This window comes from Thalassolituus sp. (assembly GCF_984348125.1).
On sequence record NZ_CFHJLR010000002.1, the window covers coordinates 115,344 to 173,014 of the forward strand.

The window sequence follows — 57,671 nt, forward strand, 5'->3', positions numbered from 1 at the left end:
TGGTGAATTAGTCCGCCTGTTCAGCGACATGGAAATCCCGGTGCGCACTATCAAGGTAGTGTTCCCCCAGAATCGCTATCTGGCGAACAAAAGCCGCGCTTTCCTGGACTTCCTCACGGCCTACTTTAACAACGGGTAATACTATTCAGTGACGGGAGTGACGTCAGGAGCACAGCGCTCATAAAATACCGGGGGAACCCGGCTGATGCGACGCTCATCAAAGTCAAAGAAAACGATACCCGTCTTTGCCTTGGCCACGACTTTGTTCTGACTCTCATTGACGACAAGGTAAACGAAATCACAGCCGTATTTGTTGAAATCAGTGATCCCGACCTTGAAAGTCAGGCGATCCGCCACAAATGATTCAGAAACGAAGCTCACAACGATGTCAGTCACCATCAGGCCAACACCGCCGATATTGAACTCACTGAAATCGTAGTTATGCAGATACCGCAGGCGCGCTTCGTGGAGCAGCGATATCATTCGGTCATTTCCCAGGTGATTACCGTAATTGATGTCCGATACCCGAACCGTAAGGTGTGTAGAAAAGGTAAAAACGTCGGGCAATTCAAGATTAACGCGTGCCACTGATGGCTCCTGTTGTCTTATATGAGTTACAAATTCGGCGTGAACCCGACGCTTCTTCACAAAACAACGGGGATTTACGTTGGTATCAGGCTCTCTGTTAGGGTCTACTATTAAGTATTAACGCATGTCCGGGCCTGACTGGACGAACGGCGCACATGGTAGCGGCGCTGACTCATAAAGACAATCGCAGGAAACAAAGGATCAGGTAAAGCTATGATGCATACCGGCAAACGCCTTCTTCTCTCAGCCATCGCTGTCGTACTCACCCTCGCGGGCATCAGTGCGAATGCGACGATTCCTGAGATAAAACCCGGCACCCCGTTTACTCCACTGGAGCCAACGCGGGAAGAAGCGATCACAACACAGCAGATCATGAGCAACCTGCTGCGCGGGCATTACGAGCGTAAGCGCCTGAATAACGATCTTTCGTCGGAAGTCCTGAACACCCTGCTGGATGACCTCGATGGCACCCACAGCTATTTCCTGGCGTCTGATATCGAAGAGTTTGAGCAATTCCGTAATCACCTGGATGAAGCTCTCAGCCGTGGAGATATGAAGCCTGCGTTCTACATCTACAATCGCTTCCAGCAACGCGTCAGTGAGCGCCTGTCCTTCATGCTAAATGAGCTGGAGAAGAAAGCGAAAGATTATGATTTTAACGGTAAAGAAGTTCTGGAGTTGGATCGTGAAGAGACTCCGTGGGCATCTACCAAAGCAGAACTCAACCAGCTCTGGCGTAAGCGCCTGAAGAACTCAATGCTGAACCTGCGCCTGGCAGGCAAAGAGGATGAAGATATCCTCGAGCTGCTCACCAAGCGCTATCAGAATCAGCTCAACCGAGTGCATCAAAGCCGTCCGGTTGACGCGTATCAGACCTTCATGAACGCGGTTACCCGTACCTTTGATCCACACACCCAGTATTTCTCGCCACGTAACTCTGAGAACTTCAACATCAATATGAGTCTGTCGCTGCAGGGCATAGGCGCAGTTCTGCAGACAGAAGACGAGCACACCAAAGTGGTTCGCCTGGTACCGGGTGGCCCAGCCTCCAAAGCAGGCAACCTTGAACCGGAAGACAAGATCATCGGCGTTGCTCAGGGCGATGAGGACATGGTCGATGTGATCGGCTGGCGCCTTGATGAAGTCGTGGACCTGATCCGCGGGCCAAAAAGCTCGACAGTCCGCCTTGAGATCCTCAGCGGTGCCGTCGCCACTGCAGAGCCGAAAACGATTTCGATCGTCCGTGACGAGGTAAAACTGGAAGAACAGTCTGCGCAGAAAGAAGTGATCGAGATCCAGGACGGAAAAGAAACCCGCCGCATCGGTGTTATCGATATTCCGACCTTCTACATCGACTTCGAAGGCCGGATGAATAACCTGCCTGATTACCGCAGCACGACCCGCGACGTACGCCGTCTGGTCAATGAGCTTCTGGACGAAAAAATCGATGGTCTGATCATCGACCTTCGCAGTAATGGTGGTGGTTCACTGGAAGAAGCAATTAACCTGACAGGTCTGTTTATTCCGACCGGCCCAGTGGTTCAGGTACGCGGAGCACGCGGTGATGTCGATGTTCTGCGTGACCGCGACCCCGAAGTTCTTTATGCCGGCCCAATGACGGTACTGGTCAATCGTTTAAGCGCATCTGCCTCTGAGATTTTTGCCGGTGCTATTCAGGATTACGGCAGAGGCCTGGTCATCGGTGGGCAGACCTTTGGTAAGGGGACGGTTCAATCACTGCGCCCACTCACCGAGGGCCAGCTGAAGATCACCCAGGCGAAATTTTACCGTGTGTCAGGCGACAGCACCCAGAACCAGGGCGTGATACCGGACATTATGTTCCCTTCGCTCTTTGATAAAGACAAAATCGGTGAGAGTGCGCTTGAGAAGGCACTCCCTTGGGATACCATCAAGCCCGCACGCGAGACCAAGAGCAACCCAGTGCGCAGCAAACTCTCACGCCTGAAAGAACTGCATGAGGAACGTATTAGCGACAACCCGGACTTTATCTTCGTCCGCGAGCAAAAAGCCTTAGTCTCTGAAATGCGGGATAAAACCCAGGTTTCTCTTAACGAAGAAGAACGCAAAGCAGAGCGGGAAGAGAACGACCGCCGACGCCTGGCACTTGAGAACAAACGCCGCAAAGCGAAGGGCATGCCCGAGCTGGCTTCACTCGATGATCCAGAAGAAGACGAAAAGTCTGAAGAAGGTGAAGAAAAAGCTAAGTCGGACGACAAGGACGATGAAGAGCCTGACGCTATGCTGATTGAGACTGGCAATATCCTGCTCGATTACATGCGCATGTCATCCCCTGGGATGACTGCTCTGCGTTAAGTCACTCAGGCAATCAATAAAAACGGCGACCTCAGGTCGCCGTTTTTGTATCTCTCGTAATAACCTCAACCTGCTATCAGCAATTACCAGCCGAGCTCAGACTTCACAAAAGGAATCGTCAGTTTTCGCTTCTCTTTCAACGATGCCTGATCCAGTTGATCAAGTATCTGACACAGCCCTGCCATATCTCGCGGACCGCGGTTCATAATAAACACTGCAACATCATCAAGAAGATCAAAACCACGCTGACGAGCCCGTAGAATCAGAGCCTGTACCTTCTCTTCGTCCGATAGGGTCTCAACCTGATAGGTGATCCCCCAGCTAAGTCGGGAAACGAGATCCGGTAGTTTACCGCCTGCTTGCGACGGTGGAGCACTCGCGCCAATCAGCAAGTGGCTCTGTCGGTCGCGTATACGGTTGTAGAGGTGAAAAAGCGCTTCTTCCCACTCTGCATCCCCCATGACTTCCTGCAGGTCGTCAATGGCGACCAGAGGCAGCTGGTCGACGCCTTCGAGCATTCCCGGACCTATGTCTTTAAGCTCTGCAAGAGGAAGGTACATGCTTTGATGTCCGATCCCTTCTGCGTAATGGCACGCTGCCTGTAGAAGGTGACTGACTCCGGAGCCGGTAACGCCCCACAGATAAATAAACGGCTCACCGGCGGTCGTCCACTGCCCCTGCAGTGCATCCCGGACCTGTTGGTTCACTCCGGGGTAAAAATTCGCGAACCGGGCGTCATCTCTGAGTGCGACCTGTAGAGTCAGCTGAGATGGCTCGTTATTACGGACTTCAGCGCTGCCAGACATAGGCGACGCCCTCCTCGTTTGCCGTAATCTTCTTATCGAGTGCCATGCTATCAAGCACCTGCGACCAGCTAGAGGTCAGATCAAGCGCAAGAGTGACCTCATCCCGGTCCGACGCCACGACTACAACATCCCTGACGGCGACATTGGCGCTCAGGTACTCGAGCAACTCCCGGTAATCAGCAAAGGTCGTCACACCAGTGACGCGTATCAATTCACTGTTATCTATTCCAGTGAGAGGAATGACCGCGTAGCGCTCTGACAGCTTTTCAGCGATCTCACCTGCAACGCCTGATGCCAGCAATTCAGGAGTGTCGGCCTGTACTGACAGGGAATGACGAATATCTGCATGATTGATATAGCCAGTAAAACTGAACGAACTTCCGAGGGCCATGATACGCCCTGCTACATAGCCATCACTGGAGTAACGCGCGGCTGCGGAATTGATGTCTTCTTCAAAGAGTCCCCAGAGACTGGCAACAGGCAGAGCCATCTGATCTTCGAGATCCCAGGCTGGGAACATCCAGGGCAAGCCGCGGCTACGCATGGCATCATCGAATGCTGACTTCCATTGACTTTCTTCTGGCCCAACGACGGTACGCCCATCATCTGAGTTCACCGCCAGCCATATCTGGGTGCGTGGGCGTGAGCTACCCCAGACAGGCGCTGCCGCCCGCTCGAGTAACTTCTGCATCGGCCCGGCCATGAATGTGACGCTGAGCAACAGCTGCTCTTCACTGCCACGCTCATAACGCAGGCTGCTCATGTAACTCTGTGCATTGCCTTGTTCGCCCATTAAAACCGGGTTCTCGAGCACCTGTTCAGTCCCCGAAAGGCGCACTAACATGCGCTGAAAAGCACCGCCGATCGCATCACTGCGGCTTTCTTCTGTCTGATCTGCAACAGGAACCGCAACATCATAGAGGTTATTAACTGTCGCGGCGGAAGCTGAAACGCTTATGCAAAATATTGTTAGGAATGTCAGAAGACGCACTACTATTCCTCAGTCTTTCGTGTCCGCGGCTATTGTGCCACGAAGCCCGCCGATAAACAGTCTGCAGTTTGTTTTTATTTGCGGGATGCAGGATGGCAGACAAATCGTTAGAATACGCGCCTTTCATAAGCCACTACCTGTGACAGACGGCATGAGTGATCAAAAATCCCTGAGCTACAAAGACGCAGGCGTCGATATCGACGCTGGTAACGCACTGGTTGACCGCATCAAAGGCGTCGCCAAACGCACTCGCAGACCGGAGGTCATGGCTGGCCTTGGCGGCTTCGGTGCCCTCTTCGAGCTACCACAGGGCTATCGTCAGCCTGTGCTGGTCTCCGGAACCGATGGCGTGGGCACGAAACTGCGCCTTGCCATGGACCTTAACAAGCATGACACCATCGGTATCGATCTGGTTGCCATGTGTGTTAACGACCTCGTTGTCGCAGGTGCAGAGCCTCTGTTCTTCCTCGACTACTATGCAACCGGCAAACTGAACGTCGACGTCGCCGCTGCTGTGGTCGAAGGCATTGGTGAGGGCTGCGCCCAGGCTGGAGCGTCTCTGGTAGGCGGCGAGACTGCTGAGATGCCAGGCATGTATGAAGGCGAAGACTACGATCTTGCTGGCTTCTGCGTCGGTATCGCCGAAAAAGACGATCTGATTGACGGCACCAAGGTGCAGGCAGGCGATAAGCTGATCGCCCTTGCATCCAGTGGCCCTCACTCAAACGGTTATTCTCTGATCCGTAAGATCATTGAAGTATCAGGTGCCGATCTGGCAGCTGACCTCGACGGCCAGCCTGTTGCTGATGCTCTGATGGCGCCAACAAAGATTTACGTTAAATCTCTTCTCAAGCTGATCAATGCTTCAGACGTCCACGCTCTGTCCCATATCACCGGCGGTGGTTTCCAGGAAAACATTCCGCGCGTTCTGCCAGAAGGTACCAAGGCTGTCATTGATACCAATAGCTGGCAATGGCCTGAAGTTTTCACCTGGTTGCAGAGTAACGGCAACGTGGAAACCCGCGAGATGTTCCGAACCTTTAACTGTGGTGTCGGCATGATCATCGCGCTGCCAGAAGAGAAAGCAGACGCAGCCATCGCTCTTCTCAACGCTGAAGGTGAACAGTCGTGGATCATCGGTGAAATCCAGGAACTCAATGGCGATGAAGACGCTGTTCAGTTCACAGGAAACCGTGCATGAACGACGTAACGTCACGCTATCCTACTGGAGAAGTAGAAAAGCCACGCATCGTTATTCTGATTTCAGGCAGTGGCAGCAATATGCTGACCATTGCCGATCAGGTGTTGAGTGGCGCAATCGATGCAGAAATCGCTGGCGTGATTTGTAACGAACCTGAGGCCGCGGGTGTGCAGAAAGCCCGCGACCGCGACCTGGACGTGAGTGTCATCGATCACCGTGGCTTCACCTCCAGAGAAGAGTTTGACGTCGCTCTGATGCGCACCATCGACGACTACCAACCTGACCTGGTCGTTCTCGCGGGCTTTATGAGAATCCTCACTCCCGATCTTGTGCGCCGCTATGAGGGCCGAATGCTCAATATTCACCCTTCTCTGCTGCCTAAATATCAGGGATTGCACACCCACCGCCGGGCACTCGAAGCTGGCGATGACCTGCATGGCGTAACGGTGCACTTTGTGACTGAAGTACTGGATGACGGCCCCAACGTTATTCAGGCGGTCGTGCCGGTAATGGACGGCGATACCGAAGAAACTCTGCGGAAACGCGTCCAGCTGCAAGAGCATATTATTTATCCCATCGCTGTAAAATGGTTTGTCGAAGGCCGACTGGAGATGGTGTCAGGCCTCGCTACCTTCGATGGAAAACCAATGCCAGACACTGGTGTGAAACTGGAAGGATAATCCGAGGTCTCATAAGAGACCTTTCAACGACAGGACGGCACCATGATTCAAGGCCTACTCCGCAAGCAGCTGACCAGCATTCTGGTCGCCGTATGTGCCACCATCACACCTATTTCTGCAATATCAGATGAAACCGACGCTCATACTCCCCAAACACTAACGCCCTATTCTGTTGAGTACACAAGTGAGTACCGTATTGGGTGGTTCAGCTTCGATATCGACGCAACACGTACACTGGAACAACGCTCAGATAACCTTTGGCGGGTAGACTTTGATGCAGAGGCAAGCATTGCATCACTGCGGGAAACCAGTGATTTCATCTATAAAAACAACCAAATTGTACCCGTCAACTACAGCTATCGTGCCTCAGGGATGATCGACGAACCCGACCGCACCCTACACTTTGTTGCTGATGCCGAAAGCATTGAAGACCTGGAGAAAGACCGGAAGCGCGATGACCACTGGCAGGAAGGCATTCAGGACAACCTGACTTACATGCTGCAAGCGAGCATAGAGGTAGCGAAAGGTAATACAGAGTTCACCTTACCCGTTTTTGAAAAATCAAAAACGAAACCCTTCCGCTTCCGCGTAGTTGGAAAAGAAGAAATTAAAATCAAAGCGGGAACATTTGACGCGATCAAGATTGAGCAGGTACGCAACAGTAAGAAACGTGAAGTGTATGCCTGGTTGGCCGATGCCCCTGGCTACCCACTGATCCGCTTGCGTGATAAAAAAGACGGTAAGCTCCGCTACCAGATTCAAGCGACTAAAGTACATTACCCGCAGCACCAGGCTGAACTTTCAGACAACGGTGCGCAATAACGAGGCCAAACAATGAGACTCAGCGATGTAGACATCGAACAGAAAATTGCCTCTGGCGATATCATCATCGACCCACCACCCGGGCATGATGCAATTGCTGGAATCAGTGTCGACCTGCGCCTGGATCACCGTTTTCGAGTTTTTAATAACAACTCGGTTACCCACCTGGACCTGTCGGGAGACCGCGATCAGCTCAATCGCGATATAGATCGTATCATGAGCAAAGAGATCGAAATTCCGAAGGATGAAGCTCTCTATATCCACCCTGGCGAGCTGATTCTGGGCGCCACTATGGAGTCGGTCAGTATTCCGGACAACCTCGTTGGCTGGCTCGATGGCCGCTCTTCACTCGCACGCCTCGGCCTGATGGTCCACGTTACCGCTGGCCGGATTGATCCAGGCTGGGAGGGACAGATCGTTCTCGAATTTTATAACAACGGCAAGCTCCCACTCGCGCTCAGACCAGAAATGGTTATCTGTGCTATGTCCTTCGAGACCTTGAGCAGCCCGGCTGAACGTCCTTATAACAAACGAGAGAATGCAAAATATCGCGGCCAGAAAGGTGCGGTGTTTTCACGAATAGCGAAGGATTGATATGAGTAAAACAATTCTGGTCACCGGTGGCGCTGGCTATATTGGAAGTCACACCTGCGTTGAACTGATCGAAGCCGGCTACAATGTGGTCGTTATCGACAACCTGAGCAACAGCTCACCTGAAGCCCTCAATCGTGTAGAAAAAATCACAGGAACAGCGCCTGTTTTCATTGAAGGTGATGTTCGTGATCCGGTTTTGTTAGCAAGTATCTTCAGCCAACACAGCATCGCGGCAGTCATTCACTTCGCTGGCCTGAAGGCCGTTGGGGAAAGCTGCCAGATGCCATTGGCATACTATGACAACAATCTTGGTAGCACTATCACTCTATGCCAGGAAATGGAGAAAGCCGGTGTAAAAAACCTGGTCTTCAGCTCCTCTGCAACCGTATATGGCGATCCAGAAAAGCTTCCGTTAACGGAAGACATGCCCTTGTCGGCGACCAACCCATATGGACGCTCAAAGCTCATCATCGAAGAGATGCTCCGCGACCTGCCTGAAGCAGACCGCCTCACGGAAGCTGAACTGCCATGGGCCGTTATCCTGCTCAGGTACTTCAACCCTGTCGGAGCACATAAATCGGGATTAATTGGCGAAGATCCGAAAGATATTCCCAATAATCTGATGCCTTACATTTCACAGGTAGCAGTCGGCAGAAGAGAAAAACTCTCGGTTTTTGGCGACGACTACGACACCATCGACGGAACAGGAGTACGTGATTACATTCACGTCGTGGACCTTGCAAAAGGTCACGTGAAAGCCGTTGATAACTTACTCAGCAGTGAAGCTGTAACTGGCGTAGAAGCGATTAACCTGGGCACAGGCAACGGCACCAGCGTGCTGCAACTTGTGAACACATTCTCTGAAGTCAACGAGACGCCCGTACCGTACGAAATAGCCCCGCGTCGCCCAGGAGACGTCGCAGCATGCTATGCAAACGCGACCAAGGCGAAGCAGATACTTCAATGGGAAACTGAACTCGACATCGCCGCTATGGTTAAAGACACCTGGCACTGGCAGAGCTCTAACCCTAACGGATACTCTGAGTCGTAAAAACTCTATAAAAATCATAATTTTGCGCATTATTGTATTGACAGAAAAAAAGATCCTGACATAATGCGCACCACTTGCTTGATGTTCCCCGATAGCTCAGTCGGTAGAGCAGTAGACTGTTAATCTATTGGTCGCTGGTTCAAGTCCAGCTCGGGGAGCCACTTCTTTTTCCAAGGTCGGCGGCATGGTACAAGGACACGCGATTGACAGCTCCCTGCAGCCAGCGTCACTCTCTCGAAAATCTTTCCTGATACACAGCACCACCGTCCTTCTCGGGCTATTTATTTGTGCTTCGCTTATCACATCGGGCTCAGTCCTCTTTACCGGATTAAATCTAAAAGCACCTCAGTTTCTGAACGTGCTGTGCGGATCACTGATCGGCTATCTTATTTCGAGCGTTACTCTCCATAACCTGGGCAGATTCCCCGGGAATAGACCACTGTCTTACATGATCCCGGTGCTTACGGTTTCTCTGCTATCTATTACTGCAGTTATCATATTCACGCGTATCGATTATTCGCGCTCGGTTTTACTTCTATCCTTGTGTGTAGTTCCAATCGTCACATACTCCGAATTCAAGCTCAGACAGCACTTGCAAACTGGACGCTACGCAGTTATTCCATTTGGTTTCTACCAGGAATTAATCAGGCTGAACCCATCCAAGTTCTATGCACTTGAAAAGCCATCGTTTACCGCCCCTGACACGATCGGCATCATAGTGGATAGCAATGAGCAGCTCCCTGCAGAATGGCAGCAATTCATTGCAGAAGAGCTCTCAAAAGACACTCCCGTAATGGATTCAGTAGCTGCCTATGAATCAATTTCAGGAAAAAGCCCTCTCGACCACTACGGCGAGCTTGCAGGACATGAGCTCCTACCCTCGCAAGCTTACCTGACTGCGAAGCGTTTGCTTGAGTCGTCTCTCATACTAGCCACTTCACCTGTTACCGTGCCTTTCATCATCATAGTAGCCATAGCGGTAAAGTTAGAATCAAAGGGACCAGCCTTCTTTGTACAGCGTCGAGTAGGCAAGGGTGGTCGTGAGTTCAGCATGTACAAAATCCGTAGTATGCGTACTGACTCTGAAGCGAACGGTGCTCAATTCGCGGGCGAAGATGACCCACGAATTACACGTATAGGTAAATTTATACGGAAAATGCGGATTGATGAGCTTCCGCAGTTTTTGAATATCCTGAAGGGTGATATGGCTCTTATAGGCCCACGCCCCGAGCAAGCAGCTTTCGTTCAAGAGTTTGAAAAAGTCATTCCCTTGTATAGCTTCCGGCACATCGTGAGGCCAGGCATTACTGGCTGGGCACAAGTAACTCACGGCTACGCTGCTGATGAAGATGAGACGCGAGAAAAACTTGCTCACGATTTTTACTATGTAAAAAATCTGAGCATTTGGCTGGACCTAGACATCGTCTTTAAGACGATAAAGACGATGTTGACAGGGTTCGGGGCTAGATAAATGAGCAGTGATCTATGTTCTGAACTAGTATCTATTATCATGCCGACCTACAACTCGGAGCGTACTGTCAAAGAGTCGATACAATCGGTATTGGAACAGACCTACCCTAATTGGGAACTATTAATTACAGATGATCACTCAAGTGATGGAACCATCGAAGCAGTGGCATCATTTAATGACTCACGTATTAAACTATTCAGGCTAAACGAGAATAGTGGAGCTGGGGTCGCGAGAAACAACTCTATTCGAAATGCTGCCGGTCGCTATATAGCTTTTCTTGATTCAGATGACCTTTGGGACCCGAACAAGTTAAGTGATCAGATACTATTCATGCAACGAAATAACTACTATTTCACCTACACATACTACCAAAAGTTGACGAGTGGAGTACCTGGATCAATTGTCAAAGCTCCAGCGCATATCACCTACAATAAGCTATTATATTCAAACTGTATTGGCTGTTTAACTGTAGTGTACGACCAACTAAAGCTGGGCAAGAGGTACATGCCTAAGATCCGAAAACGCCAAGATATGGCACTCTGGCTTGAACTACTCAAAACTACGGAGAAAGCATTCTGCCTTCCCAAAAACTTAGCAAAGTACCGAACAGATACTGGAATGACACGCCGAAAAGTATCTGTTGTGAAAGCACAGTGGCATTTTTATCGGAATGTAGTAGGACTTTCGTTCCTTGAATCAGTTACTAAAATGATTATTTACTCAATAAAAGGATTACAAAAGAAACTTCTATAACCTCCTCTCTATCAAAATCTTAATAAGTGAAAGCAATGCTTTAAACCCAATTTTATTAATATTCTTCAGGCAGAATAATATAAATAGTGGAATATAAAAAAATCTACCAAATATATATTTAAAAGCAATCAGTCGAGACATAATTCCGACACCGGAATTTAATGACATTCCGCTGCTAATCGCTGGATGCGCGCATATTGTAATCGGCACATAAGTGACACTAGCACCTTTATCAATAATTCTAGAAAGAAATACCGGCTCATCACAACAAGGATAGCGAGCACCGGCTCCAAGATCTTCAGGAAATTTAATAGAATGCTCGATCAAAAACTCTCTTTGGCACGCTATTTCTATCGTACCTACAGATAAAATAGAAAGACGTGTGTGCCTCTTTGAGAATTCTGAGAATTCTTTCGTAAAGCCACCTTCCGTAGAAGCAACTCGAAAAGTACATGCCACTGAATTCTGCAATGCACCGACCACTATATCATACAGGTTATCGGTATAGACAACGTCATCATCGCAAAATAAAATATAATCAGAAGTTGCTAGAGTTATAGCTAAATTACGACTCTTCGTAACCCCATATGAAAATTGTTTAACATAAGTGACGTCACTCCTCTGCTGGAAAAACTTATTAACTCTATCGAATCCTTCAGATCTCATAGTTTGATGAACTATTATAATCTTCTGGCCCTCTTTATATTTAGGTAGAGTAGATATCAAGTCATATATCCGATCCTCATACGTTGAAAAGAGCAGATCTAAACAAGCCATAATTTTTCCCAATTTCACCTTAGAAGATATACAAATACAAATAGGGCTCTGAATAAGCCACAGTGCCTAAACGCCAGAAACGACAAACGTAGATTTTTATATAAAGCCCACCTTGTACTACTGCCTGACTTCCTACCAAACAACATGTAGTGACAATCGTCAATACTAGTTAGAAACTTCGAATATTTACTTAAGACAGTAGCGCTACCAGAAGATTGCAGATCAGCCATCGTACGAGAAACACTAGAATCAAGTATACGGTACTTGAACAAGATCTCTGGTGTATTCGCCATTCGAATACCAGCTGATCTTAGACGAAGCCATAATTCGTAGTCTTCATAGGAGCGACATTCGATGGCATACCTCAGGTTTGGGCCTAAAATATCACGATCAAATATTACCGATGGATGACAGAAAGAAGATCCAAACTCCAACAGCCATGAATTTAGGAAAGGTACACTTGACAGCTTTCTCACCCCAACAGGTTGATCAGCTTTGTCTATATATTCATAGCTACAGCCCACTACCCCCAGCCGATACCTATCCATTAATTGAAGTTGCTTCTCGAACCGTTCTGGTAATGAAATATCGTCGGCATCCATTCTGGCGATATATCTGTACCTGGCATGCGAAAGTCCTTCATTTAACGTCGCTATAAGGCCCCTATTTTCACGAGTGTAAAGCCTTATTCTGGGATCATCAAATTGTTTGAGAATATCAAGTGACGAATCAGACGAGCCATCATCAATACAAATCAGTTCAAAATCACGGAAAGTCTGCGATAAAATACTCTGAACTGCGCGTTCAATATAACTTTCAGCATTATATACTGGAAGGATAACTGATATGTATCTATTAGACATTTACTATATTACTCCTTAACCCAATCATAAGGCCTAATGTCCTCTATAGTTTTGCCGAAAAATATAGAGTATGGAATAGATGGACTTCGCGTACCAACTTTCGAATGCAATACCAAGCTAATTAAGAACAATATAGAAATCAATAAGAAAAATATCGCAAGAAATTGCCGCGGCCTTACACTAATAAATAGTTTCGGTACCAATAATACCAAGGAAAAAAGATAGTAATAACTGACCCTAGTCCCAGCAAAACCTATCGGTTGAAATGTATTATACAAAACGACCCCCAAAATAAAGACATCAAAATAGAACCGACGATATACATCTCCTCGATACTGTCCCAATGCTAAAAATAACGATGACAAAATAAAAATAAAGAATTGAAATACCGCTCCCCCCTTATTAGGACTGTCAAGATAGTGAGAGTAACCAGGAACTAAAACAGAAACCATATATTTAGCCAGAGGAAATGCAAAAAAAGAAGATATCAAGACCAGTACGTACACCATCCAGTGGAATCGTCGGGAATATAGGTAGTATAAAGGAAGCGCTATTATAGACGTATAATGAATCGAGCTTGCGAGGAGCACAATCAGAAAATAGCTAACCACTCTCCTTTCGAAGATATATCGAAACCCATAGTAAACTAATATTAGGGCTGAAAACTGTCTTATAAAATTAAAAGACATTAAGAAGAAAAAAGGAATTGCGATAAACACCATCAAAGAAACAACCGGGAAGTCGCTAAAATCCCTAATGACAAGATAGAAAAAATAATAAAAGAAAAATGATGTTAGTATAAAATATAGCTGAAAAAACTCTAGGTAGCTTGACAGCTTAATGAGGATACCGTGAAAAAAACCGAAACGTCTGAAAGTCTCAGTGTCGCCACCGTAATCTGCTATCGCTGTGTAATAAGACAAAAAGTCATAACCAACATCAAAGCGAATAGCAGAAAAAACGAAAAGGAACAAGAACGACAGCTCTAGTCTATATTTAAACTTTGTGAGAAGTAACCATGCAATTAAAACTTGAAATAGAATATAAACTAACAAAGTTCACCTCACATCTTATTCTGATCTATGCAATAAATAAAATAAAGTAAGGGCAACCCACACAAACCAACGAGAGCTATACTAAATAACAACGATGTTGACGAAAATAAGAATGATATTGCAAAATAGAACGTTGCGACTACTAGCAAGCTAGCTACATAGCGCTTAGAGATTGACATCCCTACTGGCAGTAACTTTCGCATAGAGATAAACATCAGACTAAAGGTAACTGCCCCACCCACACCTATAGTGAGCGGAATACCCCACTCATAGCCGGTGAAATCGACGCTGTAAAGAATAATCAGCCATAAAGATAACCCTCCTGCATATGGCCAAGCAGTGCCCCCTGTCCTTAATTCAGATTGAGATATCCAATAAAGTACATTTGTTGCTGCTCTTGAAAACTCTATAATCACCGCAATCGATAAGAGAAGCCAAACACCGTGAAACTTGGGGTCGACAAGAATCACTAATATGCTCTTCGAAAAGACAAATATAAACATCAGGATACATAAATATATCTTAATTATTCTCGAGAAATAGTCTTCAAATATAGCTACCCTTTCTTCTTTATTAGCATGAGTTATATCTTTATAGAAAAGCGGGAGATAATATTGGTTCACAAGGCTTTCAATCGCTCCGAAGATTGCAGCAGCAACAGCAATAGCTACAGAAACCTTCGCTAAAACCTCGACACTGTATATATCATTAATCACAAATCTATAACCGCTATTATTAGCCCACTGCAGTAATAGAGTAACCACCAAAGGCGCGCAGAATAGAACTATACGCTTAAATTCATCTCCATTGTATATCTGAAGACCTACTCTTGATTTATCCAAAGAAAAAACTATATATAGAGATGGGATAAGAAGAAGTAGTTGTCCAATAGCAAGTCCTGCGTACCATGCTAAAGCGCTTTTCTGATAGAAAGATATCAACACCACAGAAAACAGTAAACCAAGTGAAAGATACGCTGTATTTATAATAACAAATGCTAAACGATGACCTAGTATATTAATAGAGTTCGATATAACTAATGTTGTACCGCCGAGTAAAGCTAAGGCTATAACAAGATAAAATGGTTCAATTTCAAAATTTTGGCTAAGGCTAAGAGCGTAGTACGCGACGCCAGTTACAGCCAGGCCAAGTAAAATTAACAACAACCTATAAAACAGTAATATTAGAGAAGCGGATACTAGAACTCCGTTTAAACTATAATCTATAACTTTCCTGTTAAAATATTGTCCTGGTGCATTCAATAGACCAAAATTTAGTAAGGTCATCACAGCAAGAACCAGATAGTACTTACCTACCTCAACTTCAGACAAATAACTGGTCATCAACCTGACGGATATGAGTGCAATCGATACCTGTAAAATTTTTCCAACTACGAGTGCTAATACTCCTGTTTTGATACCACCTAACTTGATCATTAAAGCCTGGCCCAATTACCAGGAACTAGATCCTCAGAGCTTAGCGTTTTGCTCTGAAACCACTTATCTGGCGCAACAACAACCTTTTCTTCGTTTCTATTTAACCACGCTGCCCACCAACTAAACGTACTATTAGAAATAATATTGTGTTTACATAGACTCATCAAATGCATATCCAACTCAGGAGCATTCTCTTGACCACTTATATATATGCATTCGTAATCCAGTTTTAAGTTACTCTTGCACCATTCGATATCATCCGAAAAAACATATATCTTTGCACTTTTCTCTTTCGATGACTTCAATACGAACTCAACTGCACTTGAAAAATAATTTAACTTACAAAGACCATGAACATCATTAGCAGAAGCATTTGTCACATAATCGCCTCTTCTGACGTGCACAGAAATACTATTATTACAGCTCTTTATGTCGTGAATCTGCTGCCTTATGGGTAGTAAGCTAGCGTCTTTAACTGAAATTTCTTCTAGTAACCTCTCTCTAATACTAGAGAAGTATTTTTCGGACTGGAAATACCCATAAATTGTCGCTCCCGGCCCTAAGCTAAGTACTGCGGGATCAAATTCTATCGAATCCTCTATATATAAATCGCTCCTCAGCCCAAACATCGACAATAAACGTTGGAACTTAACGCTGTTAATCGCTTTATATACTCTCCCAGCGTGAGAATAAATTTCACAGTTATGATTCATATTCTGAATACGCAGGGGGTGAACATTATAATAGAGATAATTTGAAGTATCCAGACGTAAGGGAACGCCCCACTTGAGTGAAAGAGCCCTACCTGTCGCGTACTGAAATAATTGGTTTCCTAAGCCCCCGTTTAGTTTTACCGTAATCATAAACTATCCTCCAAACACTGAAGTATCAAATCAGGAAAACGATTAGCTTCGAACTGATTAGATTCTTTTGAGTTCAAGAACCTTTCAATCTCACGCTGGCGACTATTGAATTCATCTTCTGAAACTCCAACAAGGTAATTATGTAACTCATCATATGAACTGAATACTCCAAAATCTATGTAGCACCCTGAGGGGATGTAATCTGATATATTTGGGGCTCCAAGATAGACAGGAATACAGCCTGCCATTAGTGAGTCAAATATTTTTTCTGATATATAGCCAGGAAATCCTGAAGCGTTTTCAAAGCAAATACTATATCTATAGTTTCTAAGGGTATCATTTTTAGATGTTACCCTTCCACTATACGATGGATACGTTTTCTTAGCGAAGTTCGAAAATGGAGTAAGTTTATTCAACAATCTATTTTTGAAACTACCATCATTAGTAAACTCATCCCAGCCTATTCCATACAAATCAAAATCCTCAGGGGCATTATTTTCAAACCATGATATTGCTCGCTGCCTTTCGGAGTATAGCTCCAGAGGATGGTTAACCATTTTATTTGCTGAAATTAAAGCACACAGTTTTCTTTCCCCGAATGAAGGGGCATTTATGAAGTCATATGGGCGATTAAGTTTATGAGTATAGTTAAACTTTCTAAAATTAGGGATAGATAGATAATTGTCATTCCATGAGAGTATATAATCAAAAGCATCAAATTCCGATGACGGTGCATTCTCTGGTTTTATAATTTCGTTTTCAAAGAGACATAGAATTTTTATGGCAGAGGTGTTTTCAATGCCGTTAACAGGGTAGTCAAAATATATAACAAGTTCAGAATCTGAAGGCCGATTAATATCACAAGTTGAAAGCTCATATCCTTTCGCTTTTAATCTCTCTTTTAAGAGCCATATGGAATAGCCATAGTTATCCCTATTGACCGCACAGTCATCAATGTCAAATATTTTATTATTCAGATGGTAATCAACTACCAAACTAGCCTTTTTATACATTTTCAGTAATTCTTTTAAATATTAATCTAGCGTCCGTTGGGCTATAGGTCCACCATTCAGATTTTTCAATACTAGCGATACGATCATTTGAGAACCGGTATTTAATTACCCTAGCAGGAGCCCCTACAACGACGGCATAACGAGGAACACTTTTAGTAACAACACTATTAGCACCGATTACAGCTCCTCGCCCAATAACAACACCTCTCAATACAATAGAATCAGCCCCAATCCATACATCCTCCTCGATGATGAGGTCTTCCTTTGTCAGCTCATCATAAGCACTCTCATAGAATAACGAATTTGTGCTTATTCTTGTAATATCATGCTCACCCTGACCAATTGATACACCATTAGCAATTGAGACATAGGAACCGATGTTAGCTCTGGTCACGTTACAATATTTCCCGATGTATACGTATGAACCTATAGTACTCGCCGGGTCAATTGCGGTACCAACCTTAACTTGTGATCCCTTACCAATAACAACGCTACGATGTACTTCAGAGGATTCTACTAGCACGTCCTTACGAAATATATTTACAACACTGTTCACAGTATTCGCAACTATCTTTCGTAAGCCTAAAAATATCCTGTCTACAGTATCCATATCTTAGCCTTGTGCAATCATTGATAAAAGGTACGCTGAGCTATGGTTATGCCACCCTTCATCAGACTTTAGCAGTCGAAACTAGCGTTTGGTTAAAGCCACGCAATACATCGAAGAATTCCAAGCTGCTCCGATGCCCGCAACCCGACAAAAATTGTTCAAAATAGAATATTCAAAAACATGACAGGGCTTGCGTTGAACTATTCGCGAAAATCGTCCTGGTGTTCTAAAAACCACGCATACGTACTGGCCAGACCTTCTTTCAGCTCGATGTTGTACGTCCAACCTAGTTTCTTAAGCGTATCCACATTCATGAGCTTGCGCGGTGCACCATCTGGCTTGGTCGTATCAAAGGTAATTTTGCCTTTATACCCGACCACTTCGGCCATGGTGTGTGCCATCTCTGAGATAGTGCAGTCCACACCCGTACCCACATTAATATGCGACAGCATAGGCTCAGTGCATGACTGATAGATTTCATCACTCACATTCGCCACAAAAATACTGGCCGCGGCCATATCGTCCACGTGCAAAAACTCTCGCATTGGTTTGCCCGTGCCCCATACCACCACTTCTGGCACATCATTGAGCTTGGCTTCATGAAAGCGACGCATTAACGCAGGAATAACGTGGGAGTTATCAGGATGGAAGTTATCGTTTTCGCCGTACAGGTTCGTTGGCATCACGCTACGGTAGTTACGACCATACTGACGGTTGTAACTTTCGCAGAGTTTAATACCAGCAATCTTAGCGATTGCGTACGGTTCGTTGGTCGGTTCAAGAGTCCCAGTAAGCAAAGCGCTCTCGGACATTGGCTGCTCGGCCAGCTTAGGATAGATACAGGATGAACCCAGGAACAACAGATCATTCACTCCCGCCAGGTGCGCGGAGTGAATTATATTGCATTCGATCATGAGGTTCTCGTAGATGAACTCCGCTGGATAGGTATTGTTGGCAATAATGCCACCTACCTTAGCCGCAGCCAGATACACCTGGTCAATATTCTCTTCTTCAAAGAATGCCTGGACCTCTGCCTGATTCAGAAGGTTGAGCTGAGTGCGGTCTCGCACAATCAGCTCAACGTCTGTTTGCTCTGACAGCTGACGAACGATGGCTGATCCCACCATTCCCTTGTGTCCAGCAACGAATATGCGCTTCATAGCTCTACCTCTCTCCTTGCCTGAGGCTTAGCTTTCAATCGCAACAGCGACATCAAAACCATGCTCTTTCAGGAGTGCATGCTGCTTCGCTTTCTGCAGATCCGACTGAACCATCTCGGCGCACATTTCTTCAACGGTGATTTCAGGCGTCCATCCCAGCTTATTCTTGGCGTTCGCCGGATCACCCAGCAGGGTTTCTACTTCTGCAGGGCGGAAGTATTTAGGATCAACGCGCACGATGGTGTCACCAACGTTAAGAGCTTTGGCATTGTCGCCTTCAATCGCTTCAACGATGGCAACTTCCTCAACACCTTCACCTTCGAAGCGCAGTGTAATACCTAGCTCTTTAGCGGACAGGCGAACAAATTCACGAACCGAGATCTGCTTACCCGTAGCGATTACAAAATCTTCTGCGGTGTCCTGCTGCAACATCATCCATTGCATACGTACGTAGTCTTTAGCATGGCCCCAGTCACGGAGTGCATCCATGTTGCCAAGATACAGACACTTCTCGAGACCTTGAGAGATGTTAGCCAGAGCGCGGGTAATCTTACGGGTAACGAAGGTTTCGCCACGACGTGGAGATTCGTGGTTAAACAGAATGCCATTACAGGCGTACATACCGTATGACTCACGATAATTTACCGTAATCCAGTACGCGTACATTTTTGCAACGGCGTATGGAGAGCGGGGATAGAAAGGTGTGGTCTCCTTCTGAGGGATTTCCTGCACCAGACCATACAGCTCAGAGGTAGAAGCCTGATAGAAGCGCGTTTTCTTCTCAAGCCCTAAGAAACGAATCGCCTCAAGCAGACGCAACGTTCCCATTGCATCGACATCAGCCGTGTATTCCGGTGACTCGAAGGAAACAGCAACGTGAGACTGTGCGCCCAGGTTGTATACTTCGTCCGGCTGTACTTCTTTGAGGATACGCGTCAGGTTAGAAGAGTCTGTCAGATCACCGTAATGCAGGTGAAAATTCACGTTTTCTTCGTGCGGATCCTGATAGATGTGATCCACACGCTCAGTATTAAACAGTGAGGCACGACGCTTGATACCGTGGACTTCGTAGCCTTTTTCAAGCAGGAACTCTGCTAGGTAAGAACCATCCTGACCGGTAACGCCGGTGATGAGTGCAACTTTTTTATCCGTCATTTTTCTTTCCACAACTAAATTCTTTTAGGCCACTTCGCCTGCTATCGTTTCAAGTGCACACCCACTATGTGCAGCTTCAGTAATGGGCCTGCCAATCACCATATAATCCACGCCAGCGTCAACCGCCTGCTTCGGCGTCATAACGCGTTTCTGATCGCCTACATCAGAACCTTCTGGTCGTATTCCCGGCGTAACAGTAAGGAATTCTGGACCGCATACATCCCGGATGAGAGCAACCTCACGAGCCGAACAGACCACACCATCCAGCCCAGATGATTGAGTAAGCTTCGCTAATCGCTCAACTTGCTTCATCGGTTCAACATCCAAACCTATTCCTGCAAGATCACTTTGTTCCATTGAGGTAAGGACGGTCACACCGATCAGTAGTGGCTTGTGCGATTTCTTTTCTAGTTCGTTGCGGGCGGCTTCCATCATTCGTTGGCCACCAGAGGCATGAACATTGACCATCCAGACACCCAGGTCGGCAGCAACCCCAACGGCTTTGGCGCAAGTATTCGGGATGTCGTGAAACTTAAGGTCGAGAAATACTTCGTAATTTCGCTTATGAAGCTCTTCCAGGATGGCAGGACCGGTGGCGGTATAAAGCTCCTTACCTACTTTGACGCGGCACAGAGACGGATCGAGCTGATCTGCCATCGACAATGCCTGTTTCATATCGGGGAAGTCGAGCGCGACAACAATAGGTGAGGTTGTAGTCATATATCTGGCTTTTTCTGAGCAGGCGACGGTACGAATGGCTTAATGCTTGCCCAGTCCTTACAACTTGGGCAGCGCCAATGCGGCTCCTTCGCCTTAAATCCGCAATTAGAACAGACGAATTTTGGTTCGACTGCAACGATACCGCGGAGAATATCATAGAGCTGTAACAACTGCGACTTGTCGAGCTGCTGACGTTGCGTAACAACGAGCTCTGCAAGTGCCAGAAACCCTTGGTTTGAGGGGCGCAACCTAAGCTCATCAAGAATTTTACTTACCGCTTCTTCCGGGGTTCCCTGTGTAACAACAACCCCCATGGACGCCATGAGGGCGGGCACGTACCCGGTCCTGGCCCACTGATCATGAAGATGCGTTTTCAGACCTTCTTTATCACCACTGATACTGAAAGCTTCTGTCATTCTCTCAACAACACTGACAACGCTGCTTTCGTCGATTTCTGCCGCCTTCAGATAGCAGCGCACAGCCTCCCGATACTCGTTCTGGCCAAACGCAAGATCACCCTGAACGACGTAAGCACGAGCACAGGCAGAGTCGATTTTAAGTGCTTGCTTACAGAGCTGCTGAACTTCAAGGAAATCGGACTTTTTGAGTGCTCTCTCTGCCAGCTCACAAACAGCGTGAGACACTCGACGATTCAGACGAGCAGTAGCAGGGAGTTTTTTATCCTTGTAGAGTTCGAGAATATTGCTCCACTCGCCCTCTTCTTCAAGGAGTTCTATCAACAGAGTCGCAGCTCGATCTGAATTGCGCCCTTTTGCAGCAAGTAGCTCACGCAATATGCGCTCTGCACGATCAAGCAACCCTGCTGCCGAGTAATCACAGGCCAATTCAAACTGAATCGCATAGAGGGCGCTGCGCTCCAGATCCGCGCGGGCAAAAAGTTTCTGGTGGAGGTGCATGGCCCGGTCGAGCTCGCCTTTATCACGAAGGCTCTTACCAAGCTTCAGAAGCAAATCAATAGACTCGTCGTCCATCTGGTCTATTTTTATAAGCTTTTCGAGAGCGGCATCGTTGCTTTCGGCAAGTAAGTAATCGACGGAAGGAATCCAATCCGGATAATTTACTTTCTTACCTTGTTGCGCATAGCGATAACCAAGCGTCCAACCCAGCGCCACTGCTGCGAGTAGAAGAATATAAAGGAGTGCCGTGTCGAACAGTTCAGCAGACAGCATGATTGGTGTGTACTTCGTATAGATTCAGAGTTTGGACCAGCGATAGCTGGTTAAGTCCAGCAGGCGGAGAAGTCACACAGCCATACTATCATTCACCTGATCCCTAAGCTCCTTTCCAGGTTTGAAATGCGGAACAAACTTCCCTTGCAGCTCGACAGTCTCACCAGTCTTAGGATTGCGACCAACCCGTGGTGCTCGATAGTGAAGCGAGAAACTGCCAAAGCCCCGTATTTCAATACGGTCTCCGGAAGACAAGGTCTGGGACATATGATCCAACAACGTCTTGACCGCCAGCTCAACATCTTTCGCCGACAACTGCGGCTGACGACTAACGATTCTCTCTATTAACTCGGATTTCGTCACTGCATTCCCTCCTTGAGAACGAAGCTTTTAGATAATTCCAGTTAAATCATGCAGTTAGCTTATGAAATTTGCAAGTCGCAAGCTCAAGAAACGGTCAATTGTGAGCAATCCAAGGTATTCAGGCACAAAAAAACCCGCCGGAGCGGGTTTCTTTAGCACGGGCTGAAGGATTACTCCTTACCGCGAAGCTGCTCTTTCAGCAGGTCACCAATGGTGGTAGGACCAGTCATTTCAGCTTCTGCTTTAGCACGCTGCTCTTTCAGAGCTTCTTTATCAGCTACTGAATCTTTCGCTTTAACAGACAGGCTGATAGTGCGGTTCTTGCGATCAACGGAGGTGATTGCAGCTTCAACGCTGTCGCCTTCGTTCAGTGCATTACGCGCGTCTTCAACTTTGTCCTGGCTGATTTCTGAAGCACGCAGAGTTGCTTCGACACCTTCAGCAATTTCAACAGTTGCAGCTTTAGCGTCAACCGCGATCACTTTACCAGTAACGATGGTGCCCTTGTCGTTTTCAGCTACGAACTCAGAGAATGGATCGCTTTCAAGCTGCTTCACACCCAGAGAGATACGCTCACGCTCTGGATCGATAGACAGGATAACGGTTTCCAGCTCATCGCCTTTCTTGTAGTTACGAACTGCATCTTCGCCAGTATCGTTCCAAGAGATATCAGACAGGTGAACCAGACCATCAATACCACCGTCCAGGCCAATGAAGATACCGAAGTCAGTGATTGATTTGATCTTGCCAGAAATCTTATCGCCTTTGTTGAACTTAGTACCAAACTCTTCCCATGGGTTCATGGTGCACTGCTTGATACCCAGAGAAATACGACGACGCTCTTCATCGATGTCCAGAATCATCACTTCAACTTCGTCGCCAACCTGAACGACTTTGCTTGGGTGAATATTCTTGTTAGTCCAGTCCATTTCAGAAACGTGAACCAGACCTTCAACACCTTCTTCCAGCTCAGCGAAGCAGCCGTAGTCAGTCAGGTTAGTAACGCGTGCTTTAACACGGGCGTTTTCTGGGTAACGGTCGTTGATGTTAACCCATGGATCATCACCCAGCTGCTTCAGACCCAGAGATACGCGGTTACGCTCACGGTCGAATTTCAGTACTTTAACGTCGATCTCGTCACCAACAGCAACGATTTCGCTTGGGTGCTTGATGCGCTTCCACGCCATATCAGTGATGTGCAGCAGGCCATCAACACCGCCCAGATCTACGAACGCGCCGTAGTCGGTCAGATTCTTAACGATACCTTTAACAGACTGACCTTCCTGCAGGTTAGCCAGCAGCTCTTCACGTTCCTGGCTGTTAGCAGCTTCCAGAACGGCGCGACGTGAAACAACAACGTTGTTACGCTTGGCGTCGAGCTTGATCACTTTGAATTCGAGTTCTTTGCCTTCCAGGTGCGCAGTATCGCGTACTGGACGAACGTCAACCAGAGAACCTGGCAGGAACGCACGAATGTTCTTCAGTTCAACAGTGAAGCCACCTTTGACCTTACCGTTGATAACACCAGTAACCATTTCATCAGCTTCGAAGGCTTTTTCCAGCTCTTTCCAGCTCTCAGCGCGCTTAGCTTTTTCACGAGACAGTTTGGTTTCACCGAAGCCATCTTCTACAGCTTCCAGTGAGACGAAGGTTTCGTCGCCAACAGCAACTTCCAGTTCGCCTTTTTCGTTCAGGAACTGGCTGCGCGGAATAACAGCTTCCGACTTCAGGCCTGAGTTAACCGTTACCCAGTCGCTGTCGATATCAACAACGGTACCAGCAACGATTGAACCTGGCTGCATGTCCAGTTCTTTAAGGGATTCTTCAAATAGATCAGCAAAGCTTTCGCTCATGTATATACACCTGTCTCATAAAACGCGCTGCTATCCGCCATCGGATAAACAGTAAGCGCTGACCAGACTGCCAGCATCTGGGGTTAGTTAATAATAAAACGCTCCGTACCGACTTCCTTCGGGAAGCTGGCAGATACAGAGGTTTTAATCTCAGATCAGTCCTGCCTTGCGGACCAACGACAGGATTTCTTCACGTACTTCTTCAATAGAAAGAGAGGTACTGTCGATCACTGTCGCGTCACTCGCTGGGCGTAACGGGGCGACGGCTCTGTTGCTGTCGCGCTCATCACGGACCCGGATGTCTTCGATAAGGGCGGGCAAACTAGCATCAATGCCCTTCTCAGTCAACTGTTTGTAGCGACGCTGACCACGTTCTTCGGCAGACGCCGTAAGGAAGACTTTAATCTGGGCATCAGTAAAGACGACAGTACCCATGTCACGACCGTCCGCGATCAGCCCCGGCGCCTGGCGAAAGTCACGCTGACGCTGCAGGAGTGCTTCACGGACTTTTGGCAACGCAGCAACTTGCGAAGCAAGACTACCCACCTCCTCAGTCCGGATCGTCGTGGTGACATCATCTCCTTCGAGAATGACCTGCACACCGGACCCAGTTGGGATGAATCGCACATCAAGATTGGCGGCTACATCAGCAACCAGCTCTTCGCTATCCAGAGCGATGCCTCTGCGATCTGAAGCCAGCCCGGTAATACGGTACAGAGCACCACTATCAAGGAGGTGCCAACCCAGGGCTTCAGCAAGAATGGCACAGACCGTGCCTTTCCCAGCGCCTGATGGACCGTCAACCGTGATCACGATTGGTTGTACTTCGTTACTCACCATCACCACCTTCAACAACTAATTCAAGACCAGCGCTGGCAGATAATTCGACAAAACCCGGGAATGACGTAGCAACATTAGCACAGTCGCGAATAACAATAGGTGCCGATCCGCGTAGGGACGCCATGGCGAAGCTCATAGCAATTCGATGGTCATGCTGACTATCAATCTCGCCACCACCGAAACTACCTTCAGGGCCAAAGCCCTGAATCACAGCCCCATCCTCTGTACCGACTGCATTTACGCCCAGTGTTACCAGACCATCAACCATCGCCTGGATACGATCGCTCTCTTTAACGCGTAATTCCTCAGCTCCTGTCAGAACCGTCTCGCCCTCAGCACACGCTGCGGCAATAAAGATCGCTGGGAATTCATCAATCGCCAGAGGGACCTGATCTTCAGGGATATGAATGCCTTTCAGTTGAGCTGAACGGATACGGATATCAGCAACGGGCTCGCCGCCGACTTCACGTTCATTCAGAACATCAATATTACCGCCCATGGCGCGCAGGATATTGATCACACCGACGCGCGTTGGATTAATACCCACGTGCTCCAGCGTAATATCAGAACCCGGCATGATACTGGCACCTACCATAAAGAAGGCCGCCGAGGAGATATCAGAAGGCACGTCAATTTCGGTTGCCGTGAGCTCGCCGCCTGAACGCAGCGTCACTTTGTTACCTTCAGTAATAACGTCATAACCAAAGCCACGCAACATACGCTCGGTATGGTCACGAGTCGGTGCAGGCTCAGTAACTGAGGTTTCACCCTCGGCGTACAGTCCCGCAAGCAATACACAACTTTTTACCTGAGCACTGGCCATCGGCAAATCATAGTGAATGCCCTTCAGGTCGCTGCCACCTTTAACTTTCAAGGGCGGTCGACCACCTTCAGCAGTATCAACAATAGCCCCCATCAGGGCCAAAGGATCAGCAACCCGCCCCATAGGGCGTTTAGAAAGAGACTCATCACCGCTCATCTCAACATCGAAAGATTGCCCGGCCATGAGACCTGCGAGCAGGCGCATTGACGTCCCTGAGTTGCCCAGATAGAGCGCGTTAGGCGGAGATTGGAGACCGTGTAGCCCGACACCGTGAATTGTCACTCGACCGCGATGTGGTCCTTCGATCACTACGCCCATATCGCGGAACGCCTGCAGCGTTGCCAGGCTGTCTTCACCTTCAAGGAAGCCCGTCACTTCAGTCGTACCATTCGCCAGTGAACCCAGCATGATTGAACGGTGTGAAATGGACTTGTCTCCCGGCACCCGGAAGCTACCCGACAGAGCTTTGCCTGGGTTAGCGATGTAAGAAATAGAAGCTGTTTTCATAGGTTCAACATAGGCCCGACGGGCAAGTATTTTAGAAAAATGGTCTCGAGCTGCTTTCGCCCGGGTCAGCACAGCCATCAAGGTGGTGGCATCGCCCTGCTCAACCGCAGCTCGTAAAGAAGAAAGGTCGTGACTGAAGAGGTCCAGCGTCTTCAGCAAGTGGTCTTTGTTGGCAGCAAAAATATCGCGCCACATGACCGGGCTACTGGCAGCAATTCGGGTAAAATCGCGAAAGCCGCCCGCAGCGTAATTAAAAATCTCTTTATTCTCGTGGCTGTTCGCCAGAGTATCAACCAGTGAATAAGCCAGAAGATGCGGCAGATGACTAGTCGCAGCCAGTACTTCATCGTGATGATCTACCGACATATGCTCAAGGTCGGCACCGACGGCCTGCCAGGCGCTGCGAACCAACGCCAGTGCGTCTTTATCTGTATGATCCTGCGGGGTAATAATGACCTTATGATGAACATAAAGATGCTCATTTGCAGCCATTACACCGCTCTTCTCTGAGCCTGCGATCGGATGTCCTAATACAAAGCGGGAGAAATTCGCGCCAAGTATCGCTGCAACATCTGAAGCAACGGCCCCCTTTACAGAGCCAACGTCCGTTAATACTGCAGTCTCGGAAATATGATCCCGCACCGCTTCAAGCACACTCTTAACTGCCATGATAGGCACAGAGATGATGATAAGGTCAGCATCTCTGACAACATCAGCGATATTTTCACTGTAAGCGTCAATCAGGCCCTCGGACAATGCCAGCTGCATAGAATCGAGATTGCGGTCATACCCACGAACCTCTTCCAGGCAACCACGAACCCGAAGCCCCTTAATCCAGGAGCAGCCAATCAGCCCTAATCCAATGACGGCAACACGAGAAATCAGAAGTTTGCCGCTCAAGCCAGCACCTTCTGTAACGCACGTATGAATGTCTCATTTTCCGATTCGGTACCGATTGATACCCGGAGGTACTCTGGCATCTCGTAGTTCGCAACAGGACGAACGATAACTCCCTGCTTGAGTAAGCCGGAATATACTTCCATCGCATCCACACCATCCGGCACGCGAAAACTAATAAAGTTACCGACAGATGGAATATAAGAAAGGCCCAGGTCATCAAAAGAGGATATCAGATAACTCATGCCGCGATCGTTAAGCGCAATACTTTCCCGCACGTATTCCTCATCCAGCATCGCCGCGTTGGCTGCAGCGAGAGCAAAAGAATCAACGTTGAACGGAGGGCGCACCCTATTCATTAAGTCTGCCAGTTCAGGGCTGGAAACCCCATAACCTACTCGAAGGGACGCCAGACCGTATGCTTTTGAGAAAGTGCGGGTTACCACAAGATTCGGATACTGATCCAGAAGCTCAATACCATTAGGGTAATCGGCTTCATGGACGTACTCAAAATACGCCTCGTCCAGCAAAACGATGACGTTCTCTGGCACCTTATTCAGAAACCCAATCAACTCGTCGCGATGATTCCAGGTGCCTGTCGGGTTATTAGGGTTCGTCACAAACACAATACGGGTGCGCTCATTAATTGCATCCAGCATTGCTTCAAGATCATGACCAAAGTCTTTTGCAGGTACGGCGATACAATCGGCACCTACCGTCCGCGCAACCAGGCCGTATATAGCGAACGCATGCTGCGATACGACAACGTTGTCACCGTCATTCACAAACACCCGGACAATAAAATCGAGAATATCACTTGAGCCATTACCCAGAGTAATTTGCTCGGAGCGAACATTCAGTTTGTCGCTCAGGGTTTTCTTCAGGACAAAACCTGCGCCATCAGGGTAACGATGCAATTCAGCTGTTTCGCGACGAATTGCTTCCAGAGCCGCAGGGCTCGGGCCCATCGGATTTTCATTACTCGCGAGTTTAACAATATCTGACTCGTTCAGACCGAGTTCCCGGGCAAGCTCATCAATAGGCTTACCTGGCTGGTAGGGCTTAAGGGAGCGAACCCCTTCAACTGCGAGTTCAGAGAAATTAATTGCCATTATTCACCTCAAAGCACGGCCTTAGGGTATGAGCCGAGCCATTTATAATCTGTCGCTACATCACGCAGCCGTTGCAACAAGGGGGATATCACCTCGTCGTCGCAATGGCCTTCAAAATCAATAAAGAAGAGATAATTCCAGGTACCTGAAGGGTCTGGACGAGTTTCTATGCGCGTTAAGCTAACGTCAGCCTCGTGAAACGGAGCAAGCACCTGATATAAAGCGCCCGGCTGATTTCTGCTGGAAACCATGATCGATGTTTTATCATCGCCACTAGGGCCCGTTTCCTGTCGACCGATAATAAGAAAACGGGTCGTATTATCCGGACGGTCTTCGATATTCGCATGGAGCGTTACGAGCTCATACAACTCCGCCGCCGCTTCACCTGCAATCGCGGCTGCGCCTTCTTCTGCAGCCGCACGTCTCGCCGCTTCAGCATTCGAATTCACCGCGATGCGCTCTACGCTTGCAGGAAAATTCTGATCAAGCCAACGCCGGCACTGACCCAGAGACTGAGCATGAGAATAAACGCGTGTGATCTGCTGATCTTCGCTCTTCACCAATAAATGGTGATGAATACGTAAAGTAACTTCTCCGCAAATATGGAGATTGGAATCGTAGAAGCTGTCGAGCGTGTGGGTGACGACACCTTCAGTGGAATTCTCTACTGGAACGACACCATAATTAGCGGCACCACTGGCCACTTCACGAAAGACATCTGCAATAGACACTTGCCCTTCACAGTTCACTGCATGCCCAAAGTGTTTTACCGCCGCCTGTTGCGTGAAGGTTCCTTCAGGGCCAAGGTAGGCTACCTGCAGCGGTTCTTCTAAGGCCAGACACTGAGACATGATCTCACGGAAAAGCCGGGCCATTGACTCATCCCCGAGAGGACCTCGGTTACGGTCCATTACTTTTCGCAGAACCTGAGCTTCTCTCTCTGGGCGGTAAAATACAACCTTCTCCCCCGGAGATGCGTATTTTTGCTTAACTTCAGCGACATCCTGGGCACATTGTGCGCGCTGGTTAATCAGTTCCTGAATCTGCTTATCCAGCGAATCTATCTGCTGACGCAGCTTATCCAGTTCCTGTGCTTCACTCATGATTCAACCTGTTACCCGTGACGTTTAGCGAAGTCAGCCATAAACGCGATCAATGCATCTACGCCTTCTTCTGGCACTGCGTTGTATATGCTGGCACGCATTCCGCCAACACTGCGATGTCCAGCCAGATTCATAAGACCTGCCTGTTCGCTCTCTTCAAGAAACACCTTATCTAACGCATCATCAGCAAGGGTAAATGGAACGTTCATACGGGAGCGATTGTTCAACGCCACCGGGTTGGCGTAAAAATCATTGGTATCGATAAAGCGGTACAGTTTCTCGGCTTTACGACGGTTTATCTCCGCCATGGCCTCAACACCACCCTGTTCCTTCAGCCAGGCGAATACAAGACCGGCCAGGTACCAACTGTAGGTTGGAGGAGTGTTGTACATAGATGCGTTATCAGCAGCCACCTTATAGTCGAACATCGTTGGCGTGCCAGCAATAACATCACCCAATAAGTCTTCACGAACAATTACGACGCACAAACCAGCAGGGCCAATGTTTTTCTGAGCTCCGGCGTAAATTAATCCGAACTTCGACACATCGATTTTTTCAGAAAGAATGGACGAGGAATAATCCGCCACCAAAGGCACATCGCCAGTGTCAGGAATGTAGTCAAACTCGACGCCACCAATGGTTTCGTTCGGAGTGTAATGAACATAAGCCGCATCAGGGTTGAGTTTCAGCTCCGCCTGAGAAGGCGCAGAAGTAAAATTATTTCCTTCCGTCGAGGCCACTATATTTACCGTACAGAAGTTTTTCGCTTCTTTGATCGCCTTAGTCGACCACTGCCCGGTATTAATGTAGTCAGCGGTGCTCTTAGCGCGCAACAGGTTCATAGGCACCATGGCGAACTGGCTGCTAGCACCACCCTGCATAAAAAGAACTTTGTAGTTATCCGGAATAAACATTAAATCCCGGAGATCCTGCTCAGCCTTCTCGGCCACACCAACAAACTCTTTGCTGCGGTGGCTCATTTCCATGATGGACATGCCTTTGCCGTGCCAGTCCACCAGCTCAGCACCAGCACGCTCCAGCACTGCTGTAGGCAGCGCAGCCGGTCCTGCACAGAAATTAAAAATACGATTCATAATTTTTCTACACGCTTAAAAATGCAAAGGGTTACGTTCATTACGTCTCAAATGGCGAGCTGAGGCCGCAGCAATCAAAGCCGCCAGCAAACCGAACATTGCGCCACCCACGGCGCCCAATGCTACGACAAGAAGTTTTTTGGGCTTAGCTGGCTTCAGAGGCAAGAGTGCAGGCTGATCCACATCGACCAACTCGACTTCGTTCCAATCAACGACGATACCTTCAAGAGTCGCTATCGAATTCTTAACAACAGAAAGGCCGGATACAAAAATATCTTCAGATGGAGAGTCTGAACGTTTGCGCAGTAATTCAGCTTCCTGACGAAGCGCTTGCTCTCCCATCATATAAAGAGGAGGTTCGCTACTCACAACCACATCGTTTGTATTGTAAAACGGTTTTTTCTGGCCGATGCTCGCAGCAATCTGAGCAGCTTCTTCCAATCGGGCGATCTGGCGCGCTTTCTCCGACTCGTAGACCCTACGAAAGTTATCAACCCAGGTCTGGTATAGCTCAAGTTCAGCATGAACCTTACGCTCAAACTCATCCCTGACGCGCTTCTCATGCAGAATGAGCGCGTAGGCGATGTAGTCATTCAGAACATCACGCGCTAGCTCGGCATTACTGCCCAACTTAAATTTTATAGTCAGGTAGGTGTCTGAATCTCCCTTCCCCGGATCGCTGAATGAGAACCGCGTAAGAAAATTAGCGAGATTCTGTTCTTCCGTCAGCGCTTGCGAGGAAATCAGTGGCAATAACTCTTCATCAGGCTGACTCAGCAAAAAATTATAGAAAGCCTTACGAGTTGATGCAGAACGAAGTACAGAACGCGCACTGGAAAAAGCAGCCTCAGCATCCAATTCAAAAACAGCCTCATCCGTCAAACTAACAGGCTCATCTCCGACGCCATTATTTTGTACGTCTTTAACCGACGCACTAAGGGTAAGTCTATTTCGCAGTGCTGCCTGACTAAAAGGCAGTAACTCCGACGGGGCAGCTTCAGTAATGGTCGCCTCGGTCTGGTATTCGGGCGTCGCCGTCATCACATAAGCCATTGCAAGTGCGATACCAGCCAGCAGACTACCCACCAGCCAGTACCACTTGTCACGAATATCGTCGACGAGGTCGAACAGGTCTATCTCGTCTTCATGTGACTGATGATTCATATTTTCAGTCATTCAGCTTCTTCTCCATCAGAATCAACGTCGTTCGCAGAGTCCACTTGCTCTCCGTCAAGAAGCTCAGCTTCGTCTTCATCACAGATGCGCTCAACACCAACAAGCTTCTCTTTCTCAGAAACTTTAATAAGCGTGACACCCTGCGTATTTCGACCCAGTACTGATACTTCGTCCACACGCGTTCTAACCAATGTGCCGCGGTCACTGACGAGCATGACCTCATCACCATTGAAGACCTGAACAGCGCCAACGAGAGCACCATTACGCTCGCTGGTCACCATGGCGATAACGCCCTGCGTACCACGCCCTTTCGTTGGAAATTCTTCTACGTTGGTTCGCTTGCCGAAACCACGCTGAGATGCTGTCAGAATCGTACCGTTCTCCTCGGGGACGATCAGCGAGATAACGCGCTGATCTTCCGCCAGTTTGATACCGCGCACACCGCGAGCGGTCCGGCCCATGGCACGAACATCCGATTCTTTAAAGCGAACTGCTTTACCCGCGTCGCTCAGCATCAGGATGTCCTGCTGGCCGTCAGTAATAGCGACACCGACTAGCCAGTCATTTTCGTCCAGCTCACAGGCAATCAGGCCGGATGAACGTGGTCGACTGAATTGATCCAATGTAGTTTTCTTAACCGTACCGCGAGCCGTTGCCATAAAGACGTACAGGTCATCACGGTATTCTTCCACCGGCAGAATTGCAGTGATGCGCTCGCCTTCAGAAGACAGATTAAGTACATTCACAATAGGACGACCGCGAGAGTTGCGGCTAGCCTGAGGGATATCGTAGACCGTCAACCAATACACTTTACCGGCATCGGTAAAGCAGAGAACGGTGTCATGACTGTTAACAACCAAAAGATGCTCGATGAAGTCTTCATCCTTCATCGACGTCGCCGACTTACCTTTACCGCCGCGCTTCTGTGCCTGATAAGCATCCATCGGCTGAGTCTTCGCATAGCCCGTGTGGGATAGCGTAAGAACCAGAGTTTCCTCCGGAATCAGATCGGCCATAGTGAGATCACGTTTCTGCGCAATGATCTCTGTACGACGTTCATCGCCATACTCTTCACGAATCAACTCAAGTTCTTCGCGAATCACTTCCATCAGGCGCTCAGCACTGCCAAGGATTTCGAGGTATTCTGCAATTTCTTCAAGCTTCTGCTGATACTCAGCAATCAGCTTTTCATGCTCGAGGCCGGTCAACTTCTGCAGGCGCAGATCAAGAATTGCCTGGGCCTGAACCGGTGACAGATGGTATTTCCCATCACGGAAACCGTACTCCTCTGGCAGGTCATCCGGACGACAGGCATCTTCACCTGCCCGTTCCAGCATATCCAGCACATCGCCTGGCGCCCAAGCCGCCGCAATCAGGCTCTCTTTCGCTTCGGCCGCTGTGGGCGACTTTTTAATCAGCTCAATCACCGGATCAATATTCGCAAGCGCCAGAGCAAGACCTTCGAGAATATGGCCACGTTCACGCGCCTTGCGCAGATCGTAAATTGTGCGTCTTGTAACGACTTCACGACGGTGTTTAACAAACGCATCAAGCAACTGCTTCAGGTTCAGAGTCTTAGGCTGCCCGTCAACGAGAGCAACGGTGTTAATACCGAATACACCCTGCAACTGAGTCTGAGCAAACAGATTGTTTAGTACGACTTCAGGCATTTCACCGCGACGCAGTTCAACGACAATACGCATACCGTCTTTATCAGACTCATCACGGAGTTCGGTAATGCCTTCGATTTTCTTGTCTTTAACCAGCTCAGCGATCTTCTCGATCAGGCGAGCTTTGTTGACCATGTATGGGATTTCGGTAAAGACGATGGATACTTTGCCGTTTTTCTCGTCTTCTTCGAACTGATGACGAGCACGCAGATAAATGCGGCCACGGCCAGTGCGGTAGGCTTCAACAATACCATCGCGACCGTTAATAAATGCGGCTGTTGGAAAATCCGGGCCTGGAATATATTCCATCAGATCATCGACAGTCAGATTCGGATCATCGATCAAGGCCAGGCAGCCATTCAGAACTTCTGTCAGGTTATGAGGCGGGATATTCGTCGCCATACCAACAGCGATACCAGAAGAGCCATTCACCAGCAGGTTAGGAATGCGGGTAGGAAGCACCTCTGGGATCTGTTCGGTACCGTCGTAGTTAGGCACCCAGTCAACGGTCTCTTTATCGATATCAGCCAGCATCTCATGGCTGATCTTCTCCATCCGGATTTCCGTGTAACGCATCGCCGCAGCAGAGTCACCATCCACCGAACCGAAGTTACCCTGACCATCGACCAGGGTATAGCGCATAGAGAAGTCCTGAGCCATCCGAACAATGGTGTCATACACCGCAGAGTCACCGTGCGGGTGGTATTTACCGATCACATCACCAACAACACGCGCAGACTTTTTGTAAGGCTTATTCCAGTCATTGCCGAGGATGTTCATAGCGTGCAACACGCGGCGGTGTACAGGCTTAAGGCCATCCCTGACATCAGGCAGAGCCCGCCCTACAATTACGCTCATCGCATAATCCAGGTACGATTGCTGCAGCTCGTCTTCAATATTAATTGGCAGAACTTCTTTGGCTAAGTCACTCATATAAACTCGGGCCTGTACTCTCTCCCGCCGGCGGCGGATTTCCTTTGAATGGAGTTGCCGCTCACAGAGCGACAAACAAGGGCTGAGATCATACCACAAATCGTGCTGATACCTAATGAGAGCTCCTGAATGGCTCTCTGAGACGTTTTCGCTTCTGAACGGACGTTCCCTACTGTTCAATTAACAGTCAGCCTTGCGGAACAGTTCGCACCCTGGCCTCTGCATTCGCTATAATCGCGAGCAAAGCGAATGAGGAAGCACCATGCAGGCTGATCTGCGCATTGATGCTCGCTGGGTACTGCCCCTTGGCGAGAGCAGCGAAGTATTGGAAAACCACTCGGTATACGTGACCGACGGCCGGATTGTCGGACTACAGCCCCAGAGTGAGCAAGGCCCCGAAGCAAAAGAGCATATAAATCTGGAAGACCATGTTCTGCTGCCCGGCTATATCAACGCGCACGGACATGCTGCCATGTCTCTTTTCCGCGGCCTGGCCGACGACCTGCCCCTGATGACCTGGCTTCAGGATCATATCTGGCCTGCAGAAGCGCAGTGGGTCAGTGGAGACTTTGTTTATCAGGGCACTCAGCTTGCCATCGCGGAGATGCTGCGTTGCGGCACCACGACCTTTGCCGATATGTATTTCTATTCAGGCGACAGCATCGAGGCAGCGATTGATGCGGGCATGAGGACTGTCAGCTTTACGCCTGTGCTGGACTTCCCGACGAACTTTGCTCAGAACGCAGACGAGTACATTCGCAAAACTCTGGACGTTCACAGCAAATACCGCCACCAGCCTTTAGCTCATGTAGGCATTGGTCCACACGCTCCCTACACAGTGTCAGACGAACCACTGAAAGAGATAACAACCACCGCCAGCCAGCTTCAGATGCCTGTGCAGATTCACCTTCACGAAACCGCATTCGAAGTGAGTCAAAGCGTTGAAGAACGCGGAATGCGTCCTACCCAGAGACTGGCAGAACTGGGTTTTCTCAACGAAAGTGTCAGCTGTGTTCACATGACTCAGATAAACGACATCGATATCGAGATTCTCAAACAGACCGGCGCGAATGTTGTCCACTGCCCGGAATCCAACTTAAAGCTAGCCAGCGGTTTTTGTCCGGTAGCCGCACTACTTAGCGAAGGCGTTAATTTGGGTTTAGGCACAGACGGCGCGGCCAGCAACAACGACCTGAACATTCAGGGGGAAATGAAGTCAGCCGCCATGCTGGCTAAAGCCGTTGCTAACGATGCGGCCGCCGTCCCGGCTATGGCCGCACTGAGAATGGCAACCTCTGGCAGCGCCAAAGCGCTGGGTATTGATGAACTAACGGGTTCAATAGAGGCTGGAAAGTACGCAGACCTGCAGGCAGTGCGCATAAGCGAACTGACCCAGAGCCCGCTCTACGATCCGGCGTCACAGCTTGTATACACAGACAGCAGTCGCTACACCGAATACGTCTGGGTAGCCGGCAAAGCACTATTGAGCCGGGGTGAACTGACATCCATCAACGCCAGTCAGATTCTCGAAAAAACACGCCAATGGCAAAGCAAGATTCAACCCTGAGACATGCCACCGAAGGGCATATCAGAGCCGGGTCTTAACGCGTAACAGAACAGCGGACATATTATGACTGAACTAAAAAAACTGAATGTAGATCGTGCAGAAGTTGCTAAGTTTGAGGCCCTCGCCTCCCGTTGGTGGGATCGTGAGAGTGAATTCAAACCACTGCACGACATTAACCCGCTGCGCACCAATTACATTGACCGTCACGCGTCTCTCGCGGGTAAAAAGGTACTGGATGTCGGCTGTGGTGGCGGCATCCTCAGTGAAGCCATGGCGCAACGCGGCGCAGACGTAACCGGTATTGATATGGGGGAAGCGCCTCTGAATATCGCTAAGCTGCATGCGCTTGAAAGTGGCGTCAGTGTGAAGTATCAACAAATACCAGTTGAGCAACTCGCCGAAGAAATGCCCGCCTCGTTCGACGTAGTCACCTGCCTTGAAATGCTTGAGCACGTGCCAGATCCAGCATCGATTATTCAGGCCTGCTACAAACTGGTAAAACCAGGAGGCATGGTGTTCTTCTCAACTATTAATCGAAATCCGAAAGCTTACGCAATGGCTATTATTGGCGCTGAGTACATCATGCGCATGCTTCCTGCAGGAACGCACGATTACGATAAATTCATCAAACCCAGCGAACTGACGCGTTGGTGCCGTGCGGCAGATCTCTCGGTGCTTGATATGACAGGCATGATCTATAACCCGCTGACGCAGGAATACAGCCTCAAGGATCAGGACGTGGACGTGAACTATCTCGTTGCGACCCGCCGGGAAGACGCATGACACCCGAAGCTGTTCTGTTTGATCTTGACGGTACCCTGGTCGATACGGCCTTAGATTTCTTCAATGTCGTGAACTCTCTGCGTGAGGAAGAAGGCCTGCCCGCGCTCGCTGATTCCACGATCCGCGAGCAGGTAAGCAACGGTGGAGTTGCACTGGCCTGCCTTACCTGGGAGATAGACCGGAGCCACCCGGATATTCAGGACTACCGTCAACGCTTGCTGGATCGCTACGAGAACACCGTAGGCGACAAAGCACAGCTGTTTAAAGGCTTCTCTGAGCTACTCAATAAACTGGAACAAGGTTCTGTTCCTTGGGGTATCGTCACGAATAAACCACGACTCTATACCGACCTGCTGCTGGAGAGGATGCCACTGGCCTGTAAGTTCGTCGTGTGCCCTGAAGATGTTCATAGAACCAAGCCAGCCCCGGACAGCTTGTTGCTGTGTGCATCTATGATGGAGGTTCAGCCATCTTCCTGCTGGTATGTCGGCGATCATATCCGCGATATCGAAGCCGCCAGAGCAGCGGGCATGACCAGCATCGCCGCTCTATTTGGCTATATAGAGGAATCAGAAGATCCTCAAGCATGGCACGCCGACCATTACGTCAACGATCCACATGAAATTACGGCCCTTCTGAGCGGCAAAGCCTGACCGGCAGTTGCCACTCTTGCCGCCCAGAACCCTTACGAATTATCAAAGAATCAAACGGAAATCAGAAAATGACCGCAGATAAAGAGCAAGCATTAAAGAATCGCGTCATATTAGTGACAGGCGGTGGTTACGGTATCGGCCGCGAAGCCGCCCTGACATACGCCAGAGCTGGCGCGACCGTTCTGTTGCTCGGTCGTACGGAAGAGGCTCTGAATGACACCTACGACCTGATAGAGGCCGAAGGCCTGCCTCAGGCTGCCGTACTGCCCTTCGACCTTGCATCAGAGGACGAAAGCCTCTTTGTCGAGCTGGCTCAGCTTATCGGCTCGCACTTCGGGCATCTCGACGGCGCGTTACTCAATGCATCAGTTCTCGGGCAACGCACCATGCTCGACAATTATCATTGGGACACCTGGCAGAAAGTAATGAACATCAACGTCAACGGCCAATTCCTGTTGACTAAGCACCTGATTCCTCTTCTCCGTGAAGCCCCCGCAGACGCATCGCTGATCTACACCACCAGCAGCGTAGGGCGTGAAGGCAGAGCCTATTGGGGTGCGTATTCTGTCTCCAAGTTTGCAACAGAAGGCCTGATGCAGGTCGCTGCACAAGAGCTTGAGAATACCAGTGATATTCGCGTCAACTGCATCAATCCGGGCGCCACACGCACCGGCATGCGGGCGGCAGCGTATCCTGCTGAGAACCCTGCGACGGTCAAACCAGCCTCAGAAATCATGGATCTCTACCTGCATCTGATGAGCCCAGCCTCAATAGGAACGCACGGGCAGAGCCTGGATGCTCAGCCCAAATAAACGACATCCTTCCAGGTGGCAGACTTAGTCATCAATTTGGCTCAGTTTTGCCGCTTTTTTCGTCAATGAACTGGCGTTAAATTTCACCCTATTCCCAAAAAACCTATAACCCATTGTTTTAAAACGACTTTTAATATTTTAAAACTATGGCACAGAAATCGCTTATTCCCTCACATTGATATCACCAATGTATGAGGTAGCTCATGGTCAGCCCAATGAATGGCAGAGCGGAACTGCGAGACGACAAGGTCATTACACCTTTCGGGGATCTTGCACCCCGGCCGGATATCCGCCCTGAAGTGCTGTTACGCCTGTCTGGCAAATTGCAGACCACGCTCGAACTAGGTCAGTTACTCGAGATCTTTCTCGAAGAGATTCAGCAAGCGGTTCTGGTCGACGGACTGACGTTTCATCATGAGCCCACCAATACGACATTAGCGGTTGGGCGCAACAGTCTGCACACCGCTAACTACCGACTTCAGACACAACAGGATTACATGGGTGATATGACGTTCCATCGCTCTACTCGCTTCCGCGAACATGAACTCGCTAATATCGAAGGCTTGATGACGACACTGGTCTATCCGCTGCGCAATGCGCTCCGATACCACGAAGCATTAGCTGCCGCCTTCCGGGACCCTCTTACTGGTGCAGGCAACCGGGTAGCGCTCGATAAAACCTTGAGTCGCGAAGTAGAACTCTCGAAACGTCACGACCAACCACTCTCAGTGCTGATGCTCGACCTTGATCACTTCAAGCAAGTGAACGACGAGTTTGGCCACAGCATGGGTGACAAGGTACTGAAAGAAGCGGTTAAAGCCATGACCGGCTGCATTCGCCAGACTGATATGTGCTTTCGCTACGGTGGTGAAGAGTTTCTGATCATGCTCAGCAATGCAGATCAATCAGGGGCTTTACGCATTGCTGAGCGCGTTCGCATGGGCATTGGCCAACTGTCATTTGCGGGCAAAAAGGACAAGTTACAGGTCACCGCCAGTATTGGTTGTGCAACCCTGCAGCCAAGCGATGATACAGAAGAGCTTGTGTCGCGAGCCGATACAGCGCTGTATGTTGCCAAGGACAGCGGTCGTAACCGAGTTATCAGTGATCTTGATATCGAGTACACCCGACAAGGAGATGTCACTGGAGAATCAAGCCCAGAGCAAAACCAAGAGGCTAATGGCCACTGAATACCTCGATTAAAAAAGCCGTGCATTGCACGGCTTTTTTCTGGTTAGCGCAGACCTGAGGTGCGATTAGCGCTTCCTGCGACTCGCAGTCTGGCGAACTTTCTGACGACGCATCTGGCGCAGATACTGCTCTTTTTCTTTGCCAACAAACTTCTTCACTGTACGACGACGCAGATCCACCAGATCATACAGATCGTTCACTTCTTTTTGCCCAAGCTCGACCCAGGTACCGACCGGGACATTCGCTGGCATAAAGATACAACCATAACGAACACGCTTCAGGCGGCTGACCGTAATTTCCTGGCTTTCCCAGAGTCGACGCACTTCCCGGTTACGGCCTTCCATAAGAACAACGTGATACCACTTATTCTGACCTTCGCCATCAAAATAACGAACGTCGGTAAAGCTGGCCATGCCGTCTTCGAGCAACACGCCCTCTTTCAGGCGATTGATCATATCCTGATCAACGTCACCACGTACTCGTACGGCGTATTCGCGGTCGACACCACTCGAAGGGTGCATAAGCTTATTCGCAAGCTCTCCGTCGGTAGTAAAAAGCAACAGACCGCTGGTATTGATGTCCAGGCGGCCGACATTGATCCAGCGCTCATTCTTTGTTTTCGGCAGATGATCAAAAACGGTCGGTCGACCTTCAGGGTCATCACGGGTACAGACTTCACCAACGGGTTTGTTGTAGGCGATCACACGGGTATTAACCCCTGCTTCTTCAACAGATACCGCACGGCCATCAACGCGGATATCATCGTTGCGCCCCGCTCGGTCTCCGAGCTTGGCCCGCTCACCATTCACCGTTACACGACCGTCTGCTATCCAGCGTTCAGCTTCACGACGGGAGGCGACACCTGTCAGCGACAGTAATTTCTGAATACGCTCATTCATTGTCAGATTCTTTTTCCTGAGCAGTGACATCATCATGTTCGTCACTGCGTTGTGTTTCGTCATTCTCTTCCGTGGTCTCCTCCGCGGAAGAATGCTGTTCTTCGAGTCGCTGCAATATCTGCCCGAGATCCCGGACCTTGCGCGGCTCTCCTTTACCGGGTTTGCCTTCTACCGGTTCGAATACGTTATCTTCTACTTTATCAACCAGTGCCGAGGCCGCCGCCAGGTCATCCTCAGTCTGACTGAGTACTTCGGCGCCGCGTTCTTCTCGTTCTTCATCACTGGTAAAGTCATACCGGTCAGGCGTTGGCCGGCGTGCTTCGGCATCATCGCCCAGCTCAAGCCGGCGACTGGTGTCTTCCAGTTCGCGAATCTCCATTAAAGATGGCAGATCCTCCAGCGACTGAAGGCCAAAATAGTCTAAAAACTCTTTCGTAGTGGCATACATGGCCGGGCGACCAGGCACATCACGATGCCCGACAACACGAACCCAGTCCCGCTCCAGCAGTGTGCGGATCGTAGAACTGCTGACCACGACACCACGGACATCTTCAATGTCCCCACGAGTAACCGGCTGACGGTACGCGATCAGGGCCAGTGTCTCAAGCAAAGCCCGTGAATAACGCTGCGGTTTCTCTTCCCAGAGACGGGCAACAAACGGTGCTGTCTCTGTACGGACCTGCAAACGGAAGCCAGAAGCGACCTCTGACACCTCTATTCCACGTCCGAGAAGGTCTTTGCGCAGTTCAACTATCGCATCAAGAAGCTCAGAGGATGTCGGCTCCATACCTTCCGCAAACAGGGTTTTCATCCGCTCAACAGACAATGGCGCGCCTGCGGCCATCATGGCTGCTTCCAGTATATTCTTAAGCGGTGGCGTGCTCATCCGTACCCCTCAATTTCACATGTATCACGCCGAGCACCTCATGCTGCACAAGGTCGAGTAAGCGCTCTTTGATCAGCTCCAGTATCGCCAGAAAACTGACCACGACGCCCAGCTTACCCTCCTCCGGTGCAAACAGCTGACTGAAAGGAACAAAATGCCCGCCTTTCAGTTTTTCGAGAATATCAGCCATTCGCTCACGGGTTGAGAGCTGCTCGCGCTCAATCTCATGATGTTCAAAGCGCTCTGCCCGACGCATAACCGCTGCCATAGCGAGCATGATTTCGCGCATATCGACCTCAGGGTGAATACGCTCCTGAATTCTGTCCGGAGCATCAACATCAGCGACAAAGATATCTCGCTCAAGCCGGGGAAGCTCATCAATCTGCTCCGCTGCAGTACGGAAACGCTCATACTCCTGCAGGCGGCGAATCAGTTCAGCTCTCGGGTCTTCTTCTTCGCCATCCTCTCCCTCGGCTTTTTGCCTCGGCAGTAACATCCGGCTCTTAATTTCGGCCAGCATGGCCGCCATTACCATGTATTCGGCGGCAAGTTCGAGCTGCAGGGCCTGCATCATACTGATGTATTGCATGTACTGCTCAACAATATCCGCGACATGCACTTCAAGGATATCGAGATTCTGTTTACGGATCAGATAGAGCAGCAGATCCAGCGGCCCTTCAAACTGTTCAAGGATAATTTCCAGAGCGTCTGGCGGAATATACAGATCGAGTGGCAGTTGCGTCATTGGCTGCCCCTGCACGAGTGCAAACGGCATTTCGCTCTGACGGGCTTTACTGGTTTTCTCTGATCCGTTTTCTTCCATAGTGATCTCAGCGATAGGCTAAGCCCATCGCATCACGTACTTCTTCTAACGTTGCCCGGGCAGCATCCCGAGCACGCTCTGTACCTTCAGCGATGATGCTGTGCACCAGGTCAATGTTCTCTTCGAAGTCCCGGCCCCGTTGTCTGATCGGTGCTTGCTGAGCAATGATCTTGTCAGCAACGCATTGTTTACATTCAATACAGCCCCAGCCAGCACTGCTGCACTTATCGTGCACTTCGATGAGTTCAGCCCCTTCGGTGTAAACCTGATGGAACTGCCATACAGCACAGGCCTCTGGCGTACCAGGGTCCGCAAGCCGCACCCGGTTGGGGTCTGTCGGCATATTGCGGAGTGCCTTCTCAACCGTTTCCGGCTCCGCTCTCAGCGGAATAATATTATCGTGGGTGTTGGACATCTTACGTCCGTCCAGCCCCGGCATTTTCGCCGCCTGTTCTGCCAGCACATGCTGAGGTTCCGGGAGGATGGCGACACTGTCTCCTTCAAGATATCCGAGCAGTCGCTCTTTATCTGACAGCGTCAGCTTATTCTGCTCACGAATCAACGCCTGAGCCGTTGCCAAAGCGTCTGTATCGCCGTGGCGTGTGTGTGCAAGACGCAGCTCGGTATAAAGCTTTCCGGTCTTCTTGCCCAGTTTCCTGATTGCCGCCTCTGCATTGGCAGCAAAATCCTCTTCTGAGCCGTAAAGATGATTAAACCGACGGGCGATTTCGCGGGCCAGTTCGACATGAGGCGTCTGGTCCGCACCCACCGGCACCAGTCCAGCACGATACGCAAGCACATCGGCACTTTGCAGTAATGGATAACCCAGAACGCCGTAACTGGCCTTATCCTGCTCCCGGTTAGATTCAATGAACTCTTTATAGGCTGGCGCCCTTTCTAGCCAGGCGAGAGGCGTGATCATAGACAGAAGAAGGTGCAACTCCGCCTGCTCTGGCACACGACTCTGAATAAACATATGGCTAGCACCAGGATTCACGCCGGCGGCTAACCAATCAACCACCATTTCCCAGGTGCTTGAAGCGATGTCTTCCGGGGAGGCGTAACCGGTAGTAAGGGCGTGCCAGTCGGCAACAAAGAAAAAGCAATCGTACTCGTGTTGCAACTTAACCCAGTTTTTCAGAACACCATGATAGTGCCCCAGATGTACCGGGCCAGTCGGGCGCATTCCGGAAACCACCCGCCTCTGCGGATCCACTGTACTCAAGCCTGCTTCCTCTCTTTGCTTCGTATGTATTCGTTTTTACGCTGACTCGGCAGCGATGTCACGCTCTGGTAACCACCGCTACCGCTCAAAATTACTTGAGACCGGAAATGCCGATGGCTTCACGTACCTGCGCCAGCATAGGCTTGCTGACGGCACGCGCTTTCTCAGCTCCCTTTTGAAGCTCAGCCTCAATGTCGGCTGGACGCGCAAGAAGGTCTTCATAGCGCTCGCGGGCCTCGGCGATTTCTTCATTGATCAGAGCAAAGAGTTTCTTCTTGGCATCGCCCCAACCAATACCTTCTTCGAAAGCACGACGCATTTCAGCGGTCTGCTCCTGCGTCGCAAACGCTTTCCAGATCTGGAACACGGCTGATGTATCCGGATCTTTTGGCTCACCCGGCTCAAGCAGGTTGGTTTTAATCTTATTGATATGCTTCTGCAGCTTCTTCTCTGGCAGAAAAAGAGGAATGGTATTGCCGTAACTTTTACTCATCTTACGACCATCCAACCCCTGCAGAATGGCACTGTCTTCGTCTACCTGATAATCCGGCAAAGTGAGCAATGGCTCTTTCTTGCAGTAGATATGGTTGAAGCGCTGCGCCATATCACGGGCCATTTCAACGTGCTGAATCTGATCTTTACCGACAGGCACCTTGTTTGAACCGAACATCAGGATGTCCGCCGCCATCAGAACAGGGTAACTGAACAGCCCCATGGTAATGGCCTTATCCGCGTCCTCACCTTCTTCAACATTGGCATCAACAGCAGCTTTATAAGCGTGAGCACGGTTCATAAGCCCTTTCGCGCACACGCAGTTAAGCACCCAGGTCAGTTCCGGAATCTCTGGGATGTCAGACTGGCGATAGAATACGGCGTTATCTGTGTCGAGTCCGAGAGCCAGCCAGGTGGCGGCAATCTCTTTAGTCGACTGATGGACAGCTGCAGGGTCCTGGCACTTGATCAGCGCATGGAAATCAGCAAGGAAGTAGAAGGACTCATTATTGGTATCGCGGCTGGCTTCAATCGCCGGACGAATAGCACCGACATAATTACCCAGGTGGGGAGTCCCGGTGGTCGTGATACCGGTTAAAACACGCTGTTTGCTCATTGGAAGAACCCGTTACATCCGTTCAATCGTAAAGGGCGCAATGATAGCGGTTTTAACCGGTGAGTCACAGGGCCGGTAACCTGCGGGTTACTTACTTAATTTACTCGGCAAAGGCGCTGGCATCGCCCACGCCCTGACGTGCGATCTCAGGAACGTCTCCGGTCATATCGACGACGGTCGTCGCTTCAAAACCGCAGAAACCACCATCAATGACCACATCCAGCTGATGCTCCAGCGTGGCGCGGATGTCATACGGGTCAGAAAGAGGTAGTTCATCTCCGGGCATGATCAGCGAACTCGTCATCAGAGGTTCGCCGATTTCTTCAAGCAGCGCCATCGCGATCGCGTTATCAGGAACACGGATACCAATCGTCCGCTTTTTAGGATGCATCAACAGGCGAGGCACATCACGGGTTGCTGGAAGGATAAAGGTAAATGCCCCTGGCGTGTGCGATTTGAGCAGCCGGTATTCGGTATTATCAACCTTTGCGAAGGTCGACAATTCAGAGAGATCACGACACAACAGAGTGAAGTTATGCTTAGATCCTAACTGGCGTAGCCGCGTAACACGCTCCGTCGCGGCTTTATCGCCCAGGCGACAGGCCAGCGCATAAGCGCAGTCTGTCGGAATAACTGCCAGCCCGCCCTCACGGATTATGTCCGCCGCCTGCTTAACAAGACGTGCCTGAGGGTTTTCTGGGTGGATCTGAAAAAACTGGCTCAAAATAAATCCTTCAATAGTTCAATTAGATGGCTCTTTGCTTATTGCCACAAAGACCATACTGGCGTGACATCTTTAGGGAACGCTGGCATAACGCCCAGATCAAGCCCAAAACGGTTCGGCCCATGGAAATCACTACCACATGAGCCCATCAGGCCCATATCTTTTGCCAGGGTCGTCATCTGACCGCGTTGATTGTTGTCCATCTGTCCATAAGCGACTTCGACGGCGGAGCCCCCTGCCTCAATAAAATCAGACATGCAGGCACGGAGCTTAGTTCGCGTCATCTTATACAGATGCGCGTGCGCCATAACAGCCACGCCGCCAGCATCAACGATCCATCGCACCACCTGCTCAAGTTCAGGCCAGCTGGTTTTCACATCACCGACTTTGCCCGAACCCAGGTATTTAGTAAAAGCCGCCTGCATAGAAGGTACCCAACCCTGATCGACCAGGTAGCGGGCAAAATGGGGACGTCCCACAATATCACTGCCTGCATACTCCCGCACTGAGTCCATACAGATATCCTGCTTCAGCTTTTTGCCGACTCGCTGGGCAATTAACTCACAACGCTCATTGCGCGCATTCAACTGAAACGCCTCGGCTTCCTTCATTGCCGCAGAGTCTACATCCATGTTCAGGCCCACGATATGTATCGTCGCACCGCCCCACACGCAGGACAGCTCGATCCCCGGTATCAGACGCAGATTCTTTTTTTCGGCCATATCACGTCCCTGACGGAACCCTTCGAGAGTGTCATGGTCTGTGATGGCCAACGTTTGAATGCCACGTTCTGACGCCCGCTCCACCAGCTCGGCTGGGCTCAGGCTGCCATCGGAAGCAGTAGTATGGCAGTGAAGGTCTATCACGGAGTTCACGATTGGACGCTCTGGGTGGCTTACGACATAATGCAGACCATTGTAAATGCACAGCCGCCACATAGCGAATAAGCGATTTTGAGCCATATTTTCTCTTGTGAGCGAGAAAACCTGTCCATACCTTCCGAACAACAGAATAAGTGATACAACGAGGAAACCGTAATATGTGGTACGCCATTATCAGTCAGGACATCGAAAACAGCTTGCCACTGCGGAAAGAAGCCCGCCCCGCCCACCTTGAACGACTTGAAGCGCTGAAAAACGAAGGTCGGCTCCTGATTGCGGGTCCACACCCTGCCATTGATAGTGAAGACCCAGGTGAAGCAGGCTTCACCGGCAGCCTGGTCGTCGCTGAGTTTGAATCACTTGAAGCAGCACAGGCATGGGCAGATGCCGACCCATACGTTGCAGCGGGCGTGTACGCAAACGTCGTCGTCAAACCGTTCAAAAAAGTATTACCTTAAACAGTACCCACTGAAGCCAAGAAGACCAACAAGATCAGTGACGGAGGACTCAATGAAGTACATGATCAGCCTGCTACTCGGACTCATGCTTGCCAGCCAGGCAGCACAAGCTGTCGAAAAGCGTTATGTAACCGACAAACTGTATATCCAGCTACGCTCTGGCCCATCTAATGAGTATCGGATTCTGAAAGTCGTTCAGAGTGGCGAGCACCTTATCTACCTTGGCGAAGAAGGTGACTTCACACACGTGAAAACAACGAAAGGCGTGGAAGGTTACGTACGTACTCAATACCTGGTTAACGAACCCGTAGCCAAAGAAAATCTGATTCTGGCAAATCGTGAACTCGATAATATCAAAGCTGAACTCACAACCGCCCGGAACCAGGTAGAAGAACTTACGCAAGAACTCGAAACGGCCAAGTCTGAACGCGCAGATGCCAGTCGCTCCAGCACTGAGTTAGAGCGCGAACTCGAACGCATCCGTACTATTTCAGAGAATGCCGTCGCGCTTGACGAAAAAGCACGAAAGCTGACCCGAAAAACACAGGAGCTGGAACTTCAGGTGAGTACACTGTCAGCGGAAAATCAGGAACTTCGTGGCGACAGAAGTCTCTCTTATCTGATCTACGGCGGTGGTCTGGTTGTCGTAGGTATTATCGGTGGCCTTATTCTACCGGGTCTCCGCGGTCGTCGTAGTAACAGCGGCTGGGCATAAAACAGATACATTTAATAAATAAGGAAAATTTCATGCGTAAGTTTTTAATGCTGGCACTCCTGGCAATTCCTGTCTTCAGCGCGAGTGCGGAAGAGACCGTCTACGTCGGTCTGAACACCAGCGAAGGTTATATTGAGCTGGCACTCGATAAAGAGAAAGCACCAATTTCTGTTGAAAACTTCGTTACCTATGTTGAAGAAGGTCATTACGATGGCACCATCTTCCACCGTGTAATTAAAAATTTCATGATCCAGGGTGGTGGTTTCGATGCCTCAATGAACCGTAAACCAACCCGTGCGGCGATAAAAAACGAAGCTAAAAATGGTCTTAAAAATAAGCGCGGTTCGGTTGCAATGGCTCGTACTGCAAGCGTAGACAGTGCCACCAGCCAGTTCTTCATTAACGTAAAAGACAATACCTTCCTGGACCATGGCGTACGTGATTACGGCTACGCAGTATTCGGCGAAGTTGTTAAAGGTATGGATGTGGTCGATAAGATTACGGAAACACGCGTCGGCCGCCGCGATCAGCCAGCAGAAGATATTATTATCAACAGCGCTGTCATCGTTGAAAAAGAGAGCGAAGAAGCACCCGCGCCTCTGATTGAAAACTGAAGCCCTATGCGGATGATCGACCCACAGTCGTCAGCCGCGAGTCTGTCAAAGTAACACTGCCAGAAGAACCGGCAGGAATGCGAACGACAGAAAGGTCGACACGACCACTAACCCGGCCACTGCGCCGGGTTCTTTGTTATAGCGGACGGCAAAAAGGTAATTGAATACCGCCACAGGCATCGAACTCTGGATGAGCACCACGCCCCGAGCGACGCCCTCGAGCTCCATAAACCAGCACACAACCAACCCGGCTGCGAGACCGCCGAGTATCCGTATCAGGCTGTATAAAAATGCCTTCCCCCACCCGCTGACCTGCAGACCATAGAGCGATACACCAAGGGTAATCAACATAAGGGGAATGGTCATACCACCGATCAAGGCCACCGCGTTATTCAAAAATTCAGGCAAACGCGCGCCGCTGATAACAAGAATCACGGAAAGCAGAATTGCATACATAATAGGCATACGCGCTACACCACTTAGTCCTCCGGCGTCTTTTCCTCCTGCAAGCAGAATACCTACTGGGAAATGCGCGACAGACAACATCATAAAAAATGCCAGTGCCAGAGCCAGCCCCTGCTCGCCAAATGCCAGCATACAAACAGGAAGCCCCATATTGCCGACGTTCGGAAAAAGAAATGACGGCAAATACGTGCGGACACTGTCCCCCAGCATACGCGGCACTATGATGCCCGGAAGTGTCATCAAGACCGTTACCAGCACGCATGCCAGAGCTGTCTGACCGAAGACCTGAGGATCAATATCGACCTGCCCTAATACCGATAACATCAGGCAAGGCGCGCCTATATTCAGCACCAGGCGGGACACAAAATCACTGTCGTAGCCAGTGCGGGTATGTGCCCATATTGCGCCCAGCAATGCACAGAGCACGACAGGAAAGAGTACGGTTGCTATTTCAATCATCATAGCCGGGAGTATACCGCTCCTTCGTCAGCTTTATTACAATACGCACCGAGAAACCGGACGGATGAGAAATTTGAGCATCAAAGAAACAACCACGGGTGATACCGATACGGTCCTGAGGCATCCAGACCTCACCTGGAACGAGCATGGCCTCCCGGTGGCTGATGACTTCGACGACCCATACTTTTCAGTTGAGAACGGCTTGGAGGAAACCCGCTACGTTTTTCTGAAACAGAATGGCCTTCCGCAGCGCTGGCAGTCTCACCAGGCGCCCTTCCGCATTATTGAGACCGGCTTTGGCACCGGGCTCAATTTTCTTGCTACCTGGCAGGCTTTCCAATCCACTCGTGGCGAGAATAACTGGCTGCACTTTACCAGCATCGAAAAATTCCCGTTAAGCCGTGAACAACTGCAAAAAGCACTGGCCCTGTGGCCGGAGCTTAGGGAATTATCAGACAGGCTTATTGAAGCTTACCCTCCGGCATTAAGAGGATTCCATACTCTCAAATGGCCGGATGAGCGGGTCTCTTTGACGCTGATTTTTGATGATGTTCATTCTGCTCTCCCCCAACTGAATGGCCCGGTTGACGCCTGGTTTCTTGATGGTTTTGCCCCAGCGAAAAACCCTGCGATGTGGTCTGACGCGCTGTTTTCTGAGATTCGACGCATTAGCAGAAACCCTCGCTCAAATCGAATACCGACGGTGGCGACCTTTACCGCAGCAGGCGTGGTCAGGCGAGGGTTAAAAGGCGCCGGTTTTAACATCGCAAAAGTACCAGGCTTCGGCCGCAAAAGAGAAATGCTCGCAGGCAGGTATGCGGCAACCACCGGCCCAGAGCAAAGTCGGTTGCATAACCATCTACCATGGCAACTGTTTCCTGCACCACTTACAGACGCCAGCAAAGTCGTCGTTGCAGGTGCTGGTCTCTCTGGCTGCACCACAGCGCGAGCGCTGGCAGAGCGTGGTTTCCGGGTCACGCTGTGCGACCCTGAAGGTATCGCCAATGGGGCCTCAGGGAATCCACAAGGCGGACTTTACATAAAGCTGGCCGCAGACGATCAGGCAACCCATTCTGATTTTTATCGTCAGGCCTATCTGCTCGCTCTGAAAGAAGTCGAGCGTATGCTGGAAGCTCCAGTAGAGAATAATAAAACCTGGGATGCCTGTGGCGTACTACAGCTCGCCTACAGCGCTAAAGAAGAAGTGCGTCAGCAACGCTTCATAGAGCGGCATAAACCACCCGCTGAATTCGTAGCGTCTGATAGCGAAAAGAAAGGGCTGATCTTCCCAGCGGCCGGATGGGTATCTCCGGCTGATTTCTGCAAAGCTCTCGTCAACCACCCGAATATTCAGTTTATTACCGCCGCAGTAACAAGGATAACCGGCGAACAGAATGCACTGGCCATTACTACAGACTCTGGTGACCTTGATGCCTCTGCGATCGTAATAGCAACAGCCCACCAAGCGAATGAACTTGCTGGTGAGCATAGCTACCTGCCAACCAAAAAAATTCGTGGGCAGCTTACTTATCTTAATGCTGATGCATTACCAACGGCAGATACCGTACTCTGTGCGCGCAGCTACATGGCACCGCCACTCAACGGGCGCCTCGTACTCGGTGCTACCTATAACTTAAAAGATGAAGAAGCAGAGCTTCGGGACTCGGATCATCAAACCAACCTGAGCCATCTCTGTGATTTTGGTGCTGAATGGGAAACTGCTGCGAACTCCGCTGAAATTATTGGTGGCCGTGTGGGCTTTCGCTGTACAACACCGGACTACCTGCCGATGGCGGGACCACTGGTTGTTAAAGATGAATTCGTAAAGCGCTTTCGCCCGATGACCAAAAACGCGAAGCGCATCCCTCGTGAGCCTATGCCCTGGATGAGCGGAGTCTGGTTGAATATTGGCCACGGCTCGCGAGGACTGGCGTCCTCTTCTTTATGCGCAGAACTGATCGCCGAACAGATGGCTGGTGATGCCGTCAGTACCAGTCAAACCGTGATCGATGCTTTGGCACCAAACCGGTTTTTATTGCGGGATTTAATCCGCAATAAATTATAAAAGCCGATGGTCAAAGCCCCGGGGGTAACTGATCGAGAAGCGCCAGTTGGCAGGTTTCCCCAACCGGGTCAAACAGGATGACAACCTGTCCGCGGCGTATCTGCTCACGAACCTGTTCTTTTTTGTCGTCAAAAGAGTAGTTATAGTCGCCGTAATCGGTGCCTTCACGGCTGACAAACTCTTCGATAATACCGTCCAGGGCGTCGGCAGAAAGGCGGTCGTAGGGAACGCGGATGACACCCTCTTCTGGCGCCTGTCCATCGCCAGAGTGAAAGTCAGATGGCAAAAGCACCCTCCCGCTCCCACTCACAACTCATACGCAATTCAGCATCTGAGGGCTGATGTCCATGCTCTGCTTGCCAGTTGAATGTGTGCTTACCAGAGAGTTCGGTTTCCAGGTGAACCGTGGCGGAAACCCAGTGCATCGCTTTCAGCAGACTTTCGAACTGGCGCAACCAGCTTTCCCACTCATACTCTACAGCACGATAAGAGGCAGCGAAGTGAATGATCTGAGTCTGGTAAGCGCCACTGAAAATATCATCGCCTGAAATTGAAAACATCTCTCGCTTAAGTAGGGAGAAGTCATCATCCAAACCGACAGGTAAGGTTTGGATCGCTCCCCAGTTGGTGCGGCGCTCGCGACGGGCTGCGAGATCTTCTGTGGAAGGAATATGGCGAATCACGCCGTAGACGATCGATTCCTGATCAAACTGAGACACGAGCTTCTCTCAATGCTGACTAAGGTTTTGATGATACCCAAAAGTTGCTCCGACAGAAACTGCCTGAGCAACTATGAGTGGAATCATACAAACACCATTCAACGCCCGACAACGTCTTGAATACGCATACGAACATAGCTACCGGGGGCATCTTCTATGGCCGCCAGCGGGCCGTCTCCCGGTTCCCGGGCGGGTACACGCTCTGCACCACCCTGCTCCTGAATCCAGGCCTCCCAGTCCGGCCACCATGAGCCACGATGGCTCTCGGCGCCCTGGAACCATTCATCACTGTCTTCAGGCAAGGAGTCGTTGGTCCAGTAGTTGTATTTGTCGGCGGCTGGAGGATTAATAACACCTGCAATATGACCTGAGCCACCCAGGACAAAACGTGGCTTTCCACCAAGCACTTTGGCGCCTTCGTAAGAGGCTTTCCACAGAGCAATATGATCCTGGGACGTCGACAGGAAATATGTTGGAATTTTAACCGCAGAAAGATCGATTTTTACGCCATCGACTTCCAATGCATTCTTCTCGCGCAGAAGATTATTCAGATACATGTTGCGCAGATAGTACGAATGCATCCGCGCAGGAAGATTCGTACTGTCCGTATTCCAGTACAGTAAATCAAATGCAGCCGGGCGCTCGCCCTTCAGATAATTATTCACAAAGAAAGACCAGAAAAGATCATTCTCGCGCAATGTATTAAAGCTGAAAGACATCTGACGGCCATCATAATAACCGAGCATGTCCATTTGTTTTTCCAGCCCAGCAATGGTCGTTTCGTTAATGAATACACCAATTTCTCCCGGCATCGAAAAGTCGATCAGTGTCGCAAGAAAGGTGGCCGACTTAATACGTTCTTTGCGCTTTTTCTTCAGGTAAGACAGAGTCGCCGATAACAGAGTGCCGCCGAGGCAGTAACCGATCGCGTTAACATCTTTTTCACCAGTAATCTGCTCGATCACATTCAACGCCTCTACCGGGCCTTCCAGCAGGTAGTTATCAAAACCTTTATCACGTAATGACGGGCCGGGGTTAACCCACGAGATAACAAACACCGTATGCCCCTGACCTACCAGCCAGCGAAGCAGCGAGTTATTCTCACGCAGGTCCATGATGTAGTATTTGTTGATAAAAGGCGGAATGACCAGAAGTGGGCGCTTGAAAACTTCTTCCGTTGTTGGCGAATATTGAATCAGCTGCATCAGCTCATTCTGGTATACCACCTTTCCTGGCGTCGTTGCTACGTTCACACCCACCTGAAAGGCCGAAGTATCCGTCATAGCAACATTTAATGCGCCATTCGCACTGGCCTCCAGATCTTCAGTTAGTTGCTCGATACCGTGAGCGAGGTTCGCTCCTCCGGTTTCGAGCGTTTTATTGATCACATCAGGATTCAGGCCGGCAAAATTGGAGGGTGCCATCGCATTTGTATACTGACGGATCAGGTATTCAACTTTACGTCGTGCGTTATCGCTGAGGCCGTCTGTGTCGTCAATCATCTTTTTCAGGGTATTTCCCTGAATAAGGTAAAGCTGCTTCAGGTAATCAAAGAAAGGGTTCGCTTCCCATTCAGCATTCCTGAATCGTTTATCGCCTTTTTCTGGCTCAACGACGGGCTCAACCTCTTTGCCCATCAAGCGAAGCACAGTGTACTGAAATAACGCCTGCTGCTGTTTAAGCAGATCCATCTGGTCATCGATAAGTTTATCCGGGTGCTCCATCATGGCTTCGCCCAGCTCTTTAAGGGCTTCTGAGAAATCGTTCAATACACACGCTGCCGGGTCTTCTGCTGAGGTCGGCTGCTTTATGAATTTTTCCCAAACTTTGCCGGTATGCTCCGCCGCCTGTATAGCCATATCATAATAATCGCTAACTGCAGCCGTCAGCTGCTCAGACACATCACTCATCGACGTTCAATCTCCATGCAATTAATAAACAACTCAGTTAGTAAGACGTCCGATCAAAAAAGGCCACCGCAAAGGGTGGCCTTATCTACTGCAGCCGCCAGATTAAGCCGCTTTGGCTTTCGACGCTGCAGTTTTAGCTGTTGTTTTCGCAGTCTCTGCCGCAGTGTTACGCATCTCTTCCATGATGCCTTCCATCTGGGTTTTGAACTCCATAGTCATGTCAGACAGTGTTTTAACGTCTTCCATGATTTTCTTGTTCATGCCAGATGCAACTTCAGCCTGAGACGACGCGAACGTACGCATTGATTCCAGGTCCTGTACATCAGCCGCAGATTTCATCTGGCTCAGTCCCATTTCAGCGTAGCTCTTAACCGCGTTGATCTGATACTCAGTCAGCTTCTCCATGTTTTCAACGAACAGACTGTTGAACTTCGACATAGGCGCGTACATCGTTTTTGCCTGTTCAGCGAATGCATTAAGAATATTCTCTTGCATGGTCTTGCTCCTTCAATGGTTGGTAAGAACAACTGTCACTTCCACATGCTGCAGAAGTAACATTACACTTGGGTGACAGCCGTACGATTAAAGTAGCAGTCACAGCGGTGATTGCACCCCTTCAACCGCACCGGAATGAGCAAAGCTTACATTGCCCGTCACTGTGTCCGAATTTATCCAATTAAGTCAGTCTTTGGACTGTCCAGCCATCATCATAGACATCAGATTCTGCTGAAAATTGGTCATTGCACTCATGCCTTTTTCCATCATTGGCTGGTAGACACTCATAGGATCGTATCCATCTTCTCCCGCCTTCATTTTTTCCATCATTTGTTCAAACACATCTGTCTGAAATTGCTGAACGTCGGGTAAACCAAGCAGACGACGGAATTCTTCTGGCGTCATATCGAATGTGACATTCACTTTCATTTCGTGTTCCTTTTTGTGGTTATTGGCGGCTCTGTCGCTGCTCGTCAGGGGACAAACTAAGCCAGGCTACGACCGCACCGGCCACAGATGCGCCCCCTGCAAGCACAAATACCAGCGTGCCACCCAGCGGCTCCCAGAGCAAGCCACTGACCCAGGCACCAACTGCACCTCCTAAGCCAAAACTGACACTGCTGTACAATGCCTGTGCGCGACCCTGAAGATGATCAGGGAAAAGTGCCTGAACGTAACGCATGGATACGGCATGCATCACGCCAAAACTGAACGCGTGTAAGATTTGCAACAGCAGAAGCACCCAGAGAGATCCGATAAGGTATCCGGTCAACGTCCATCTAACGGCCGTCAGGGCCAGACTCAGAACAATCCACGCCCTCCAACTGAGAAGATGCATGATGCGTCCGAACTGCCAGAACAGAATGACTTCGGCAATTACCCCGACTCCCCATATCACACCGGTCAGACTGGCACTGTAGCCGGCCTCCTCCAAATAGATACTGAAAAAGGTGTAATAAGGGCCGAAAGAAAGCTGAAGCAGGACATTAAGAAGAATAAAGCCGGCCACAGGGCCCTGAAGCAATCGTCGCCAGAACTGCTGGTCCGTCGGACTATCAGGTTTGACCGGATGGTTAACGTGTGGCATCAGCCAGGCATTACCGACGATGCAAAACATGAGTGCCCACATCACCGCAGGTAGCACTGAGATACTCAACGCCTGAAGCACCGCACCCAGCAATACGACACTGACGATAAAGCCAACCGACCCCCACATGCGCACACGACTATAACGATCAACTTGATTCGACAAAGACTGCATACAGAGCACTTCGTACTGCGGCAGCATGGCTGCCCAGAAAAAACCATAGGCGATCATTACTGCAGCCACGCCGTAGAAGCTTTGTGTGACGTAGATCAGAGAAAAGCAGACCAGGGTAAGAAGACCAGCCAATCGCACCATCTGAACCGGGCCACGGAATCGTTGGCTCTGCGCGGCCCACATATTGGGGGCAAGAATTCTGACAACGCCAAACAAGGCCATGAGGCTACCAATTTCGACCGCAGTGAACGAGAGGTGTTTCAGATACAGGCCCCAGAACGGAGCAATACACCCCAGGAGTGCGAAGTACAGGGCGTAAAATAAGGCGAAGCGTGACGGTGAAACTGGCATCAGCGGACGACCAGACATACGTATGAGGTGAAGATACCAGCGGTCATGAGTGCCCGCTGGTAGTCGAAGTGCTTATCTTGATGTTTATTCCGGCGCCTGGCCTGGAATCACTGGCGTAGTGCATACAACATCGGCATTCTGGCCACGATCACGCATCAGGTGATCAAGCAGCACGATGGCCATCATGGCTTCGGCAATTGGTGTCGCACGAATACCAACACACGGATCATGACGACCTTTCGTGATGACCTCGATCGGATTACCGTCAGTATCTACAGAGCGCCCCGGCAGAGCCATGCTCGAGGTTGGCTTAAGCGCAATATGCGCAATGATGTCCTGTCCCGTAGAAATTCCGCCAAGTACGCCACCCGCATGATTACTCAGGAAGCCTTCTGGCGACATTTCGTCCCGGTGCTCAGTGCCTTTCTGTTCGACAACATCAAAACCGTCGCCAATTTCTACGCCCTTCACTGCGTTGATACTCATGAGTGCGTGAGCGAGATCCGCATCGAGGCGATCAAAGATCGGCTCACCGAGACCCGGCTTTACGCCTGTTGCTACGACGCTGATGCGGGCACCAATAGAGTTACACTCTTTGCGCAGCTTATCCATGTACTCTTCCATTTCTGGCACTTTACTCGCGTCAGGACAGAAGAAAGGATTGTTGTGAACCTCGTTCCAGTCGAAGGCCTCAGCCTTAATTGGACCAAGCTGAGAAAGGTAACCACGGACTTCAATGCCCTTTCCGGCAAGCACTTTCTTTGCAATCGCGCCAGCAGCAACACGCATCGCGGTTTCGCGTGCAGATGAACGACCACCACCACGATAGTCGCGGAAACCATACTTCTGCGTGTAGGCGTAGTCAGCATGTGCGGGGCGGAAGGTTTTGGCAATGTTCGAATAGTCTTTAGAGCGCTGATCTGTATTTTCGATGATCAGACCAATCGGAGTACCCGTGGTCTTGCCTTCGAAAACGCCAGAAAGAATCTTCACCTGGTCAGGCTCGCGACGCTGAGTCGTATGACGCGAAGTTCCAGGCTTACGACGATCCAAGTCAGCCTGCAGATCTTCTTCAGTCAGTGGAATACCCGGAGGGCAACCATCAACAATAGCCCCAAGGGCAAGTCCGTGACTTTCACCGAACGAGGTGACTGTGAATAATTTTCCGAAAGTGTTACCAGACATAAGATTTCCGTCGCAGCGCTCACGCGCCTGTTGTTAATTCTTCAGTTAATACATCAAGGTCTGAAGCTCTCAGAACACAGACACCGTGCCCACCATGTTCAAACTCGGGCCACTCAAAAGCCAACTGTGGGTATGCCGCCTGCAAGGCCGGGAAGCTGTTGCCGACCTCCAGAATGAAGATACCGTCGTCCGTCAGATACTCCCGGGCCTCCGCCAGCATAATTCTGACCAGATCCAGACCATCATCCCCGGCTGCCAGTGCAAGCTCAGGTTCGTGGCGGTATTCCTTCGGCAACTCCGCCATATCATCGGCATCGACGTACGGAGGGTTCGACACAATGATGTCGTAACGCCCGGATGCCGCAGAAAACAGGTCAGACTGTAATGCAAAGACACGATCGTCAACGACGTGCAGGCCAATATTTGCCTCAGCGACTTCTAAGGCCTCAAACGAAATATCGAGCAGCTCCACCTGAGCATCGCCGAACTCGTGCGCACAAGCGATGCCGATACAGCCAGAACCTGTGCAAAGATCCAGAATACGCGCAGGCTCTGCACCTTCAGGGAGCCAGGGCGAAAAACGCGCCTGAATGAGTTCACCAATTGGTGAGCGTGGCACCAGAACCCGCTCATCGACCAGATAGGGTTTACCACAAAACCAGGCTTCCCCCGTCAAATACGGTGTCGGTACTTTTTCGTATATCCGCTGACTCAGCAGGTCGATAACACGTTCCCGCTCGGACCGGGTCAGCTTCGAAGACCGCCAGTTGTCCGCCAGCTGCCATGGTAAGTTTAGTGCGTGCGCAACCAGATACAGCGCTTCATCCCACGGATTGTCAGTACCATGCCCATGATAAACCTCATGTTCCGCCATCCGACTCACAGCCCAGCGCACAAAATCCTGCAACGTAGACAGTT

At 49.7% G+C, this 57,671-nt stretch carries 57 protein-coding genes and 1 tRNA gene (2 of these 58 cut by a window edge); 19 read left to right on the forward strand and 39 right to left on the reverse strand.

What is annotated here, in order from left to right; genetic code table 11:
* Nucleotides 1-139, forward strand: the 3' portion of a protein-coding gene (locus tag AC5E51_RS01975) for a LysR family transcriptional regulator (protein ID WP_297532104.1). The gene continues 758 nt to the left of window position 1, outside the view; only the last 139 of its 897 coding nucleotides appear in the window; its start codon lies beyond the left edge, outside the window; its stop codon occupies nt 137-139.
* Between the two features lie 2 nt (nt 140-141).
* On the opposite strand, the gene AC5E51_RS01980 is transcribed toward AC5E51_RS01975, so the two are convergent.
* Nucleotides 142-588 (reverse strand): acyl-CoA thioesterase, encoded by a 447-nt coding sequence (locus tag AC5E51_RS01980; RefSeq protein ID WP_297532106.1) that lies wholly within the window; start codon nt 586-588, stop codon nt 142-144.
* 213 nt (nt 589-801) lie between these two features.
* On the opposite strand from AC5E51_RS01980, the gene AC5E51_RS01985 reads away from it, so the two are divergent.
* Nucleotides 802-2,922 carry a carboxy terminal-processing peptidase gene (locus tag AC5E51_RS01985; protein ID WP_301377466.1) on the forward strand — a complete coding sequence of 707 codons (2,121 nt, stop codon included), beginning with the start codon at nt 802-804 and terminating at the stop codon, nt 2,920-2,922.
* 83 nt (nt 2,923-3,005) lie between these two features.
* Here AC5E51_RS01985 and hda read toward each other — a convergent pair whose 3' ends face one another.
* Both hda and AC5E51_RS01995 read right to left on the reverse strand, forming a co-directional pair.
* Nucleotides 3,006-3,728: a DnaA regulatory inactivator Hda gene (gene hda, locus AC5E51_RS01990; RefSeq protein ID WP_068434546.1), complete on the reverse strand. Its 723-nt coding sequence runs from the start codon at nt 3,726-3,728 to the stop codon at nt 3,006-3,008.
* Complete coding sequence (locus AC5E51_RS01995) at nt 3,712-4,719, reverse strand: DUF2066 domain-containing protein (RefSeq protein ID WP_068434543.1); 1,008 nt, start codon at nt 4,717-4,719, stop codon at nt 3,712-3,714. Before AC5E51_RS01995 ends, hda begins: the two co-directional genes overlap by 17 nt.
* 151 nt (nt 4,720-4,870) lie before the next feature.
* On the opposite strand from AC5E51_RS01995, the gene purM reads away from it, so the two are divergent.
* The 8 genes from purM (at nt 4,871) to AC5E51_RS02035 (ending at nt 11,291) form a co-directional block, all read left to right on the forward strand.
* Nucleotides 4,871-5,920, forward strand: a complete 1,050-nt coding sequence (gene purM / locus AC5E51_RS02000) for a phosphoribosylformylglycinamidine cyclo-ligase (protein ID WP_301377470.1) — start codon at nt 4,871-4,873, stop codon at nt 5,918-5,920.
* Complete coding sequence (gene purN, locus AC5E51_RS02005) at nt 5,917-6,600, forward strand: phosphoribosylglycinamide formyltransferase (RefSeq protein ID WP_273088538.1); 684 nt, start codon at nt 5,917-5,919, stop codon at nt 6,598-6,600. Before purM ends, purN begins: the two co-directional genes overlap by 4 nt.
* A gap of 42 nt (nt 6,601-6,642) precedes the next feature.
* Entirely contained in the window at nt 6,643-7,422 is a 780-nt protein-coding gene (locus tag AC5E51_RS02010) for a DUF3108 domain-containing protein (protein WP_491778024.1), read from the forward strand.
* A gap of 12 nt (nt 7,423-7,434) precedes the next feature.
* A complete protein-coding gene (gene dcd, locus AC5E51_RS02015; RefSeq protein ID WP_076516062.1) occupies nt 7,435-8,016 on the forward strand; it encodes a dCTP deaminase in 582 nt (193 codons plus the stop codon).
* 1 nt (nt 8,017) lies between these two features.
* Complete coding sequence (gene galE, locus AC5E51_RS02020) at nt 8,018-9,067, forward strand: UDP-glucose 4-epimerase GalE (protein ID WP_491778025.1); 1,050 nt, start codon at nt 8,018-8,020, stop codon at nt 9,065-9,067.
* Between the two features lie 85 nt (nt 9,068-9,152).
* Nucleotides 9,153-9,228: transfer RNA gene (locus AC5E51_RS02025), tRNA-Asn, on the forward strand.
* Between the two features lie 431 nt (nt 9,229-9,659).
* Nucleotides 9,660-10,538, forward strand: coding sequence for a sugar transferase (locus tag AC5E51_RS02030; protein WP_301387406.1), 879 nt, complete (start codon nt 9,660-9,662; stop codon nt 10,536-10,538).
* Nucleotides 10,539-11,291 (forward strand): glycosyltransferase family 2 protein, encoded by a 753-nt coding sequence (locus AC5E51_RS02035; protein ID WP_301377477.1) that lies wholly within the window; start codon nt 10,539-10,541, stop codon nt 11,289-11,291.
* Here AC5E51_RS02035 and AC5E51_RS02040 read toward each other — a convergent pair.
* The 20 genes from AC5E51_RS02040 to gyrA all read right to left on the reverse strand — a co-directional run bounded on the left by AC5E51_RS02040 (nt 11,286) and on the right by gyrA (nt 34,504).
* Nucleotides 11,286-12,068 carry a glycosyltransferase gene (locus tag AC5E51_RS02040; RefSeq protein ID WP_301377479.1) on the reverse strand — a complete coding sequence of 261 codons (783 nt, stop codon included), beginning with the start codon at nt 12,066-12,068 and terminating at the stop codon, nt 11,286-11,288. The two genes, AC5E51_RS02035 and AC5E51_RS02040, sit on opposite strands and share 6 nt — an antisense overlap.
* A 14-nt stretch (nt 12,069-12,082) precedes the next feature.
* Nucleotides 12,083-12,931, reverse strand: coding sequence for a glycosyltransferase (locus tag AC5E51_RS02045; protein WP_301377481.1), 849 nt, complete (start codon nt 12,929-12,931; stop codon nt 12,083-12,085).
* 8 nt (nt 12,932-12,939) lie between these two features.
* Entirely contained in the window at nt 12,940-13,986 is a 1,047-nt protein-coding gene (locus AC5E51_RS02050; protein ID WP_414716419.1) for an EpsG family protein, read from the reverse strand.
* Between the two features lie 8 nt (nt 13,987-13,994).
* Nucleotides 13,995-15,422, reverse strand: a complete 1,428-nt coding sequence (locus AC5E51_RS02055; RefSeq protein WP_301387404.1) for an oligosaccharide flippase family protein — start codon at nt 15,420-15,422, stop codon at nt 13,995-13,997.
* A complete protein-coding gene (locus AC5E51_RS02060) occupies nt 15,422-16,285 on the reverse strand; it encodes an alpha-1,2-fucosyltransferase (protein ID WP_301377484.1) in 864 nt (287 codons plus the stop codon). The genes AC5E51_RS02055 and AC5E51_RS02060 overlap by 1 nt, the downstream gene beginning before the upstream one ends.
* A complete protein-coding gene (locus AC5E51_RS02065; RefSeq protein ID WP_301377486.1) occupies nt 16,282-17,298 on the reverse strand; it encodes a glycosyltransferase family 10 domain-containing protein in 1,017 nt (338 codons plus the stop codon). The genes AC5E51_RS02060 and AC5E51_RS02065 overlap by 4 nt, the downstream gene beginning before the upstream one ends.
* Complete coding sequence (locus tag AC5E51_RS02070; RefSeq protein ID WP_301377488.1) at nt 17,291-17,908, reverse strand: CatB-related O-acetyltransferase; 618 nt, start codon at nt 17,906-17,908, stop codon at nt 17,291-17,293. The genes AC5E51_RS02065 and AC5E51_RS02070 overlap by 8 nt, the downstream gene beginning before the upstream one ends.
* Before the next feature lie 200 nt (nt 17,909-18,108).
* A complete protein-coding gene (gene fcl, locus AC5E51_RS02075) occupies nt 18,109-19,068 on the reverse strand; it encodes a GDP-L-fucose synthase (RefSeq protein ID WP_301377490.1) in 960 nt (319 codons plus the stop codon).
* A gap of 27 nt (nt 19,069-19,095) precedes the next feature.
* Nucleotides 19,096-20,223: a GDP-mannose 4,6-dehydratase gene (gene gmd, locus AC5E51_RS02080; RefSeq protein ID WP_301377491.1), complete on the reverse strand. Its 1,128-nt coding sequence runs from the start codon at nt 20,221-20,223 to the stop codon at nt 19,096-19,098.
* 24 nt (nt 20,224-20,247) lie between these two features.
* Nucleotides 20,248-20,943, reverse strand: coding sequence for an orotidine-5'-phosphate decarboxylase (gene pyrF, locus AC5E51_RS02085; RefSeq protein ID WP_301377493.1), 696 nt, complete (start codon nt 20,941-20,943; stop codon nt 20,248-20,250).
* A complete protein-coding gene (locus AC5E51_RS02090; protein ID WP_068434483.1) occupies nt 20,940-22,133 on the reverse strand; it encodes a hypothetical protein in 1,194 nt (397 codons plus the stop codon). The genes pyrF and AC5E51_RS02090 overlap by 4 nt, the downstream gene beginning before the upstream one ends.
* A 72-nt stretch (nt 22,134-22,205) precedes the next feature.
* Complete coding sequence (ihfB, locus tag AC5E51_RS02095; RefSeq protein ID WP_068434480.1) at nt 22,206-22,496, reverse strand: integration host factor subunit beta; 291 nt, start codon at nt 22,494-22,496, stop codon at nt 22,206-22,208.
* Between the two features lie 170 nt (nt 22,497-22,666).
* Nucleotides 22,667-24,349 carry a 30S ribosomal protein S1 gene (gene rpsA, locus AC5E51_RS02100; RefSeq protein ID WP_068434477.1) on the reverse strand — a complete coding sequence of 561 codons (1,683 nt, stop codon included), beginning with the start codon at nt 24,347-24,349 and terminating at the stop codon, nt 22,667-22,669.
* Nucleotides 24,350-24,499: 150 nt separating this feature from the next.
* Entirely contained in the window at nt 24,500-25,189 is a 690-nt protein-coding gene (gene cmk / locus AC5E51_RS02105; RefSeq protein WP_068434474.1) for a (d)CMP kinase, read from the reverse strand.
* On the reverse strand, nt 25,179-27,419 hold the full coding sequence (locus tag AC5E51_RS02110; protein WP_491778026.1) for a bifunctional prephenate dehydrogenase/3-phosphoshikimate 1-carboxyvinyltransferase: 2,241 nt from the start codon (nt 27,417-27,419) through the stop codon (nt 25,179-25,181). Before AC5E51_RS02110 ends, cmk begins: the two co-directional genes overlap by 11 nt.
* Entirely contained in the window at nt 27,416-28,528 is a 1,113-nt protein-coding gene (hisC, locus tag AC5E51_RS02115; RefSeq protein ID WP_068434467.1) for a histidinol-phosphate transaminase, read from the reverse strand. Before hisC ends, AC5E51_RS02110 begins: the two co-directional genes overlap by 4 nt.
* Nucleotides 28,529-28,536: 8 nt before the next feature.
* Nucleotides 28,537-29,631 (reverse strand): prephenate dehydratase, encoded by a 1,095-nt coding sequence (pheA, locus tag AC5E51_RS02120; protein ID WP_068434463.1) that lies wholly within the window; start codon nt 29,629-29,631, stop codon nt 28,537-28,539.
* Between the two features lie 11 nt (nt 29,632-29,642).
* Entirely contained in the window at nt 29,643-30,725 is a 1,083-nt protein-coding gene (gene serC, locus AC5E51_RS02125) for a 3-phosphoserine/phosphohydroxythreonine transaminase (protein WP_301377496.1), read from the reverse strand.
* A 15-nt stretch (nt 30,726-30,740) separates the two neighbouring features.
* A complete protein-coding gene (locus AC5E51_RS02130) occupies nt 30,741-31,901 on the reverse strand; it encodes a Wzz/FepE/Etk N-terminal domain-containing protein (protein ID WP_491778027.1) in 1,161 nt (386 codons plus the stop codon).
* The gene (gyrA, locus tag AC5E51_RS02135; protein ID WP_068434454.1) at nt 31,898-34,504 is read right to left on the reverse strand and encodes a DNA gyrase subunit A; all 2,607 of its coding nucleotides are present in this window, start codon (nt 34,502-34,504) and stop codon (nt 31,898-31,900) included. The genes AC5E51_RS02130 and gyrA overlap by 4 nt, the downstream gene beginning before the upstream one ends.
* A gap of 262 nt (nt 34,505-34,766) precedes the next feature.
* Between gyrA and AC5E51_RS02140 the strand changes: the two genes are divergently transcribed.
* The 5 genes from AC5E51_RS02140 (at nt 34,767) to AC5E51_RS02160 (ending at nt 39,509) form a co-directional block, all read left to right on the forward strand.
* Nucleotides 34,767-36,071, forward strand: a complete 1,305-nt coding sequence (locus tag AC5E51_RS02140) for a TRZ/ATZ family hydrolase (RefSeq protein WP_491778028.1) — start codon at nt 34,767-34,769, stop codon at nt 36,069-36,071.
* 63 nt (nt 36,072-36,134) lie between these two features.
* A complete protein-coding gene (gene ubiG / locus AC5E51_RS02145; RefSeq protein WP_068434447.1) occupies nt 36,135-36,854 on the forward strand; it encodes a bifunctional 2-polyprenyl-6-hydroxyphenol methylase/3-demethylubiquinol 3-O-methyltransferase UbiG in 720 nt (239 codons plus the stop codon).
* The gene (locus AC5E51_RS02150; protein ID WP_491778029.1) at nt 36,851-37,507 is read left to right on the forward strand and encodes an HAD family hydrolase; all 657 of its coding nucleotides are present in this window, start codon (nt 36,851-36,853) and stop codon (nt 37,505-37,507) included. Before ubiG ends, AC5E51_RS02150 begins: the two co-directional genes overlap by 4 nt.
* A 68-nt stretch (nt 37,508-37,575) precedes the next feature.
* Entirely contained in the window at nt 37,576-38,319 is a 744-nt protein-coding gene (locus tag AC5E51_RS02155) for a YciK family oxidoreductase (protein WP_491778030.1), read from the forward strand.
* 203 nt (nt 38,320-38,522) lie between these two features.
* Entirely contained in the window at nt 38,523-39,509 is a 987-nt protein-coding gene (locus AC5E51_RS02160) for a GGDEF domain-containing protein (protein WP_491778031.1), read from the forward strand.
* Nucleotides 39,510-39,575: 66 nt separating this feature from the next.
* On the opposite strand, the gene rluB is transcribed toward AC5E51_RS02160, so the two are convergent.
* The 7 genes from rluB to AC5E51_RS02195 all read right to left on the reverse strand — a co-directional run bounded on the left by rluB (nt 39,576) and on the right by AC5E51_RS02195 (nt 46,137).
* Nucleotides 39,576-40,409 carry a 23S rRNA pseudouridine(2605) synthase RluB gene (gene rluB, locus AC5E51_RS02165; RefSeq protein WP_068439579.1) on the reverse strand — a complete coding sequence of 278 codons (834 nt, stop codon included), beginning with the start codon at nt 40,407-40,409 and terminating at the stop codon, nt 39,576-39,578.
* Nucleotides 40,402-41,295: an SMC-Scp complex subunit ScpB gene (gene scpB, locus AC5E51_RS02170; protein WP_076516014.1), complete on the reverse strand. Its 894-nt coding sequence runs from the start codon at nt 41,293-41,295 to the stop codon at nt 40,402-40,404. The genes rluB and scpB overlap by 8 nt, the downstream gene beginning before the upstream one ends.
* Entirely contained in the window at nt 41,276-42,118 is an 843-nt protein-coding gene (locus AC5E51_RS02175) for a segregation and condensation protein A (RefSeq protein WP_076516012.1), read from the reverse strand. The genes scpB and AC5E51_RS02175 overlap by 20 nt, the downstream gene beginning before the upstream one ends.
* A 7-nt stretch (nt 42,119-42,125) precedes the next feature.
* Nucleotides 42,126-43,343: a tryptophan--tRNA ligase gene (locus AC5E51_RS02180; RefSeq protein ID WP_297532160.1), complete on the reverse strand. Its 1,218-nt coding sequence runs from the start codon at nt 43,341-43,343 to the stop codon at nt 42,126-42,128.
* A gap of 91 nt (nt 43,344-43,434) precedes the next feature.
* Nucleotides 43,435-44,451: a tryptophan--tRNA ligase gene (locus AC5E51_RS02185; protein ID WP_068439571.1), complete on the reverse strand. Its 1,017-nt coding sequence runs from the start codon at nt 44,449-44,451 to the stop codon at nt 43,435-43,437.
* Between the two features lie 100 nt (nt 44,452-44,551).
* The gene (locus AC5E51_RS02190; protein WP_068439569.1) at nt 44,552-45,175 is read right to left on the reverse strand and encodes an L-threonylcarbamoyladenylate synthase; all 624 of its coding nucleotides are present in this window, start codon (nt 45,173-45,175) and stop codon (nt 44,552-44,554) included.
* Between the two features lie 38 nt (nt 45,176-45,213).
* Nucleotides 45,214-46,137, reverse strand: coding sequence for a PHP domain-containing protein (locus tag AC5E51_RS02195; protein WP_491778032.1), 924 nt, complete (start codon nt 46,135-46,137; stop codon nt 45,214-45,216).
* Nucleotides 46,138-46,214: 77 nt separating this feature from the next.
* Here AC5E51_RS02195 and AC5E51_RS02200 point away from each other — a divergent pair, with 77 nt between their 5' ends.
* From AC5E51_RS02200 to AC5E51_RS02210, 3 genes are read left to right on the forward strand one after another with little or no spacing between them, the layout of a single operon-like run.
* Nucleotides 46,215-46,514 (forward strand): YciI family protein, encoded by a 300-nt coding sequence (locus AC5E51_RS02200; RefSeq protein WP_301377517.1) that lies wholly within the window; start codon nt 46,215-46,217, stop codon nt 46,512-46,514.
* A 52-nt stretch (nt 46,515-46,566) separates the two neighbouring features.
* A complete protein-coding gene (locus AC5E51_RS02205; RefSeq protein WP_068436203.1) occupies nt 46,567-47,229 on the forward strand; it encodes a TIGR04211 family SH3 domain-containing protein in 663 nt (220 codons plus the stop codon).
* 32 nt (nt 47,230-47,261) lie between these two features.
* Entirely contained in the window at nt 47,262-47,843 is a 582-nt protein-coding gene (locus AC5E51_RS02210) for a peptidylprolyl isomerase (protein WP_491778033.1), read from the forward strand.
* Nucleotides 47,844-47,888: 45 nt separating this feature from the next.
* Here AC5E51_RS02210 and AC5E51_RS02215 read toward each other — a convergent pair whose 3' ends face one another.
* A complete protein-coding gene (locus tag AC5E51_RS02215; RefSeq protein WP_297532168.1) occupies nt 47,889-48,770 on the reverse strand; it encodes an AEC family transporter in 882 nt (293 codons plus the stop codon).
* 70 nt (nt 48,771-48,840) lie between these two features.
* Here AC5E51_RS02215 and mnmC point away from each other — a divergent pair, with 70 nt between their 5' ends.
* On the forward strand, nt 48,841-50,832 hold the full coding sequence (mnmC, locus tag AC5E51_RS02220; RefSeq protein ID WP_491778034.1) for a bifunctional tRNA (5-methylaminomethyl-2-thiouridine)(34)-methyltransferase MnmC2/FAD-dependent 5-carboxymethylaminomethyl-2-thiouridine(34) oxidoreductase MnmC1: 1,992 nt from the start codon (nt 48,841-48,843) through the stop codon (nt 50,830-50,832).
* 10 nt (nt 50,833-50,842) lie between these two features.
* Here mnmC and AC5E51_RS02225 read toward each other — a convergent pair whose 3' ends face one another.
* The 8 genes from AC5E51_RS02225 to prmB all read right to left on the reverse strand — a co-directional run.
* On the reverse strand, nt 50,843-51,118 hold the full coding sequence (locus AC5E51_RS02225) for a YheU family protein (RefSeq protein ID WP_297532172.1): 276 nt from the start codon (nt 51,116-51,118) through the stop codon (nt 50,843-50,845).
* On the reverse strand, nt 51,108-51,551 hold the full coding sequence (locus AC5E51_RS02230; protein ID WP_491778035.1) for a hypothetical protein: 444 nt from the start codon (nt 51,549-51,551) through the stop codon (nt 51,108-51,110). Before AC5E51_RS02230 ends, AC5E51_RS02225 begins: the two co-directional genes overlap by 11 nt.
* 98 nt (nt 51,552-51,649) lie before the next feature.
* On the reverse strand, nt 51,650-53,461 hold the full coding sequence (gene phaC, locus AC5E51_RS02235) for a class I poly(R)-hydroxyalkanoic acid synthase (RefSeq protein ID WP_491778036.1): 1,812 nt from the start codon (nt 53,459-53,461) through the stop codon (nt 51,650-51,652).
* Between the two features lie 102 nt (nt 53,462-53,563).
* On the reverse strand, nt 53,564-53,956 hold the full coding sequence (locus AC5E51_RS02240) for a phasin family protein (RefSeq protein WP_068436212.1): 393 nt from the start codon (nt 53,954-53,956) through the stop codon (nt 53,564-53,566).
* A gap of 186 nt (nt 53,957-54,142) precedes the next feature.
* The gene (locus AC5E51_RS02245) at nt 54,143-54,385 is read right to left on the reverse strand and encodes a DUF6489 family protein (protein WP_491778037.1); all 243 of its coding nucleotides are present in this window, start codon (nt 54,383-54,385) and stop codon (nt 54,143-54,145) included.
* 19 nt (nt 54,386-54,404) lie between these two features.
* Nucleotides 54,405-55,568: an MFS transporter gene (locus AC5E51_RS02250; protein WP_491778038.1), complete on the reverse strand. Its 1,164-nt coding sequence runs from the start codon at nt 55,566-55,568 to the stop codon at nt 54,405-54,407.
* Between the two features lie 84 nt (nt 55,569-55,652).
* The gene (aroC, locus tag AC5E51_RS02255; RefSeq protein ID WP_068441201.1) at nt 55,653-56,753 is read right to left on the reverse strand and encodes a chorismate synthase; all 1,101 of its coding nucleotides are present in this window, start codon (nt 56,751-56,753) and stop codon (nt 55,653-55,655) included.
* Between the two features lie 19 nt (nt 56,754-56,772).
* Nucleotides 56,773-57,671, reverse strand: partial view of a 50S ribosomal protein L3 N(5)-glutamine methyltransferase gene (gene prmB / locus AC5E51_RS02260; protein ID WP_491778039.1) — the 3' portion only. The gene runs 37 nt beyond the window's last position; 899 of the gene's 936 nt are visible here — the last part of the coding sequence; the start codon falls outside the window, past its right edge — the gene reads right to left on this strand; it ends in the stop codon at nt 56,773-56,775.

Coding starts and splice junctions, on each gene's coding strand:
- hda (WP_068434546.1), bottom strand. CDS start 3,728: ATGTCTGGCAGCGCTGAAGTCCGTAATAACGAGCCATCTCAGCTGACT.
- gyrA (WP_068434454.1), bottom strand. CDS start 34,504: ATGAGTGACTTAGCCAAAGAAGTTCTGCCAATTAATATTGAAGACGAG.
- AC5E51_RS02175 (WP_076516012.1), bottom strand. CDS start 42,118: ATGGAAGAAAACGGATCAGAGAAAACCAGTAAAGCCCGTCAGAGCGAA.
- AC5E51_RS02060 (WP_301377484.1), bottom strand. CDS start 16,285: ATGATTACGGTAAAACTAAACGGGGGCTTAGGAAACCAATTATTTCAG.
- AC5E51_RS02245 (WP_491778037.1), bottom strand. CDS start 54,385: ATGAAAGTGAATGTCACATTCGATATGACGCCAGAAGAATTCCGTCGT.
- AC5E51_RS02040 (WP_301377479.1), bottom strand. CDS start 12,068: ATGGCTTGTTTAGATCTGCTCTTTTCAACGTATGAGGATCGGATATAT.
- purM (WP_301377470.1), top strand. CDS start 4,871: ATGAGTGATCAAAAATCCCTGAGCTACAAAGACGCAGGCGTCGATATC.
- galE (WP_491778025.1), top strand. CDS start 8,018: ATGAGTAAAACAATTCTGGTCACCGGTGGCGCTGGCTATATTGGAAGT.
- AC5E51_RS02240 (WP_068436212.1), bottom strand. CDS start 53,956: ATGCAAGAGAATATTCTTAATGCATTCGCTGAACAGGCAAAAACGATG.
- dcd (WP_076516062.1), top strand. CDS start 7,435: ATGAGACTCAGCGATGTAGACATCGAACAGAAAATTGCCTCTGGCGAT.
- ubiG (WP_068434447.1), top strand. CDS start 36,135: ATGACTGAACTAAAAAAACTGAATGTAGATCGTGCAGAAGTTGCTAAG.
- phaC (WP_491778036.1), bottom strand. CDS start 53,461: ATGAGTGATGTGTCTGAGCAGCTGACGGCTGCAGTTAGCGATTATTAT.
- serC (WP_301377496.1), bottom strand. CDS start 30,725: ATGAATCGTATTTTTAATTTCTGTGCAGGACCGGCTGCGCTGCCTACA.
- AC5E51_RS02215 (WP_297532168.1), bottom strand. CDS start 48,770: ATGATGATTGAAATAGCAACCGTACTCTTTCCTGTCGTGCTCTGTGCA.
- AC5E51_RS02130 (WP_491778027.1), bottom strand. CDS start 31,901: ATGACTGAAAATATGAATCATCAGTCACATGAAGACGAGATAGACCTG.
- AC5E51_RS02200 (WP_301377517.1), top strand. CDS start 46,215: ATGTGGTACGCCATTATCAGTCAGGACATCGAAAACAGCTTGCCACTG.
- AC5E51_RS02070 (WP_301377488.1), bottom strand. CDS start 17,908: ATGGATACTGTAGACAGGATATTTTTAGGCTTACGAAAGATAGTTGCG.
- pyrF (WP_301377493.1), bottom strand. CDS start 20,943: ATGACTACAACCTCACCTATTGTTGTCGCGCTCGACTTCCCCGATATG.
- AC5E51_RS02205 (WP_068436203.1), top strand. CDS start 46,567: ATGAAGTACATGATCAGCCTGCTACTCGGACTCATGCTTGCCAGCCAG.
- AC5E51_RS02010 (WP_491778024.1), top strand. CDS start 6,643: ATGATTCAAGGCCTACTCCGCAAGCAGCTGACCAGCATTCTGGTCGCC.
- purN (WP_273088538.1), top strand. CDS start 5,917: ATGAACGACGTAACGTCACGCTATCCTACTGGAGAAGTAGAAAAGCCA.
- gmd (WP_301377491.1), bottom strand. CDS start 20,223: ATGACGGATAAAAAAGTTGCACTCATCACCGGCGTTACCGGTCAGGAT.
- AC5E51_RS02185 (WP_068439571.1), bottom strand. CDS start 44,451: ATGAGCAAACAGCGTGTTTTAACCGGTATCACGACCACCGGGACTCCC.
- AC5E51_RS02055 (WP_301387404.1), bottom strand. CDS start 15,422: ATGATCAAGTTAGGTGGTATCAAAACAGGAGTATTAGCACTCGTAGTT.
- AC5E51_RS02250 (WP_491778038.1), bottom strand. CDS start 55,568: ATGCCAGTTTCACCGTCACGCTTCGCCTTATTTTACGCCCTGTACTTC.
- AC5E51_RS02045 (WP_301377481.1), bottom strand. CDS start 12,931: ATGTCTAATAGATACATATCAGTTATCCTTCCAGTATATAATGCTGAA.
- scpB (WP_076516014.1), bottom strand. CDS start 41,295: ATGAGCACGCCACCGCTTAAGAATATACTGGAAGCAGCCATGATGGCC.
- rpsA (WP_068434477.1), bottom strand. CDS start 24,349: ATGAGCGAAAGCTTTGCTGATCTATTTGAAGAATCCCTTAAAGAACTG.
- AC5E51_RS02210 (WP_491778033.1), top strand. CDS start 47,262: ATGCGTAAGTTTTTAATGCTGGCACTCCTGGCAATTCCTGTCTTCAGC.
- AC5E51_RS01985 (WP_301377466.1), top strand. CDS start 802: ATGATGCATACCGGCAAACGCCTTCTTCTCTCAGCCATCGCTGTCGTA.
- AC5E51_RS02065 (WP_301377486.1), bottom strand. CDS start 17,298: ATGTATAAAAAGGCTAGTTTGGTAGTTGATTACCATCTGAATAATAAA.
- AC5E51_RS02140 (WP_491778028.1), top strand. CDS start 34,767: ATGCAGGCTGATCTGCGCATTGATGCTCGCTGGGTACTGCCCCTTGGC.
- AC5E51_RS02155 (WP_491778030.1), top strand. CDS start 37,576: ATGACCGCAGATAAAGAGCAAGCATTAAAGAATCGCGTCATATTAGTG.
- AC5E51_RS02195 (WP_491778032.1), bottom strand. CDS start 46,137: ATGGCTCAAAATCGCTTATTCGCTATGTGGCGGCTGTGCATTTACAAT.
- fcl (WP_301377490.1), bottom strand. CDS start 19,068: ATGAAGCGCATATTCGTTGCTGGACACAAGGGAATGGTGGGATCAGCC.
- AC5E51_RS02035 (WP_301377477.1), top strand. CDS start 10,539: ATGAGCAGTGATCTATGTTCTGAACTAGTATCTATTATCATGCCGACC.
- hisC (WP_068434467.1), bottom strand. CDS start 28,528: ATGGCAATTAATTTCTCTGAACTCGCAGTTGAAGGGGTTCGCTCCCTT.
- AC5E51_RS02150 (WP_491778029.1), top strand. CDS start 36,851: ATGACACCCGAAGCTGTTCTGTTTGATCTTGACGGTACCCTGGTCGAT.
- pheA (WP_068434463.1), bottom strand. CDS start 29,631: ATGAGTGAAGCACAGGAACTGGATAAGCTGCGTCAGCAGATAGATTCG.
- aroC (WP_068441201.1), bottom strand. CDS start 56,753: ATGTCTGGTAACACTTTCGGAAAATTATTCACAGTCACCTCGTTCGGT.
- AC5E51_RS02160 (WP_491778031.1), top strand. CDS start 38,523: ATGGTCAGCCCAATGAATGGCAGAGCGGAACTGCGAGACGACAAGGTC.
- rluB (WP_068439579.1), bottom strand. CDS start 40,409: ATGAATGAGCGTATTCAGAAATTACTGTCGCTGACAGGTGTCGCCTCC.
- cmk (WP_068434474.1), bottom strand. CDS start 25,189: ATGGTGAGTAACGAAGTACAACCAATCGTGATCACGGTTGACGGTCCA.
- AC5E51_RS02090 (WP_068434483.1), bottom strand. CDS start 22,133: ATGCTGTCTGCTGAACTGTTCGACACGGCACTCCTTTATATTCTTCTA.